Consider the following 57,671-nt stretch of genomic DNA (forward strand, 5'->3'; position numbering starts at 1 on the left):
TATTCTTTCAACAAGTCGTCCACACTATATTCAGCACGCCAGTTACTAGGTACCTCTTCATGACGGCGCACTACAAAGCCGTGTACAAAAGGTCGAACAGATTCAAAGTCATCCCGAGTAATCCCGTAGTTCCCGATCAATGGGTAAGTCATTGTCACGATTTGTCCGCAATATGACGGGTCAGACAGCACCTCTTGATATCCTGTAATTCCTGTATTAAAAACAACCTCGCCTGTCTTCTCGCCCTCAGCGCCAAATGCGGTACCTGTAAATAAAGTTCCGTCTTGCAGCAGCAATCTCGCCTGCATTCCATTCCACTCCTTCTTGTTTCTGTAGTCTAATGCTTATGCCTTACAAGCCTTCCGGAGTGAACGTGTACACAATCGCTGCATCCGTAAAGATCAGCAACTCCGCCCCACCAGTCCGCTAGTTTTTCTCAGTCCATACGGCTTTGCCGTCTACCCATGTCATTACTGGCCAGCCCTTAAGCTTCCAGCCACCGAAAGGAGTATTCCGTCCTTTACTTGCGAAAGATCCTGGGTCTACTTCTTTCTCCTGCTCCAAATCAATCAGTGTCAAATCTGCAGGAGCTCCGATATCCATCACACCGGTGTTCAGTCTGAATACCCGTGCAGGATCAGCAGTCATTCTTTGTACTAGTAAGGATAAATCCCATTTCCCTGTTGCTACAAACGCTGTGTATAGTAGTGGGAAAGCTGTTTCGAATCCAACGATACCAAAAGGTGCAAGTTGCATGCCTTTAGCCTTCTCTTCCTCACTATGCGGCGCATGATCCGTAACAATCATATCTAGTGTGCCGTCAAGCAAACCTTCGATACATGCTTCAACATCGCGGCGGGAGCGAAGCGGCGGGTTCATTTTCCAATTGGCATCAAGGCCTGGAATATCTTCTTCAGAGAGCAGCAAGTGATGCGGACACACTTCAGCAGTTACTTTAATGCCGATTTCTTTCGCTTGGCGAATCAGTCGCACCGATTGTTCAGTACTTACATGGCACACATGGTAATGAACGCCTGTCGCTTCAGCCAGCAAAATATCGCGTCCAACATGGATGGCTTCTGACTCATTTGGAATTCCTTTCAGGCCATGCTTTCTTGCGAACTCACCTTCGGCTACACAGCAGCCTTCAACCAGTGAATTATCCTCGCAGTGAGCAATGACTGGCATATCCAGTGCTGCGGCGATGTTCATAGCATCTTTCATCATTTGAGCACTTTGCACGCCCACGCCGTCATCGGTATAACCAATAGCTCCAGCTTCTTTAAGCGCTGCAAAATCAGTCAGCTCACGTCCGAGCTCATTTTTCGTAATGGCTGCATAAGGAAGGACTTTAACGAGTCCTGCTTCACGCGCTTTGTCTTTGACAAATTGTACGATTTCCGGGGTATCTGTTACTGGACGGGTATTAGGCATACAAGCGATGGTTGTAAATCCGCCTTTGGCAGCCGAACGACTTCCGGTTTCCACTGTTTCCTTGTGTTCAAATCCCGGTTCGCGTAAGTGCACATGCATATCAATGAGTCCTGGAATGAGCAGCTTACCTTCAGCATCAATGATCTCTCCAGCTTCTGGAGCAGCTTCATTTCCATCGATTAAGGCCGAGATAACACCTTCTTCAAGTACAATATGTTTCCGCTCTAACAAGCCTTCCTTAGTCAATACGCTGGCGTTTCTAATAATCACTGTCATGATTCTACCTTTACCCACAGATCCCGACTGCGGGCCCTCTCGTTATTATATAATAAAAATTCATGTTTGTGTATATTTATTAGTCCTTATTCATCATCATTCTTTAAACTTTATAATAAAGCTCTTTCGAGAACTGCCATCCGAACCGGAACCCCATTAGACATTTGCGGGAAAATCCTTGATTGACTGCTCTCTACAACTGCATCATCAATCTCGACATTCCGGTTAACCGGAGCTGGGTGCATAATGATTGTATCTTTTGCGAGCTTAGCTGCGCGTTCTTCCGTTAAACCATAATGTCTGCGGTAATCTTCCGCGGAAAGTACGATGCCAGAAGAATGACGTTCCAGCTGTACACGAAGCATCATTACAACATCTGCTTTAAGAGCTTCCTCTATGGTTACATAAGGTGCGTATTCCATAAGCTCAGGAGCCTTCATATTCTCCGGTGCACAGAATTGCACTTTAGCCCCTAGCTTTGTAAGTCCCCAGAGATTGGAGCGTGCTACCCGGCTATGCATGATGTCCCCGATAATAGAAACCGTGAGACCCTTTAAATCTCCAAACGTTTTGGTCATGGTGTAAAGATCAAGCAGCGCTTGTGTTGGATGTTCATTGTTGCCGTCACCCGCATTAATAAGCGGTATGGACACCTTCTCAGCTAACTGCTGCAGCACACCTGCAGGCTTCAAACGCACAACTCCGGCATCGATCCCCATCGATTCCAGTGTGCGTACTGTATCGTAGATCGACTCCCCTTTTTCTACACTAGAAGCTGCAGCCGTAAAATTCAGTACTTGTGCACCCAGTCGTTTCTCTGCCATTTCAAAGGAGAAACGAGTGCGTGTGCTGTTCTCAAAGAACATGTTAGAAATAAAATGCGAGTTCAAAATGGGAGTTAACTTCTCACTTTGATTGTCCCAGTATGCTGTTCGGTCGAGCAGCCCAGTGATTTCCGACCGGTCAAGCTCTTTTATTCCCAGCAGACTACGTTCCTTTACCTTGGTAAGTGTCATGATGTTATCGTTCCTCCCGGTTTGAAATAATGTAGACCTCGTCTTTGCCGTCGTATTCCTTCAGCGCCACTTCAATCTGCTCATGCTTTGAGGTAGGTACATTCTTACCGATGTAGTCTGGTCGGATCGGCAGCTCGCGGTGTCCACGGTCAGCCAGTACTGCCAGTTGAATCATTCGTGGGCGTCCGCAATCCATCAAAGCGTCCATCGCCGCGCGGATGGTGCGTCCGGTGTAAAGCACATCGTCGAACAAAATAACCTTCTTATCATGGATGCCATCATTGCCGGAAGTAATAATGACGTTACTCTTCACTACTGCTTCACTGCCTCCTACTTCACGGTCATCCCGATAATGTGTGATGTCGAGTTCGCCGTAAGGAATCTCGACGCCTTCAATTTCCTTGATCCGCTCAGCGATGCGCTGTGCTAGGTACACGCCTCGTGTTCGGATACCGACCAGCAGACAATTTTCAATCCCTTTGTTCTTCTCCAAAATCTCATGAGCAATACGCGATAATGCCCGGCGGATCGCCGTTTCGTCCATAATTACATTTTTCTCAGTAACCATAATCTTGTCACCCTCCACTTGTTTCGCCTGTTCAAGTTCCTGGAAATCAAAAAACTCCTTGCCTATTAACAGGCAAGGAGTGAAATCCGCAGATGAAGAAGATGATGGCCGCGCGCATAAAAAGACAGTCCGGTGTATACACTCGGATACCTTTCTAAGAGTCGCGAACCTCGATTCACGTTACCTTGCCAGCCTCACAGGACTGAATTAAAGGCGCTATTCATTTAATGAGAATTATGACAGAACAAACCCTGCATGTCAACTTTATCTGCCTAAACTACAACACTTTCCAAGCCTGCTTCTATTAACAACAAAAGGAAGGCGGTATTATAGGGAAAACCGGAAAACCTCCCTATAATTAGGCCACAACAATCATTATGATCAGGTTATGCAGAATTCCTCCCTATAAATTAAAGGATTTCCTTGAATACAACCAAATATGCTGAAATAGAGGGAGAAATTCCCTATATTCTAGCGAATTGAAGCTAAAACACAAAATTAGAGGGAAGAATTCCCTATCTTACAGTAGCTCTATTCTACAGTAGTCTAATCCACAGTAGACTTGCCACTACATAAAGAAAAGCCACCCAAGGTTTCCCTTAGGCAGCTTCAATGTCTAACTAATGTTTAAAATTCAAACTCCACATCGCTTAAGCGTCTTTGGATTTCAGAGATGACACGTCTTTCTTCCTCTTCCCCTTTAGCAATAAAGGTAACAGAGAAACGTACAAACGGACCTGCATCATCCCAAGGCACGGTGGAGATTAGCTTCTCACGGATCAGGAATTGCGAGAAATCCTCACCGGATTCGAAACGGCGACCACCTTTGACACCCTTAGGTGCTGCAACATAAAGGAAGAAGGAGCCCTTTGGTTTCTCAGCATGGAAGCCCAGGCTGTTCAGTGCATCTACCAACAGGTTGTGACGACGAGAATACTTGGCAGCAATCGCTTCAGTAATCTCTGGATGAGCAAGACCGTAAGCCGCAGCTTTTTGAATCGCGATAAATTGACCGGAATCATTATTATCCTTCACATCACTGAAGGCTTTAACAACTAAAGGATTCCCAGCAACAAAGCCGATTCTCCAGCCTGTCATATTGTAGGACTTGGACAGGGAATGTAGTTCCACGCCAACATCCTTCGCACCCGGAACTGACAAGAAGCTAAGCGGCTTCAAACCGTCATAGGTCAAGGCAGCATATGGTGCATCGTGGATAACGACTACATCATATTTTTTAGCCCATGCAACTACCTCAGCAAAAAACTCAGGAGTCGCACTAGCGCCCGTCGGATTGTTTGGATAGTTCAAGTAAAGTAGCTTAGCTTTATGAGCAACTTCTTCTGGAATTTCGTTCAGATCTGGAAGAAAGTTATTCTCCTTCTTCAGCTCTACTGTAAACACTTGTCCACCCAAGTATTTAGTGTGTGTACCCAGCACTGGATAACCCGGCACCGTCATGATCGTAATATCTCCTGGGTTAATGAAGCAAGAAGGCAACATCGCCAATGCAGGCTTAGAACCGATAGAGTGAACTACCTCCGTAACGGGATCAATACCTTCAACACGGAATACTTCCCGCAAATAATCAGCAGCAGCTGTCTTAAACTCAGCAATTCCATTGTCCGCATAACCACGGTTCTCTTCCTTAGCTGCTTCTTCAGCAAGCTTAGCCACGATACCTGCATCAGCCATCTCATCTGGCTCGCCTACACCCATATCGATCAATTCAATATCAGGAAAATCCTGTTTCGCGGATGCTTTGGCACGTTTGATTTTCTCGAATTTATAAATCGAAGTGTCCTTGCCGTAGTTCGCACCGCCGATACGGTCTGCAAAATTAGTCTGAATGAAGCTGTCTTGGTATTGTTCAATACTCATACTTTCATCTCATCTCCTGGCTATCTATTCTAATTTTAGAAGAAACGGCTTCGCCGTCCCTTGGATGGCTTATGTTTCTAGAGATCCGTTTCTGTGATAAAAAATAAGGATAAAGAATAAGGCATAACCTTCTCTTTATCCTTATGTTATTAAATATGATGGAAAGCAGAGTTCAATACCATAGACTAATTATCACTTCATTTGTACTTATCTGCTGCGCAATGTGAACAGAACATCTTCCATGTCTTCCGGAATAGGTCTGCTGAATTCTTTATATTCACCTGTCGTAGGATGAATAAATCCAAGCACCGCCGCATGTAACGCCTGTCCATTCATAGCTGTTCCTTTACTGCGTCCATAAATCGGATCCCCCACAAGCGGATGACCAATGAATTTCATATGCACTCTGATCTGATGCGTGCGGCCAGTCTCCAGCTGCAGCTCCAGTAGTGTACAGTCACCGAAACGTTCCATCACTGTAAAATGGGTCACAGATTTCTTGCTGTTCTTTTCCGTTACAGTGTATAGCTTGCGATCATGTGGATCTCTACCGATCGGAGCGTCAACCGTTCCTTTGTCATGCGACAAATTACCGTGTACAACTGCTATATAGCGGCGTGTTACACTGTGCTCTTTAAGCTGTGCTGCGAGCGACGCGTGACTGGCATCATTTTTAGCCACCATAATAAGACCAGAGGTATCTTTATCAATACGGTGTACAATACCTGGACGAATCTCACCATTAATACCGGACAGATCCTTGCAGTGATACATCAGTGCATTTACCAAGGTGCCTGACGGGTGCCCGGCAGCCGGATGTACAACCATACCACGCGGCTTATTTATAACAATAACATCGCTGTCTTCGTATACAACTTCAAGTGGAATATTCTCCGGGATCAAGTCTGTAACTTCCGCTTCTGGTACGACAATGGAAACTTTATCGCCTTCTGAGAGCTTATAGTTAGCTTTAACCGGTGCCCCATTGACCGTAACATGGCCACCACTGATCCACAGCTGCACCTGAGAACGAGAAATATCCTCTTCCCAAGATTCCGTTATATATTTATCGATTCGCTCCCGCGCGTTCTCTGCTGAAACGGTCCACTCCGTGACGTCCCTCTCTTCTTCGCTCGTAGATGCCGCTTGGTGATTGACGTCTTTACTCAAATCATTCATTCCCTTCTTTTACTTCCTTTGCTTCTTTTACTTCTTTGATTTCCGTGATTTCTTCACCATTCTTAAGATCGCGGAAGGAGTCCAAAAGAATCAACCCAACCCCAATGACGATACATGAATCCGCAACGTTAAAAATCGGGAAGCTATAGCTTCCAAAATTAAACAGAAGGAAATCGACAACCTCACCACTGATCATCCGGTCTAGGAAGTTACCTATCGCTCCACCCAGAACAAGTCCAAGGGCAACCGATAGCATCTTCCGCGAATGTCTAGTTTTGTTCAAGTACCAAACGATACCTGCAACCACTACAACCGTAACTAAAAAGAAGAACCATTGCTGACCTTGTAGAATCCCAAAAGCAGCCCCGCGATTACGATGTGAGGTAATTAGGAAGAAATTCCCGATCACCGGAATCTGTTCCCCAAGCTCCAGACGTGTGGCAATGAGATACTTCGTTCCCTGATCCACCAAAAATACAATAAGAGCAATCAAATAGTACACCACAGAAGTTGTCACTCCGTTCTTATTTTTCCCGCCAAATGCGGTACGAATACTGTTATAAGACTTGTATATTGTAGCACAGCCCTTAGAAGATCGTCTATTGCGTGACACCTCTCGGGCGCTTAATCTTGGGGACTATTTTCCATCGCTAAAATAACGCCTCTCAGGTCAACCTAACAAAGAACCATCCGGTGCAAATCGGTTTGTCGGAAGGATTCTTAAAAAAGTACAGAAAGGAGCTTACTCATCATGACGCACCTGACAGTACAGCAGCTCTCAGAGCTACGCGCCCGATTAGAAAAAGACCGTGATACTATTCAGCACAGGCTTCAGAATAATGAAAATTACGGCTTACAGGAATCCATGCGGGATGGCACCGGAGAACTTTCCGAGAATGACAACCATCCTGGCGATGCAGCCACCGATTTGTATAACCGCTCCATGGATATTTCACTGCTAGAGCGGGACGAGCATGAGCTGGATGATATTGAAGCTGCTCTCAACGCTATGGATGAAGGTACCTATGGGATATGTAAGGCTAGCGGTAAAGCGATCCCTTTTGAGCGTCTATCCGCTATTCCCTCCACGCTTTATTGTAAAGAGCATGCCCCACGTCAAAATGCACCTTTTACTCGGCCCATTGAAGAAGAATTTTTGTCTCCTCCATTTGGGCGTACGAGTCTCGATGAACGAGAGGATCAAAACGGCTTTGACGGTGAGGATGCCTGGCAGATTGTAGAAAGCTATGGCAACTCCGATTCCCCCGCCATGGCGGAGGGCAGCAACATTGACTCCTATAATGATATGGAGATTGAAGCCGATGAGCTTGAAGGCTGCGTAGAGCCTTGGGAGAACTTTATCGCCACCGATATTACAGGCAACAATGTAGTTGTAGTACCGGGTCGTAGCTACGAGCGTTATAAGGATAGTGGCGAGGGAAGTTACATGCTTGATCCGCTCGAAGGCGAGGAGTAAAAGCATTGTCCCCCGCAAGAAAAATGAACAGCGTGCGGTTCCAGTTTCATTGGGAATGGCCCGCTGTTTTTTTATTTTTTCTGCGCTATGTCATTTTGTTAAGAAAATGTTCAGATTCAGCTGATAAACTGATCTAACGCATGCTGAAATCGACATACAAGGAGTGTAACGTAAGTGAATCACGACTATTTTAAAAATGTACAACAACTCAGTCATGAAGATGACCGACGATATTTATTATTAATGAGAGGCTTACGCATCATACACGAGGAAAAAAAGCAGCGCAGCCCTCTCCAAAGATTAAAAAAGGAAAGGTACGGACTGGGGAGAAACATAGAAGCCCAAGGCTGGATAAATCCACCAAAGAAGATTGACCGAACCCTAATCCCTTCAACAAACCAAATAAAGACGGCTTCGCCTTAACAAGCTATTTGAATTCCAGCTGACGTTGAACAATTCGTACAATATCCGCAATATAATCTCCGATAATCGGTAGATTCAATGCTCCAAGTACCTGAAGAACATAGATGATCGTTGCCGCAAAAAAAGTAAAGCCTAGCGCAATCCCTACTCCACGAGCCGCTCCATATAAAATATTTTTCCAAATTAGAGTCCAAGGTGAATATAACAGCTCCGTATACTGATAAATTCGTGATTTCTCTAAGATATGGGCCCATTCAAAGGTTAATCGATACATTGTATTCATTTTTTCTTCCAGTGGAATGTCTTCTGGATTGCGATGATCTGCTGTTAAACGCTCAGGGTTTTCCTCAGGAATAACCTTTTTCTCCGCTCCCTTATCTGGGCTGTTCTTGTTGCCGGATGTCTTGACGGAGATTCTGTTCTTCTGATCCTCCACAGCCACAGCTCCTCTCATACGTCTATATTCGCCACAAAGTAAACGAGCCCGGTCAAAGAGAATACATCTCCTTGAGCACGAGGCTCGTTATTTTCGCGGGCGAAATATAAAGACTATATTTCCCGCATAAACAGAAGTTCTCTGTTTACACTTGTGCCGCTAGTATATGCTGTTTTGGGACAGGTAATGCAGATTTACACTTCAATATGGATACCGATGGATTTACCACCGACATCTACCGTTTCAAAAGCGTGTTCTCCGCCAAAATCAACCGTAGTCACAAGTACATTGTCTCGCAATACATTCTCAAAGGCTGTAACTGCTGCTTTAAGCTCATCGTCTACACTCAGCGTGAGTGCGATCCGTTTCTCGATCGGCAGATCCAAACGTTTACGGTAATCTTGAACCGCACGAATGATCTCACGAACCCAGCCTTCTTGCTCAAGCTCAGGTGTGATTTCGGTATTGAGCGCAACCGTAATTCCATATCCGGAAGCTGCGGCGAAACCTGCTTTAGCTTCTTTTTCAACGAGTAGCTCTTCAGAAGTGATCACCAGCTCTTCTCCCTCTGGCGTCGCAATCGCGATTGAGCCATCTTGCACCGCTTTGCGGGTAGAGTCACTGTCCAAAGCTTTTAGGAAGCCTTGCAGGAAGCCGACGTTTTTACCGTATTTTTTACCGGCAACTTTAAGATTCAGCTTGAGTGTGAAGTCAACAAATCCACTGTCGCTAGTCTCTAGCACGATGTTCTTGATGTTGATCTCGTCTTTGATGATCTCTTCATACTCAGCCAAATGGAAGTCACGGTTCATCGAAACGATCAGCTCAGACAGCGGTTGACGATTCTTAATGCCTGTTTCGTTACGCACATTACGCGCCAGCTCAACGATTTGTCTCGCACTTTCCATATCCTCTTCCAGCTCTTTATCGATCAAGCTCTCATCAGCAACCGGATAATCTGCTAAATGCACACTTTCTCCGCCGCCAAGGTTCGTGAAGATATCTTCAGACAACATCGGTGTAAATGGAGCCATCAAAGACGCTGTCTTCAAAAGCACATGGGTCAGTGTACGGTAAGCATCCAGCTTATCTTCACCTAGACCACTACCCCAGAAACGGTCACGGGAACGACGGATATACCAGTTGCTCAGCTCATCTATAAAGTTCTCAATGCCTTTGGATGTATTCACGAAGTCATTTACTGCAAGTCCTTTGTCTACCAAAAGAATCAAGCTGTTCAGACGGGACAAAATCCAGCGGTCCAGCTTATGTTCCGATACTTTAAAAGGATGATCAGCAGGATCATAACCATCGATGCCGGCATAAAGCGTCAAGAACGCATGCGTATTCACCAGTGTATCTACAACTTTCGATTTGGTTTCCCCTACAAGACCACGAGAGAAACGTTTGTTATTCCACGGTGCACTATCGGATAGAATCGCCCAACGGAAAGCATCCGTGCCGTAATCGTTCATGATATCCCAAGGATCAATAACATTGCCTTTTGATTTGGACATTTTCTGACCATTCTCATCAAGGATATGACCGTGAGCAATAACAGCTTTATATGGAGCTTTACCTTTAAACAAGGTAGATACAGCTAGTAAGCTGTAGAACCAACCACGTGTCTGGTCGATCCCTTCACAGATCATATCCGCTGGATATTGATCATTCAGCTTATCCTCGTTCTCAAATGGATAATGACTTTGCGCAAATGGCATCGAACCACTATCGAACCAAACATCGATAACTTCTGGTGTGCGAACCATCTCTGCGCCTTCGCTGAAAGGGCTGTGTAGCTTGATCTTATCTACAAAAGGCTTATGCAGCTCGATATCCTCAGGTACATCGCCAATCGCCATCGCTCTCAGTTCTTCAATGCTGTGTGGAGCGAACTCTTTGCCCGTTTCTTGACATACCCAAACATTAAGCGGTGTGCCCCAGTAACGATTACGGCTGATATTCCAGTCCACCAGTTCATCCAGGAACTTCCCGAAACGGCCTTCACGTACATGATCAGGATACCAATCTACACTGTTGTTGTTAGCAATCAGCTGATCTTTGATCGCTGTAGTGTTGATGAACCAGCTGTCTGTTGCGTAGTACAAGAGTGGTGTATCACAACGCCAGCAGAACGGATAGCTGTGCTCGTATTTTTCTTTACCGTAAAGCAGTCCTTTTTCAGACAAAGCTTTAACGATATCCAAATCGCAATCTTTCACGAAGCGTCCAGCAAAATCAGACACTACATCCGTATACTTACCGGAATTATCAACCACGTTCACGAAGCTGATGCCGTTCTCGCGGCAAGTCTTGTAGTCATCTTCACCATGCGCTGGTGCCATGTGTACGATCCCTGTACCACTGGAATCTGTAACGAAGGAAGCACCTACGATGACATTGCTTTTCTCTGCCTTGATGTATCCGAATGGAGGAGCGTAAGTTTTGCCGATAAAATCGGAACCTTTATGTGTAGAAAGGACTGTGTGCTCGCCTTTCATTACTTCCTCCACCAAATTTTTGGCAACAATGTAGATACCGTCTTCTTGTTGTACACGTACATAATCCATGTCAGGGTTCATGGCTAACGCCATATGTGCTGGCAGCGTCCAAGGTGTAGTCGTCCAAGCTAGTACGTAGTCTCCACTGTCATCCAGTTTAAACTTTGCAGTCGCACTGAGATCCTTGACAGTCTTGTAGCCTTGGGCTACTTCATGGGAGCTTAGGGTAGTCTGACAGCTTGGGCAGTAAGGACTAACGCGGTGTCCGCGGTAGAGCAACCCTTTGTCATGCACAGTAGCCAAGATGTTCCACACGCTCTCGATATACGTGTTATTCAAAGTTACGTAAGGATTATCTAGATCCGTCCAGTATCCGATACCCTCTGTAAACTCGCGCCATTGCTTCTCATAACCGAAGACGCTGTCTTTACATTCCTGAATGAATTTTTCTACGCCATATTCCTCGATCTCTTGTTTGCCGGAGATGCCAAGCTTCTTTTGTACGCCTAGTTCTACTGGCAAACCGTGTGTATCCCAGCCCGCTTTACGTACCACGCGGTAACCTTTCATCGTTTGGTAACGACCGATGAAATCCTTGATTACACGGCCCAGCACGTGCCCGATATGCGGTGCACCGTTCGCTGTTGGAGGACCTTCGTAAAATACATAGTTCGGACGTCCTTCACGATTCTCCATGGATTTACGGAACGTATTTTCGTCGCTCCATTTCTTCAGTATGCGGACATCTCTTGCCCGCGCTTTTTCTTTGACATCTACTTTTTGCATGTGATGATCAATCCTTTCAAGGTTTAGTCTGTAAAGCTCTTTTCGATCCTTGGGCAGTCTGATTCAGCTCTTGCCTTCGGTACCCGAGCCGCGATCTCGCAGGGCAGCACTGGCTCGGGGCACCACTGGGACCGGCGAGTGAAACGCCGGTCTGCTCTAGCAGTGAAGGCCCCGCAGGCTAACCCGCCAGGGGAGCCTAAGAAGGGCCGCTCCTTCAGCCACCTGAGTCCGTTCGCTTCCACCATCGTACCCGTTTGCACGAGGCTTTACATTGCGGGTGTCCAGAGGGCGGCAGCCCTTGGGGTCCCCCTTAGAAAGGGTGATTTAGGGGGATGGCCCGCCCCGGAACAACAAAATAAGCGTCATCCCACCCCCAAAGGGGCGAGACAACGCTCGCGATACCACCCTAATTCTGCGCATGAGCACATCCTTAAGGGGAGTGTATTCAGCACAATCTCAGTCCTGCGCGTAAATCTCATGCACAGGTCCGGTGTAACGTCCGGCGGACGGCTAAGCTTACGCACGATCAACGCTTCAGCTTAACTTCTAGGGGAAGATCTTCCGGCAGGGTTCGAACAATCGGCTCTCAGCAATCGCCGACTCTCTGGAGAACGTTACCTTGTCGTACTTGTCCCGTCATCGAATACATATAAACATTATACAGATATGTTCTATTTATAGACTTTTTAAGTCTAAATGTCAACAACCGCTAGCGAAATCCACATTAGGAGTATACCTGTGCAGGCGGAATACTTTATTATGATCGATTTTAGCAGAAAATAAAAATAGAGGGAATAACTCCCTCTATTTAGCCGAATTTAGCATGAAATTATAAATTAGAGGGAATTCCCCCTATAAATTCAATCAGCATTCATTCATCATAATGCATTAGATACGATGTAGAACATCATCCTTAAAAGTTACGCTCTCGCTTGCCTCACGACTCTCCAAGGCATTCCAGTCATCCTGTGACAACAGCTCGAGCTGTGCTTCCACCAATGTGCGGAAACGAGTGCGATAGATCGAAGCTTGCTTACGCAATTCTTCAGTCTCAATAGCAACCTTACGGGATTTGGATAACGCTTCGTTAATAATCCGATCCGCGTTCTTTTCCGCTTCCTTGATAATGAGCTGCGATTCCTTCTTGGAGTTGTTCTTCACATCATCCGCCGCTTCCTGAGCGACTAAGATCGTTTTCGATAAACTCTCTTCAATATTCACAAAATGATCTAAACGCTCTTGAATGGACAAAAGCTGATTCTGCAGCTCTTTGTTCTCACGGATGACACTTTCGTAATCCTTAATTACTTGATCCAGAAATTCGTTGACCTCGTCCTCATCATAACCGCGAAGTCTCCGAGAGAACTCCTTGTTATGTATATCGAGCGGTGTTAATGGCATGCTGTGCACCTCCTAGAAATTTCGGACCTTCTAAGTCTCTGAACCATACCTGCGCAGCAGACAAAGAAGAAAGACTGTACTTCAAGTAAAGGCAGAGGATGTATCGACGTTCCAACTGCCATTCATGGTTCGCCTCTTTTATAAAATATCGGCGTCCTGCTTTAAAAATGTTTGATTCCCTCGAAATAATCAATTTCGACAAGTAAAGCCGGATTCCTGCAAGGGATTCACACAAATTTACCAACCTGAACACGGTATCGGCCCTTTTTCGTCAAACTACCAACCTCTAGAACCTTGAATCGACCAAATCCTTGAATAGATACCATGTCACCATCTTTAAGTCCGCAGGAAGGGTCTTCTTCCACTTTCCAATTTACCCGAACGCGCCCAGCCTTGATGGGAGCAAGAATTTTGCTTCGACTAAGCCGTGTTACATCTGCGGCTATGCCATCCAATCGTAGGGACGCTACAGTCAAATCCATCATTTCCAGCTTCACCTCACTATTACGCAAGGCAGAAAGTGGCAATACCTCCGTGCTCACCTGTATTCGGTGTACTCCAGTTAAATTCATGTCTAAATAATCTGCAATATCTGCAGCTACTACCACATGACAACCATCGTCCAGAACATGAATATCACCGATTTTTCCACGTTTTACTCCAAGACCCAGAATAGAGCCCATGTAGTCCCCATGCTCTAACGCCAGAAACTTTTGCTCACCAGAGGTTATCGCAAGAACGCTCAGCTCCATGTCCTCATGATCCAGATCACGGTAATCAGGTGCAATGAGTGCTCGTTTCCGCTCTGCCTCAGGGTGGCCGCCTTCCCATCTAACGATAACATCTGGATGTCGATTGACGAGACTTTGCAGAATAAATCCTTGGCGCGGATCTAGAAATTCGGTCAGTTTCGTCTCATGATATTCTCCCGCATGGGTAACCCACTCCCAAGCCTTGTCCACAAATTGTCTTTCATCGGGATGAAAATGCCCGTAAACTTCTGTCTTCATCACTTCTGCCTAAAAAATTAAGTGCAAAATGGATTTGAGTCCACCTGCCGCAAATTCCAAGACGAATAGTGCAATGATCGGGGAAATATCAAGCGTACCAAAGAGTGGCGGAATAAACCGACGAAATGGTGTCAAATACGGCTCAACAAGCTTGCTCAGCAGTTCTCCGATAAAGTTCTCACGAACGTTTGGTAACCAAGACATCAGTACGTAGAAAATAATCATGTAAAAATAAATATTAAACAGCATATCAATAATGTAATCAATTTGGGGCAAAGCTCATTCACCTCATTCTGTTATAGTCTGGATCGTCACCTAGGATTTCCGTAATGGCACCTTGAATTTCAACGGTATCTGGCGTGCACATAAATATATTGCCCCCAATTTTAGAGATTCCTCCCCCAAGGGCATAAACAGTTCCACTTAAAAAATCAATAATTCTCATTGCCTGATCATTACGGACACGCTGAAGATTGATCACTACCGTCCGGTGAGAACGGAGATGGTCCGCAATTTCCTGAGCCTCATCGTACGAACGTGGCTCATAAAGTACAACTTTTACATTCTTCTGCGAATGGATACTGACAACGTTGCCCCTTTGATTTTTGCGGGTTTCGACAGGGGCTGGCTCATACTCATCCTCTTCGTGGATTTGCTCCCGCTCCACAACTTCTTCTTCCTCCTGCAAGCCCAAAAAACTCATAAATCGGTTCATAACGCTCATCACGATCCCTCCTAATGGCCTACTAACACCGTACCTAGGCGTACCCAGGTGGCTCCTTCCTGTATCGCCACTTCAAAATCATTCGACATTCCCATTGATAGCTCCGTAATCGGTTCAGGTGTCAAAGCAAGTTGATTGAGCTCATCGCGCAGCTCACGAAGTCCGCGAAATACAGGGCGGGTAAGCTCCGGATCACCTTCTAAAGGTGCCATCGTCATTAGTCCAATTACTTTTACACGGTCTAGACTAGCAATTTCACGCAAAAATCCAGGTACCGCCTCAGGCGACAGACCAAATTTCGTATCTTCTCCAGAGATGTTTACTTGAAGAAAGACATTCACTTCTTGATCTGCGGCAATCGCCTTTTTGTGTAATTCTTGCGCCAAAGATATCCGGTCCAAAGAGTGTATATATTGAAACTTGCCAATAACGTCTTTAACCTTATTGGTCTGCAAATGCCCGATAAAATGCCATGTCCCTTGGTCCCCTAAAACCTTCCATTTGTGCTCAGCATCCTGCCAGCGACTCTCGGCAATATGCTCCAGGCCTGCCTCCAATACGGAGGACACCATTTCCAGAGAAACATATTTCGTCACTGCAATTACCTTGACGTCATTTCGATCCCGGCCGCTTGCCGCGCAGGCACGTGCTACACGTCCCTCTACCTCAGCAATTCTCTCCTGCAGTGTTAAAGCCAACTTTCAACTCTCCTTTATTCCGATCCAGCTCGTCATCCTGCCTGTAACCCCATCTTCTTTACGATAAGAAAAGAACAAATCTTGATTACAGCTTGTACACCAAGATGTACATTCGATATGAGTCGGCAATATTCCTGCTTTAATCATAATGCGTCGATTCATTTCTTTCAAGTTTAGCATGTATTTGTTCTCATCTGTGTCAGATGTTCTGTACAGCTCCACAGTATTGGCTGTTTCTGTTGGCTTACTCAGATCACCTTCCAGTCGATGAACATGCTCCATCACATAATCGTCCACCTCATAACAGCAGTCACCAATGGATGGTCCGATCGCTGCAATAATGTCCTGCGCATGGCTTCCGTAAATGATCTCCATTTTACTCACCATAGCGGCTGCAATCTGGGCCACAGTTCCCTTCCAGCCAGCATGGGCAAGACCGACGACTTGGTGCACAGGATCATAAAAATAAAGGGGTACACAATCCGCATAAAAAGAAGTCAGCAAAACTCCCGGTACATCTGTAAGCAAACCATCGGTTGCCTGAAATGCCGAGGTTCTATCCTTTTGACCCCGCCCACGATCGGCTTCCCTTACCACTGCTATTTCTGCTCCATGGGTTTGTTCTCCACAGGTCCAAGCTTCCGGCTTGAAATCAAGAGCTTCCGCAAGCGCCCTACGATTCGTTAAGACATCTTCCGGAGCATCCCCAACATGAAATGCACAATTCAGGCTGTCATAAGGCTTTTTGCTAGCCCCTCCCTGTCTACCCGTAAAACCTGCTGTAATTTCTTTATGCTTCACACGCCAAGGCTCCAGATGGAGCAGCATAAGTGTTTCCTTCCCCTGCACAAACGGTTCCATATCCTCACCTCCGCCTTAGTGTACCACATGTAAATACCCCTACAAAATGCCGCTTAAGCTAGAACATCAAATTTACTAACTTTTAAGTCATGCCATTTCGAATCATTTTATAAAAAACAAAAAACGCACCTAATTAATAAGTGCGCCGTTCGCCTCGGTCCCCTCGTTCCAAATACATCGTTTCCCGCTCGTCCTGCCCTTGAGGTATTCTTGATTCTTCAATCTTCACAAGCACTACATCAGACCCGATTTTGACAATATTTCGCCATGGAATAATCAGATCGGTTCCGCCTCCGAACAATCCCATAAACCGAGTGTATCCGGGAATTACGATTGCATCAATGACACCTCGGCGTAAATCAAGCTCTAAGTCACTGATTTGGCCCAGCCGCTTGCCGTCCACAATGTTAATAACGTCCTTAGTCTGAAAATCAGAGATTTTCATTTTTTTGGCTGATCCTAAATAATCCTCGTTCATCTCACCACCCCTGTACAATCAGACCTATAGTCCAATATATGTTATGAAAGCTTGGCCACATGCATGAAATATCCCCACAAAGTGAGGCTATGCTTAGATGCTTACCAAGGTACTTTGCGGGGGCTCAATATATACTTCCTGAAACAGTAAAAAGAGGAGATCACCCAAAATCCTTATCACGGATTCTGGATATCTCCTCATTTCAGACGATTTAAGACTTCACATGCTTTTGCATTTGCTGAATCGCAGATTTCTCTAGACGTGAGACCTGTGCCTGTGAGATACCAATCTCATCTGCGACCTCCATCTGTGTTTTCCCTTCGAAAAACCGCATGGATAAAATTCGTTTCTCCCTTTGACCTAACTTACGCATCGCTTCACGTAAGGCGATTTCTTCGATCCACGACACATCCTTATTCTTATCATCGCTAATCTGGTCCATTACATAAATAGGATCGCCACCGTCATGATAGATCGGTTCGAATAAGGACACTGGATCCTGAATAGCATCAAGGGCAAAGACTACATCTTCCTTCGGTACGCCAAGTGCTTCAGAGATTTCGAATATCGTCGGTTCCCGCGAATTCTGATTGGTCAGACTATCGCGTACCTGCAGCGCCTTATAAGCAATGTCTCTGAGTGAACGCGATACTCGAATCGGATTGTTATCACGCAAGTAACGACGGATCTCACCAATAATCATCGGAACCGCATATGTGGAGAACTTAACGTTTTGTGATAAATCGAAATTATCGATGGCTTTCATCAGACCGATGCAGCCCACCTGGAACAAATCGTCAACAAATTCTCCCCTATTATTGAACCTCTGGATAACACTTAGAACGAGCCTAAGATTACCATTTACCAATTTCTCTCTGGCGGATCGCTCGCCCTGCTGCTGCAGCGAAGTGAACAGTTGCCGCATTTCCACATTCGTTAGAACAGGCAGCTTAGCAGTATCCACACCGCAAATCTCGACTTTATTTCGGGTCATGATGATTTACCTCCCAAGGAGAAACATTACTGTACATTATCTCCCGGGTTGGCCATTTTATTCCTTGCTAATTTCACCTTACACCATCTTGTTAAACTCCTTACGCAGCCGCTTAATAATTCGTTTCTCCAGACGAGAGATGTAAGATTGGGAAATGCCGAGCAGATCCGCCACATCTTTTTGCGTCTTTTCTTCGCCCCCACGTAGTCCGAAACGCAGCTCCATAATGAGTCTTTCCCGTTCGCTCAGCTTTTCCAGCGCCTTTTGCAGCAGCTTGCGGTCGACCTGTTCTTCAATGTTCCGATAGATGGTATCATTTTCCGTCCCTAAAACATCTGAGAGCAGCAACTCATTACCATCCCAATCGATATTAAGAGGCTCATCAAAAGAAACCTCACTCCGTGTCTTGCTATTACGCCGCAGATACATCAAAATTTCATTCTCTATGCAACGTGATGCATATGTTGCTAGTTTTATTTTTTTCTCGGGATCAAAAGTGTTAACCGCCTTAATTAATCCGATAGCCCCTATCGAAACCAGGTCTTCAATATTGATTCCGGTATTCTCAAATTTACGAGCGATATACACTACGAGGCGCAGGTTACGCTCAATCAGCATCGCACGAACAGCAGCATCGCCGCTAGATAGCCGCTGAAGCAGATACTCTTCTTCTTCCCGTGTCAGCGGTGGAGGTAGAGCCTCGCTCCCGCCGATATAATAGATTTCCTGACTCTTCAGCCCCAGTAGAAACAGCATGCGGTAATATTGCAGCTGCAGAGCAATTTTCCATTTGACCATTATTGTTCCTCCTCCAAGAAGTACACGGTTAGCGTATGAAGCTTTTAATTCCCGCTTTCAGCCATCAGAAGTTTGGTTCAGCTAGCTTTAAAGATTAGGAAGGTAGTGCTGCATCAGTGGCGCTCTCTTTTTGAGTTAAATCCGGATGTATGACCGCCCGATAGGCCCCATCTCCTGAGAGTGTCCCGCCATCCAGCCCAATTAAGACTCTTTTACTATAAAAGATATCTTCACCGAGCTTTATCGTCACAAGGTCTGGCTTCAGTGCGAGCATAAATGATGCCCCTCGGTTAATCCCCCTGTAAGGTACTAGTCGCATCCTATCCTGCCAAGCAAACGACTGCCCGTCCGTTTCTAGCAAAAGTCTGTCCGCACCATCCTGAGTGAGTCTCCCTTTCCATGCAGCAGGCAGATGCCCCTCCCAGAGCGTCGATTCCATCACCATCACCGGTATGCGGGTCAAAGGATCACAGAGACGATTACCTGTGTCTAACAGGCCAGGACAGGAAACACTTACACCATCAATTTCAACAACCACCTCACCGATATAGGTTTCAAGCTGCTCCCTTCTGATTCGTGAAGAATGCACTGCCTTGAAGCAGATTAACACCAGGGGGAATACTGCAATGACAAACCAAAAGCCGATCTTTAAGCCGTAGGCATGCCCTCCTGAAGCAGTGAACATAATACCATTCCAAATGTCGCTGGAGCTCTGCAGCAAATAGTGAATACCAACAATTCCACCTGCGGCTGCAAAATTGATAATATAGAAAGCTCCCATAGTGCGAAGGTAGCTTTGCAGACTCCCAAAACCAAAGGCAATCCATAACATAACCACCGACAATCCAAACTTGATAAGGAAGGTATACATGAAAGACAGCTCCGGTACAAACATCATCACTACATACAGTGCGCCAACGAGAGCTGAGAGGATTAGACGCCACCATGAGATTCTCAGCTTAACCATCCAGCCTGTCAGCCACAAAAGAATTCCGTCGATCACTAGATTGGCGGCGAATATCAAGTCAATATAAACAACCAGTGCATTCACCTGCTTAATGGCGGAATCTATCCTCTAGCCAAATTGGATCAGGCTCTGTTTTTGGACGATATGATTAGTATAGAAAGTCTCGCATTCAAAGTCTGTCTAAACTTGGGGGGCATTCTTACGGTTTTTTTGTCGAGTTATAGCGCGTGGGGATTTATTCCTTCTTTATGGAATTTCTTATATCTTTTATTCACTGCGTCATTCGCTCCATCATTCGCTGGATCATTTAATGGAATAGAGGAATCCTGCAAATATACAACTTTTTGTGCAAAACTCCGCTTCATGAAGTCCAAAAACTGCAAATATGCAGGATTATCCGATGGTTAATGGTTGCCGCTTTCCGACTACCAGTTACCACCTACTGTAACTACTTAGTCAACCATCACCCCCTTGGAGCTACACAGTGCCGTTCATAGTCTTGCTTGATCCTTATTACATTTACGCAAAAAAACACCGTACCGCTATAGCTAATCAGCTAAGCGATACGGTGTTCTCGTATAATCTTGATTCTATTTAATTAGTCATTGTTGCCCCGAGTACGATTACGCAGGAACGTCGGAATATCGAGCTGGTCAGAAGAACTCTGATTGCCGAAAGGACGTAAATTAGCTGAACTCTTATCCGGTGCTGCCGCAGGCTCGTTATTCGTCGAGACCGGACGACGTCCCGGAGTTTCAGGCGATGGTTTATGTTCAAAGCCAGTAGCAATTACTGTTACTTTGATATCATCCTTCAGGCCTTCATCAATAATCGCACCAAAGATCATATTCACTTCAGGATCAGAGGCGGATGTAACGATCTCAGCCGCTTCATTAACTTCATATAGAGAGAGGTTGGATCCTCCCGTAATGTTCATGATTACGCCGCGGGCGCCTTCAATAGACGTTTCCAAGAGTGGGCTCATGATGGCTTTACGTGCTGCTTCAGACGCACGGTTCTCACCATTTGCAATACCAATACCCATAAGCGCTGAACCGCGCTCTGTCATGATCGTCTTTACATCCGCAAAGTCAAGGTTAATCAGACCAGGAACCTTAATTAGGTCAGAGATACCTTGAACAGCCTGCCGGAGAACATTATCTGCTTCACGGAAAGCTTCCAACATCGGTGTTTTCTTATCTACGATCTCAAGCAAACGGTCATTTGGAATGACGATTAGCGTGTCGACTTTTTCTTTCAAAGCTTCGATTCCAAGCATTGCCTGGTTATAACGTTTTCTTCCTTCAAAAGTGAACGGGCGAGTAACTACACCCACAGTCAAGGCTCCACACTCTCTAGCAATCTCAGCTATAACTGGTGCTGCACCTGTTCCTGTACCGCCACCCATCCCTGCAGTAACAAACACCATATCTGCGCCCTTAAGGGTATTAGAGATCAAATCACGGGATTCTTCCGCTGCCTTCTTACCGACTTCAGGATTAGCTCCTGCACCCAACCCGCGGGTCAGCTTGTCCCCGATTTGCAGCTTGTGCTCCGATTTGGCCATATGCAACGCTTGGGCGTCTGTATTAACCGTAATAAATTCTACACCCTGAACGCCATTTTCAATCATCCGGTTGACAGCATTACTACCTCCGCCGCCCACGCCGATGACTTTTATTTGCGCCAAGCTCTCCATTTCAAAATCAAATTCTAACATATTGTTCCATCTCCCCCTCAATGTGCTTGGATGGCCGGTCCAAGTATATCTGGACTTACACTTATATAAACTCGCTGAACATGTTCTTTAGACGCTCGACAAACCCGGTTTTCTGAACCGTTTCCTGATTTGGAGTGGCGTTCTGCTTACTCCGATTGACCGTCTTTTTGTTGCTGCTTCCACCACTGCTTCTTCCACGGAAGCTACGGACAACATTATGCAGGATACCAACACCTCCGGTAAACCCAGGGTCCCGTACACCGATATAATCCGGTACAGCGATGCGTACAGATGCAGCCAGTTCAGTCTGAGCCGCCTTTAATACGCCAGGCATCGAAACAGTTCCACCCGTTAATATATAACCTCCAGGTAGTTCACTGTAACCAAGCCGTTTCACTTCCTGTTTAATCAGATGGAAGATTTCTTGCACCCGTGGTTCGATAATTGCCGCTAAATCCTCTTGGTTAAATTCCTTCTCTACATTACTGCCAATGCGCAGCACCTTGAAGACAACGTCAGAGGCTGCATCGTCAATCCATGCGCAACCATACTTTAGCTTTACTTTCTCCGCTTGATCAGTAAGTGTACGTAATCCGTATGCAATGTCATTAGTTACAAATTCTCCGCCGATCGGAATCGTAGAGGTTGCACAAAGGGAACTTTCTTCGTATATGGCTATCGTTGTCGACCCGGCCCCGATATCAACCAGAACAGATCCCATCGATTTCTCGTCTTTGGACAGCGCCAATCCACCAGCACCAAGAGACATCAGCACAAGATCCTTCACTTTCAGCCCTGATTTCTCAACACATCGTAGTAGATTATGTATTGGCGTCTTAGCACCCGTAATGATGGTTGCGTCCACTTCTAGACGAACACCAATCATCCCGCGCGGGTCCTGAATACCTTCGAGACCATCGACGATAAATTGTTTAGGAACAACATCAATCACTTCTCGCTCCGGAGGCATAGCGATGACTTCCGCAGCTTTAATAACGCGATCGATATCATCCTCACCGATTTCACGATCCTCATTCTGAACGGCCACGACACCGTGGCTGGATTGCAGGCCAATATGATTACCGGAAATGCCTACATAAACTTCTGATATTTGAATACCCACCATTTGCTCTGCATGATCTATAGCACTTTTGATCGATTGCACAGTTTGGTCGATATCTACAATCGCGCCTTTACGTATTCCTTCCGAATCAGCAGATCCAACGCCAATAATATTAAAGGTTCCATTGGTAACTTCCCCAATTATTGCCCGAACTTTGGATGTACCGATGTCCAAACTAACAATGATGTCATTGTTGCTCAAGTCCTATGGCACCTCCTGTTATAATCGAAATAATTTGCATAATCTTATCCCGGTCCCGGGAAACTTCTCTGTACATATTCAACATACCTAACCCTTTCCCTCTTTTTTCTACAAATTTTTTGAACGGAATAATATTCCAACATCCCTAAATGTGATTAGTTACTCATAATTTTTTATAAGAATGATAATTATCACAAGAAATATATACCTATTTGGTTATTACTAACCATATAAAAGATTATATTTCAAAAAAATCGAAGAAAAAAGAGGGATATAGCTTCTTGCCCGTAACTCCGATTGTAGCATTTTTTGAACTCTATTAGTAGGGACTATTTACCTCTACTCTACTCTTGCACATCTTTTTGCTCATCGCCCTTTTGCTCCTCACTTTCGACCTGAAAAGGAACATACGAGTCGGCTTCAAGCATCGTGATAAGTCCAGGCTCCTTTGTCTCTATTACCTGATTCAAGTATGACACTTTGCTCTTCAATAAAGAGATGGAAGTGATCACCTCGAAACGGGATCTAGTATAGAGCTTGATACGATCCGGAAATGACAAGGTTGGCGAAGGAACAATCTCAGAGATATCACTTGTCAATTCATTAGAAATGCTTCCAAGCGTTTGACATAGGATAGCCTTATTAGGATCAGCTGGATCCCAGTTGGTTAATATAGGTTTCTCTACAGCAATACCAGTCTCATTAACAGTCACCGCTGCTCCACTCGACAGAATCGCCTTCAAGATGCCGCCCTGTTCCAGTTCATAGGCCACCGCAGGGAACTCTTCAATCTTCACTGTGATTACCCCGGGGAAATCCTTCTTTACGGCCACAGCCTTAACCGTCTTAAGCTCCAGCAGAGATTGTTCCACAGACTTCGTAGAAACGGCAAAGAATTGTCCACCTATATGAATTCCACTTTGCGAGAGTAATTCCTCACTAGTAGAATACTTGCTTCCCTGAAAATCTATCACTGTAATGTGACTAATAGACGATCTGAAAAAAATCACAGCAAGAAGCGCAGTGAACAGTAGCAGCAGGATCGCCGTAATCTTACGGCTCATTTTTTTCTTAGGCTTGTCCTCTTTAAGAAGAGGTAATCGGGTTGTTGTCATTCTCATATCTCCGTAATAAGGCCCTGTCTCCTTCCTTGGTAGAACTGAAGGAGACAGGGAGCTTTAATTGGCCAAATCAAGTGGATCCGGTACGGGTACCTTGCGGCTTATACGCGCGCCAAGCTTCTGAAACAGCTTCTCTATTCCATCATACCCGCGGTCAATATGGTGTGCTTGCTCAACGACTGTAGTCCCTTGTGCAGCAAGCCCAGCAATGACCAGAGCCGCACCTGCACGCAAGTCAGTAGCTTCCACAGTAGCACCATACAATCTCTGAACGCCGCGAATAAACGCACGATTCAAATCAATAGAAATATCAGCGCCCATCCGCGCCATTTCTTCAACATGCTTGAATCGTCCCTCAAACACCGTCTCCTTGATTACACTGAAGCCATCAGCGAGAGACAACAGCACCATGACCTGAGATTGCAGATCGGTTGGGAAAGAAGGATAAGGAGAAGTCACAATTCTCTCAACAGCACGTGGGCGCCCCATACAACTGATATTAATTATATCATTGCACACTGTGATTTGAACACCAGCCCGCTTGAGCACATGAATAAGCGAAGTCAGATGCCCCGCATTGGCATGTGTCAAAGTCACATTTCCTCGTGTAGCTGCCGCAGCAATCATTACGGTTCCAGCCACAATCCGGTCAGGTATCACCTCGTACGTACAGGGATATAGGTTTTTCACCCCTTGAATTGTGATGGTGTCCGTACCTGCACCGATAATCTGAGCACCCATGCTATTTAGAAATTGCTGTAGGTCCTGTATCTCCGGCTCTCTCGCTGCCCCCGATATTGTTGTTGTTCCCTCTGCCTTTGCGGCAGCCATCATAATATTCTCCGTTGCTCCTACACTTGGATAGTCGAGATGAATATCACTCCCTATAAGCTTAGAACCCCGACAGAATATTCTTCCGTTGCTCTCCTCGATCTCCGCCCCTAACGCCTTAAGTCCCTGTAGATGAAGATCGATTTTACGCTCTCCGATCGCACAGCCCCCAGGCTGATAGATCGTTACCTCTCCAAATCTGGATAACAGCGGTCCCATTAGAAAAATGGAAGATCTCATCTGCCGCATTAAATCCTCAGGGATATGAGATGTCCCGACGGCAGACGTATCTATCGTCACCGTATCCTCTTGATGCACGCACCTGCAGCCCAGCCGATCTAGGATGTCTAGCATAGTCTCGATGTCCAGCAGCTTCGGCACATTATGCAGTGAGTGAACTCCTTCGGCCAGCAGGCTTGCCGCTAGAATCGGCAGCGCCGCATTTTTTGCTCCATGGATACGAATGGTGCCTGACAGGGGACTTCCACCCTCAATCACCAATTTGTCCAATGTATCACCTCCGAGATTACCGCTCACCCACCACAAACACTTCCGTTACAAGCTCATATGAAATGTACAAGTATAAACGTCTTCGGCGTCCTTTATAAGGACGATAGGCGTTTAAGCGAGAAATATAAGGATAATGTATAACGTGAAACTTATACTTTCTTATATTTCAAGAATATCCTGCACTACATCTCAGGTTTGGAAGTGTCCTGGGTGATTGTCACGATTATAGGATTATCCTATGTTCGTTCCTCCAAGTGTGTGACAGAGAGCTGCCAATAAGGAAAACCCGTATGGAAAACGATGATATCTTAAGACTTCTTACCCGCAAGTCTTCGGAGCTCGCTTGTGATTACTGCCGCAGAATCTCTTTTGCCGAGTCGTTTGGAGGCCACGGACATCTGCTCACGCACGGCTTCAGTTCCGATGATTTTTTGAACCGCCTCATATAGTGCCGTGCCGTTTAAATCTTTCTCAAGCAGCACCACAGCAGCACCTTCACGTTCCAACTGTCTTGCATTCGCCTCCTGATGGTTATTCGTCACATTAGGAGATGGAATGAGTACAGAGGGAATACCCAGCGCTGTAATCTCAGCGAGAAAAGAGGCTCCCGCCCGATTAACGATCAAGGAGGTACAAGCCAACACCTCTGGCATATTATGAACGTAAGGAAGGACATGCAACCAGTTTGGTATGCTACCCAGCTTTTGACGCAATTCCGCCCGAGTCTCTTCGAAATAAGGTTCACCTGTAACATACACATAATGAACACCATTACCCTTACCCACTTTTGGGGCCATTTCAATCATGGCTCTATTAATAGCCTTAGCTCCCTGACTGCCACCAACCACCAAAACAACAGTACTGCCATCCGAAATCCCCAGCGATGCGAATCCTCGTTGCGGACTTGCTGTAGTAACTGTTGTGGCACGTGGATTACCAGTATAGATCACATTTTTGCTGCCCGGAAAAGAGGACTCTGTTCCTTCAAAGCTTACGGCAACTGTACTCGCATACCGACTCAGAAAGCGATTGGTTAGACCTGGTATGGCATTTTGTTCATGGATCAATGTAGGGATGCCCAACCGGGATGCAGCATAAACGACTGGACCACACACATAACCGCCTGTTCCAATCACAACATCTGGTTTAAATTCTCTTAACATCTCTTTGGAAGCCTTGACACCCTTCAAGAAACGCATCACGGTCTTGACATTGTCTATGGATAGCTTGCGCCGAAAACCAGTGATGTCAATAGATTTGAAAGGGATATTCTCTTGAGGGACAAGCTTGCTCTCTAAGCCACGCGTTCCACCAATATACAGGAAGGTAGATTTGCTATCTTCCAACTCCATTTGCCTAGCAACAGCGACCGCAGGGTAGATATGTCCACCCGTGCCTCCGCCGCTTAATACGATACGCATCTCTTTCACCTCGCAAAACGGGATAAGTTCAATAGAATGCCAAGGGATGTTAGCATCAGTGTAAGTGAAGATCCGCCATAGCTAATCAGAGGAAGCGTGATGCCCGTTACAGGCATTAGACCAATAACAACACCAATATTAATAATGACTTGCACAGCCACCATACAGACGATGCCAACGGCCAGATAGCTTCCAAAACGGTCAGGTAGACTCATCGCCACCTTCATCCCGCGCCAGATTAGAATAAGAAATAGGATCAACACAGCCAAACCACCGATAAAACCCAGCTCCTCGGCCAATATAGAAAAAATAAAATCTGTTTGTGGCTCAGGTACATAGCTGTACTTCTGCCGACTCATTCCTAATCCAAGGCCACCGAGCCCACCAGGACCAATCGCATATAACGACTGAATGATCTGGTAGCCTGCACCAAGGGGGTCGGACCAAGGATCAAGAAAAGCGGTAATCCGCTGCAACCGGTAAGGCGCTGCTGCAATCAAAGCAACAAACCCTGCCGCACCAGCTACTCCAAGTGAAAGTAAATGCTTCATTCTAGCCCCTGCTGTGAAGACCATCATCAAGGCTGCACCAAACATGACGGTACCTGTACCCAAATCCGGCTGGAGCATGATCAGCGCGAAGGCTGACCCAATGAGCGCAAGTGGTGGGAGCAAGCCGCGTGTGAAGGAAGTGATGTCGTATTCCTCTTTTCCTAGCCAATTGGCTAAGAATAGAATCATCCCCATCTTCATGAATTCGGAAGGCTGGATCCCGAAGGAGCTAATTCCTAGCCAGCTGCGCGCTCCCCCGCGTACTACACCAATACCAGGGATAAGCACAATAACAAGTAAGAAAAAGCAGATCAGAAGTGCCGGCTTAGCCAGCTTTTTCAGCACCCTGTAATCGGTATTCGCCGTAACGAACATTGCGACTAGTCCTAGTCCTGCAAACAAAAGCTGTCTTTTTACAAAGTAAAACGAATCTCCATAATTGCGGAAGCCCAGAACGGACCCGGCGCTGTATACCATCACCATGCCGATCACCAGCAAAGATAGAATAGGAATCAGCAACCAAATATCGGGAGCATGACGAGTTTTGTTCATCAGGAGCACACCTCTTGCATCCGTAGTAGGGATGGGGCTTATCCACCCCCCTACTTAAAGGTTATGCACCGCCTCTTTAAAAATACGCCCGCGCTCTTCATAGGATGTAAACATATCCCAACTTGCACAGGCAGGAGACAAAAGAACGATATCTCCTTCTTCCGCCAGAGCGGAAGCTTCCTGCACAGCTTGCTCAAGCACGGCAGCGGCACTCTCCCCATTATCGACGGAGATAATCTGCTTTAATCCTGCCAGCTGCGCTACATTCGTTAGCTTGTCCTTAGTTTCCCCTAACGCCACTAGCGCTTTAACACGACCGCTCAGGACAGGCAGCAGCTCCAAATAATCGGAACCACGGTCTAATCCACCAGCGATCAGCACTACAGGGCGCTCAAAGGACGTTAATGCCATAATCGTCGCTTTGGAGTTTGTTGCTTTGGAGTTATTATAATAAGTGGCTCCAGCCTTATCAGCCACATACTCCAGCCGGTGCTCCACACCGCGAAATGAAGCAAGCACTTCACCCAATAAAGAGGGGTCAGCTCCAGCAGCAATGGCAATTCCACATGCAGCCAGTGCATTTCCCACGTTGAAACGTCCCGGAATACTAATGGAATCTACATCAGCAATGATTGTTTCTTGGTCTGCAGATTCGCGATAGATGATGCGGCGCTTCAGATCGTCATCTTGACCCGTAATATAGGATGGGCTAACAAACACACCATGGGTGAGCTCCTCGGACATAGAGAACGGAAGAATAGTAGCTTTCATATACGGCACAAGTTCCCGGCAAAAAGGATCGTCCCAGTTCAGCACAGCCGTATCCGTATCTACTTGATTAGCGAACAGCTTTGCTTTGGAATCGACATAATCCTTCATGCTCCCATGATAATCCAGGTGGGTCTCCGCAATATTCAACAAACAACCTATTTTGGGGCGGAAAGTCTCCGTACCTTTGAGCTGGAAGCTGCTGAGTTCGACCACCATCCAGTTATCCTCTGTAGCTTCTTGCGCAGCCTCACAGAGAGGCGTGCCAATGTTACCTGCAACAATCGGATTCATACCTGCAGCTTCCAGCATTTGACCTACCCAGGTCGTCGTTGTCGTCTTGCCATTGGATCCCGTGATGCCAATCATCGGCGCTGCACAAAGACGGTAAGCAACCTCTACCTCTGTAACTACTTCAATGCCAAGCTCAAGAGCCTTTTGCACAGGAGGCGCAGAATAAGGAATGCCTGGATTCTTAATGACCAGACTTACACCTTCATGAATCAGTCCATCCGGATGCCCACCGCTTATAACACAAATTCCCAAAGATTCCAATTCGGAAGCTTCGGGACTTTGATCTCTTTCCTTTTTATCGTTCACCGTAACTACAGCGCCTCGATCATGCAGCACTTTAGCAACCTGGACACCGCTTTTTGCGAGACCAAGAACCACAACTTCTTCACCACGATACATATCTGGATGTTTCATTCGCTACAACCCCTTGCTAATAAATAGTCCAACAGCGGCTAATATCAAGCTTACCGCCCAGAACGAAATTACCACACGCCATTCCGACCAGCCACCAAGTTCAAAATGATGGTGAATCGGGCTCATTCTGAATACACGTTTGCCACGGGTTTTGAAAGAAACCACCTGTATCACGACAGATAACATTTCCACCACAAACACACCGCCAATAATTAAAAACAGCAGTTCGCTCTTTGTGACAATAGCAATCGCACCTATCGCGCCGCCAATACCAAATGAACCGGTATCTCCCATGAACACCTTAGCCGGATGGGCATTAAAGACCAGAAATCCAAGAACGGCCCCGATCATTGCCGCTGCACACACGCCAGCTGCAATTGACGTAGCCTGCATCGCTACAACAGCATAAGCTGCCAAAGCAATAGCACTTACTCCAGACAGCAAACCATCTACTCCATCGGTAAAGTTAACAGCATTCGTTACTGCCATCATCATAATAATAATGAATGGATAGTAGAAAAAGCCGCCCCAGTCAAAGCTGAAATCAGTACCCGGAACGCTGATACTTGTGCTATGTCCTGCAGAAATCAGCAGACCGCACATCACAGCACCTACCAACAGCTGCCCGAACAATTTTTGACGCGCCGTAAGGCCCAAAGAACGCTTGAATACGATTTTGATATAATCATCCAAAAATCCGATCAGTCCAAAACCAAGCGTAGCCACTAGTAGTACGTAGAAATCGTTATTCACCACGGAAAATTTCAGATAAGCCAATGTAAAAGCCACGATGATTACGATACCGCCCATCGTCGGCGTTCCCGCTTTCTTTAAATGGGATTGCGGTCCGTCATCTCGCACCTGCTGTCCGAATTTCATCCTGCGCAGTAGCGGAATGAAGAGCGGAGCGGCAATGACCGCAAGGATAAAGGAAACAGCAATAGTCAATAACAATAGTTGATAATCCATGGGTGCACCCCCTCCATTTTTTTAGGTCTCTTTAATCTCTTTATTAAGGCTCTGAAGCACTTCCTCAAGCCTCATCCCTCTAGATCCTTTGAATAGTACAATATCCTTGGAGCTGCTTTTCTCGATAAGGACGGCTGTTAATTCTGACTTATCCGTAAAAGCCAGCACACGCTCGTTTCCGAATCTTTCCTTTGCAGCTTCTGCAATATGGACTGACAATGGACCATAGGTATATACAAAATCAGTCACTGCGGGGTCTAGGTAGTAGCCAATTTCTTTATGAAACTGTATTTCATCCGGCCCAAGTTCCAGCATGTCCCCCAGTACTGCGATTTTTTTGCCACTGCATTTCATAGTTTGAAGCACATCAATGGCCGCCTTCATAGAAGTCGGACTGGCATTATAAGCATCATTCAAAAGTGTAAGCCCGGAAGAAGTCCGAATCACTTCAATCCGCATGCCCGTCAACTTAAGATTGCTTAACCCATTCTCAACATTTTGTTCTGTAATTCCAAAATGGCGAGCAACCGCTAGTGCAGCCAACGCGTTAACAACGTTATGCTGGCCTGGCAGCGGTAATGTAAAAGCATGTTCCTTATGAAGGCTTGACGTAAACGTCATACCACCACTATGGGACATCATCCCAGTCGGATAATCATCATTATCTCCGTTCAGGCCGAAACGGAAGGACACCATCTCCTCCGGAGCCTCAAAAGTGGACTCTTGCATTACCTCAGTCAGCAGCGGTTCATCACCGTTATAAATTAGCAGTCCACCTGGCTTTAGCCCTTCGACTATTTCCAGCTTGGCACGGGCGATTTCTTTGCGAGATCCCAGTTGCAGCAGATGTGACTCACCTACATTAGTAATGACTGCAACATCTGGTGCAGCCAAAGAAGCCAGCAGAGCAATTTCTCCCCGCGAGCTCATACCCATTTCAAGCACTGCAATCTCTGTATCCTCAGCCATGGATAGAATCGTGAGCGGAAGACCAATATGATTATTGAAGTTTCCTTCTGTCTTGTGCACCTTGTACTGCGTTTCGAGCAAGGCCATAATGATATCTTTTGTCGTTGTTTTACCATTGCTGCCCGTAACTGCGACAACCTTCGGAGCGACCTCATTTAAATACGCAGCGGACAGCTTCTGAAGCGCCTCTAGCGTATCTTCAACAATTATGACTCCGCCACCCTCAGGCGCAGGACCTTTATCACGCTGCCATAAGGTCCCTGCAGCACCAGCAGCCATAGCTGTAGCTGCATAATGATGACCGTCAAATTTGTCTCCCGTTAGAGGAACAAACAGGCAACCTGTAGTTATCTTACGGGAGTCAGTAACGACGCCCGTAAGTGGTATATTCATAGCTTCGGCAGCAGGAAGTTCCCCTGCGCACATCACAGCAATTTGTCCCAGTGTTCTTGTAATCAATAGCTTCGACCCCTTATAACTTCTTTAGCGACGATGCGGTCATCGAAATCGTGAACCACTCCGCCAATCAGTTGATAGGTCTCATGACCTTTCCCCGCAATCAATACTACATCGCCAGAGCTTGCCATTTCAATAGCCTTCCCAATTGCTTCTCGGCGATCAACAATCATATGATACCGGTCAGAGGTGACTCCATCCTCTACTAGTCCTGCTTCTATATCCTTCAGAATTAGCCCAGGGTCCTCCGTCCGAGGGTTGTCAGAGGTTACGAATATCATGTCGCTATATTTTGCAGCTATCTTACCCATTAAAGGACGTTTCGTGCGGTCTCTGTCTCCTCCGCAGCCAAACACAGTAAGCACTTTACCTGTAGCAAACTCGCAGACCGTTCTTAATACATTTTCCAGCCCGTCTGGTGTATGTGCATAGTCAACGATAACGGCATATTCTTGCCCCTCATCTACTGACTCTACCCGTCCAGCTACCCCATCAATCGCCTCAAGACTAGTCTTGATATCGGACAGTGACACATCTTCCAACAACGCTGCCGTAATCGCCGCAAGTGCATTATAGACATTGAACTTACCAACCATACGAAGCGAAATGTCCGTCTCACCCTTAAACGTATCTACATGGAAAAAAGTTCCTTTTGCAGTGATCGAGATTTGCGAAGCTCGGACATTAGCGTTGTTATCAATGCCATATGTAATCACTTCCGCTGCAGTTTGGGTTGCAAAATAGTGGCTCGCCTCATCATCAGCATTCAGCACCGCATATTTGCGTTCTTCTTTCCAAGGAGAGATCACATTTCCTAGTCTAGAGAAGAATAGACCTTTAACCGCCCGATACTCCTCCATTGTATGATGATAATCCAGATGATCCTGGGTTAAGTTCGTAAATATTGCTGTACGGAAGTCCGCACCCTTCACACGTCCTTGCTGAAGCGCATGGGAGGAGACTTCCATTACGCAACATTCCACACCTTTGGAGGCCATATCATGAAGCGAGCGCTGCAGATCTAGCGATTCTGGAGTGGTCCCTGACATAGGGTAGCTTTTGCCGTCATAGCGCATTTGAATGGTCCCAATCAGACCCGTCTTCATATTCTGGTCTTGCATAATTCGCTCAATAAGATAAGTCGTAGTTGTCTTCCCGTTTGTACCCGTAACCCCGATCATTCTCATTCGGCTGCTAGGTGAGCCAAAGAATGCATTCGACATGACAGACATCGCAAAACGGCAGTCATCCACAACGATCTGTGGGATATCAAGCTCTAGCTTATGCTCACATACGATAGCAGATGCTCCAGAGGCTACGGCTTGCGGCGCAAATTTATGTCCGTCTACGGTGTGACCCGGTAAACAGATAAACAGATCACCCGGACTTACACGGCGGGAATCCGTCTGAAGATCAGTAATCTCCACCTCCCCGTCCCCATATAGACGCGAAGTAGCAAGACAAGCAGATAATTCATTAACTTTCATAGTAATCCCTCACTCTACATTTTCGGATACAAACTGAACCCTTATACCTTTATCATTATTCACTAGAAGCTCCCATATAAATCCTGATGGTTGAGCCCTGTTCTACTCTTGCCCCAGCTTTCGGAGCCTGATTGATGACCGTATTGCCAGAGCCTGAACGCGCCAGATTAAAATTCATATTTAAATCCTCATAGATATCTTGTACGGTTGCACCTGTAAGGTCAGGCACGGTCACAATCGGAGTTTCACCATACTTATAAGTTTTTGGAAGCTGATCACTGCGCTCAGGAACCTTCATATAGTGCAGCGAGTCTTCCAAAATATTTTGCACGATTGGAGCAGCAACTACACCCCCAAATTGAATCCCTTTCGGATTATCCACTGCAGTGTAGACAACGATCTGCGGATCATCCGCCGGCGCAAAGCCAATAAAAGAAACAATGTGCTCTGTCGGAGAATAACGTCCATTTATAACCTTCTGTGCAGTACCCGTCTTGCCACCTACACGATAGCCGTCGATAAAAGCCGGCCGTCCCGTGCCTTTGGCAACCACGCTCTCAAGTGCTGCCCGCACCTTCTTGGATGTCTCCTCCGAAATGACCTGCCGCACAAGCTCAGGCTTCACCTCTGATACAGTCTCTCCCGTTTCCGGATTAACCCATGATTTTGTTACATGTGGTTTATAGAGATTGCCACCATTGATAGCCGCGGATACCGCAGCAATCTGCTGAATAGGTGTAACCGAGACCCCTTGGCCGAAGGCCGTAGTCGAAAGCTCCACCGGACCTACTTGACTAAGCTTGAACAGAATCCCATTAGATTCTCCGTTTAGATCAATTCCTGTTTTGCTGCCGAAACCAAAATCACGAATATATTTGAAGAGGGTTTCTTTGCCCAGCCGTTGCCCAAGAGCAACAAAACCAGGGTTACAGGAGTTCTCAACCACCTGAAGGAAGGTTTGGCTGCCATGGCCGCCTTTTTTCCAACAGCGCAGCTTCGCACCCGCCACTTCGATAAACCCAGGATCATAGAAATGATCATTTTGCAGGTCTACCTTACCTTCTTGCAGTGCTGCAGCAAGTGTGATGATTTTGAACGTCGAACCAGGCTCGTAAGTCATCCAAATGGGCAAATTCCGATTATAGATCTGCGGATCATATTCCTTATATAAACCCGGTTCATAACCCGGTCTACTAGCCATGGCCAGAATTTCACCATTCTTCGGATTCATCGCTATAGCCCAAGCACCCTGCGCCTGATATTTTACCATAGCTTGATCCAGCTCACGTTCCATAATGGATTGAATCTGTTTATCAATCGTCAATTGCAGATTAAGTCCATCCTGAGGGGCAGAATACTTCTCCGATGATCCAGGCATGAGTCTTCCACCTGCGTCAGACAAATACGAAATATTACCTGCTATTCCTTTAAGTAAATTATCGTATATATTCTCGACCCCGGTAATCCCTTGGTTATCAATACCTGTAAAGCCTAGTATATGCGCGGCAAGATCGCCGTACGGATAATATCTTTTGCTATCCTCAGCGACAACGATGCCCGGCAACTGCAAATCACGGATGCTCGCGGCAAGTTCCATCGTAATTTTGCGGCCGCCGGGCTGTAGTTTCACCGACATTGATTTTTTAGTCAGCAAGCTCATCAGCTTCTCCTCGGTCATCCCAAGCAGAGGCGCCAATTGCTGCGCTGTCTTTTGCTTCTCCTTCACCTGCACAGGCACCGCATAAACCGTAGGCGTACTGATATTATAGGCCAGCGGTATACCTTCACGATCCAAAATTTCACCACGCTTGGCTGTAAAAGGAATATTGCGGCGCAAGGAATCTTCTACCTTGTCACTTAATTTCTCGCCTTGGGATAATTGCACATAAGCAAGACGCACGACCAGCGAACCGAATAACACTGCCAGTCCCAGCAGCGTCCACAACATTCTCCGCCGTGTTACGACCTTCGAAACCTTCATTCCGTTCTCCCCCGCTTTCACCTATAGACATGAGCTCTTATCTTCATGACTATTCGGGACAAACAGGGGTTAGAACAAGCCTATGGCCCACTCTCCAATTCCGTACCCTCATCAGCAGTCGAAGTTGCAGGATCCTCTTCACTCTTATCATTTAATGGTTTCAGCTTCAAAGTAACCAATGTTTTGCCGTTCTTTGTTCCTTCAATCTGTTCCGAGACATATCCTTCGCCTTCTACCGCAATCTCCACTTTTAGAAGTGTTAGAATCTCAAGCGCATCACGCAGCGACTCTCCTTTTAAATTTGGAATGGTAGGCTTGTCCCCTTGCTTGCTTAATAGGTATATACGCTGTCCTTGAGTAAGCTTCGTTCCAGCCTCTGGATATTGGGTTTCCACAGATGCTTCTGCACCGACCACTTCAAAATCAAATCCTTGATCCAGAAGCGTCTCTCTTGCTTCCTTCATCGTTTTGCCCATCAGATCAGGTGTGGTCCGAAGCACAGGCGCTTCAGATTCAACTGTTTTTTTACTATCCTTATCGCTAGTTTCAGTCGCTAACTTTGGAACTCCCATGTATTGCAGAGACTGAGATACGATTTCTTTAAATACAGGAGCTGCAGCTTTACCGCCGCCAACCTCAACGTTCGGTTCATCAATAATAACAATAACAGCGATCTTTGGATCATTCACAGGCGCATAACCAATAAAGGAGACCAGTACTTTGGACTTCACGTAGTCCTTACCTTCAACCTTGATAGCCGTTCCTGTCTTACCTGCGACACGGTAACCTTCTATGTGAGCGTTGCGTCCTGTACCTTTGACTTGGTCGGCAACTACCTGCTCCAAGTATTCACCGGTTTTCTTGGCGCTTGCCTCATCAATCACCTGACGCACTACACTAGGCTGAGTAACCTTAGTGTCTCCGGTGTTTGGGTCCGTAACCTCTTTTACCACATATGGAGTCATCAGTTTCCCACCATTGGCGATAGCAGATACAGCAACCAATTGTTGAAGCGGGGTAACTAGCACTTTACCATGCCCATATGCAAGTGTAGCAATTTCGATAGGACGTCCAAGGTTAGGGTTAACGACCCCACTGGCTTCCCCTGGCAAATCGATTCCTGTCTTCCCATTAAAGCCAAAATCATCAATATACTGTAAAAGTCTATCTTGTCCGAGCATTTCATAAAGTTTTACAAAAAGAACGTTACTAGACCGCTTCACACCTTCCAGGAAACTGATTTGCCCCCAGCCGGAACGATTAATATCATGTAATGCCTTACTGTATCCCTTAATTCTGATAGATCCTGACAGAAATGTAGCTACGGGATCAAAAAGCTTCTCTTCTACAGCTGCAGCAAGTGTTACAATTTTGAAGGTCGAACCGGGCTCATAAGTTGATTTGATAGCATGATTGTAGAAACCCGCTGCATCAGCACCCGTATCCATATATTTATTAGGATCAAAGGTAGGCATATTCGCCATCCCCAAAATCTCCATCGTATTCGGATCAGCAGCAATGACACTCATACTTTTCGGCTTATATTGCGCATATGCCTTTTCCATGGCCGCTTGTATATATTGCTGGATTGTACTGTCGATTGTAAGCTTGAAATCACTTCCATTTACTACAGGTTTATAGGTATCTTTTGAATCCGGCAGCTTAACCCCTTGACCGTCACTTTGATAAAGCAGCTTGCCATCGGCACCCTTAAGCTGTTCATCCAGGGATTTTTCCAGACCCATAATCGCCTTGCCATCTCGATCTGTATAGCCTAATATATGCGCAGCAAGCGAACCTTTAGGGTAATATCGTTTCTGCTCTCTAACAAGACCAATTCCAGTCTCTTGAATTTTATGCTCTTTACCTAGGGCTACATAAAATTCTTTCACCTTATCAGCAAGTTCCTGATCGATCTTCCAGCCTTCGTTACGAACCTCACGATTCTTGAGGAATTTGCCGTTCTCGTCTTTCGCTTCAACCAGCTTCCGCAGCTCATCTTCTGGCTTGCCTAGTAGCTCATGCAATCCCTTGACGACCTCATCACCAATTCCCTTTTCAGCAATGACTGCCGGGTTTACAACCACAGTATAAGCAGGAACATCACTTGCGAGCACACTCCCATTACGGTCAGAAATCGTTCCTCGCTCTGCTTTGATAGTCGAAGTGTGCGCCCAAAGTGTAGCAGCCTTTTCTTGCCATTCTGAGCCCTCCATAACTTGAATCCAGAACACTCTAGCTATCAAAACAAGAAAAAAGAGGGTAATACACCCTCCTATAAACAGCGTGCGAAGTTTTATTCTCTTTACCATAAGCGAACCTCACAATTTTTTTATTGCGATCTTGCCAATCGCTCACTAATTATCGCCTTCTGTCGATATCGGATTCGCCGGAATAAAGATTGTAGCATTTTCATCCGGTGCTACGTATCCAAGATCCTTTGCCTTTTGGGCAACCTTCTGCTCCAAGTTCTGCTTCTCCATCTCAAACGTGGAAATTTGCTTCTTAGCAGTCGCTATATCCTTATCTAATTTCTGGGCCTGCAAGTTCAAATCATAAATATGAACGTAACGTGAAATCAGGGTGATAGCCACCAAAACGCATACTCCTAGCGTCAGCATATACAAAAGTTTCTCTTGCAGCGGAAGTACTCTTCGTTTGGTAACTACTTTTGTCTTCTCGCGGTAAAGGGGGTTTACTTCTTCTTTTCTTTTGGGCTGAACTGCTAAATTGCCGCGGGTATAGGCCATCTCTGACTCTCCTTTATCGTCAATTACAATTTTTCTGCAATGCGCAGCTTAGCTGAACGGGCTCGAGTATTAAGCTCAAGCTCTTCTTCAGAAGGCACAAGCGGTTTGCGGTTGATTAACTTAAGCGTGCCTTTCGCGCCACATACACAAAACGGAAAGTCAGGCGGGCATGTACATCTGCTTAAATAGCTGCTTAGTATTTGCTTGCAAATTCGGTCCTCGAGTGAATGAAAAGTGATAACGGATACTCTACCTTCTGGTGCAAGGCAACGTACTGCGCTATGTAATCCTTCTTCAAAAGCACCCAACTCGTCGTTTACAGCAATCCGTAAACCTTGGAAGCTACGTTTAGCGGGGTGTCCTCCCGTTCTTCGTGCAGCCGCCGGAATACCTTCCTTGATAAGCTCAGCTAATTCTCCTGTGGTCTCCACAGGACTTTCTTCTCTTCTGTCTACAATTTTCTTAGCGATTCTCCGCGAGAACTTCTCTTCTCCATATTGGAAAAGCACACGGGCAATCTCCTGCTCAGACCACGTATTCACAATATCAGCAGCCGTTAATAGCGCTGTCTGATCCATCCGCATGTCCAGCGGAGCATCATGATTATAACTAAATCCGCGTTCTCCCTCATCAAACTGGGGAGAGGATACGCCAAGGTCAAAGAGGACTCCATCCACTTGGGGAATGCCATCTTTTTGTGGTACAAAGGGCACATCCTTAAGTACACTCTCCAGATCACGGAAATTGGTCTTAATGAGTACAACCTTGTCTCCGTATTCAGCTAGTCTTTCTTTTGCGTTCTCCAGAGCCCAATCATCTTGATCCAAACAGATTAATCGGCCTTCGCCGCTAAGTTTGGAAGCAATTAGTGCGCTGTGGCCTGCTCCACCGAGAGTGCAATCTACATAGATTCCGTCTTTTTTGATGTGCAGCCCTTCTGTCGCTTCTTCTTTAAGCACCGTGATGTGGTGAAACAAGCTGCATCCCTCCAGGACAGTATTCGATATTGTGTTTTATAGATCAAAATTGAAATCCACCAATTTTTCGGCAATTTCGTTGAACGATTCCTCGGACTGTTCGAAGTACTGCTCCCATAGCTCTTTGTTCCAGATTTCCACCCGGTTCGAAACGCCCAGAATAACACAGTCTTTGTCCAGTTTGGCATACTGCCTTAAATTGGCCGGCAGATTTACCCTTCCCTGCTTATCCCATACACATTCTGTTGCGCCTGAGAAAAAAAAGCGACTGAATGCACGGGCATCTGATTTCATCAGTGAAAGGCTTTTTAGCTTTTGTTCCATGATTGCCCATTCTTCCATGGGATAAACAAATAGACACGAGTCTAGACCACGGGTCGTCACAAAGGAGGTTCCAAGCAATTCACGGAGTTTAGCCGGAATAATAATTCGGCCTTTGTCGTCAATGCTGTGTTGATACTCTCCCATGAACATCCTTTTTCCCACCCCTAATCCCCGAATCCCCACTTTACCCCACTTTTCACCACTTAAGCATAATAGATTCGCCATTAAAAATCAAAAACCTTTTTCTGGTGAAAGGAATTTTTTGCTAAATCAGATGGATCGTTGCCCAAAAAACATTTCGCCACAGAAAAAAGCCATACAATCGGAATCTTGTCCGCTGCATGGCTTTTCAAGCCTAAACGCCTTCGGCGTCCTTTTAAGGACACCGAAGCGTTTAAGCGAGAAATATAAGGATAATGTATAGCGTAAAACTTATACTCTCTTATATTTTACAAAAGTTGCTTCAGTTCAAGGTACACTTGGTTAATATACTTTATTGTTGTGCGTTCCGTAATTAATCGTTCAGATTCCAGCTGTCCAAATAATCCACTTGTGCTGGAGTCAGACTATCAATGTTAATGCCCAGACTTTGCAGCTTGTAGCGTGCTACCTGCTCATCCAGCTCATAAGGAACATTCTCAACTTTTACGCCAATGCTCTTATAATTATCATTTACATATTTTAACGACAGCGCTTGTAGCGCAAAGGTCGTATCCATAATTTCGGCAGGGTGTCCATCCGCAGCACCCAGATTTACAAGTCTGCCTTCTGCAAGCAGATATAGTTTACGTCCGTCGCGAAGCTGGTACTCTTCGATATTTTTGCGAACAGTACGCTGAGATACGGATCTTTCAGACAATTCCGGCTTATTCACTTCAACGTCGAAATGGCCTGCATTGCACATGATTGCTCCATCCTTCATCACATCATAATGTTCACCGCGAATGACATAACGATTACCAGTTACTGTAACGAAGAAATCACCAACCTTAGCAGCTTCCAGCATAGGCATAACTTCGAAACCGTCCATATGTGCTTCAACAGCTTTAATAGCATCCACTTCTGTGACAACCACTTTTGCGCCCAAACCTTTGGCACGCATAGCAACACCTTTACCGCACCAGCCGTATCCGACAACAACTACGGTTTTGCCCGCAACAATCAGGTTGGTTGTTCGAATAATTCCATCCCATGCGGATTGGCCTGTGCCATAGCGGTTATCAAACAAATATTTGCAATAAGCATCATTTACTGCGACCATTGGGAACTTCAACACACCTTGCTTTTGAAGAGCTTTTAGACGAATGATGCCGGTTGTTGTTTCTTCAGCACCCCCACGAATATTCTCCATTAGATCAGGACGCTCCGAATGCAGCAATGTAGCAAAATCCCCACCATCATCAATAATCAAATCCGGTTTGCTTTCCAGCGCCTTGATATTAAGGGCTTTGAACTCTTCAGGAGAAGGGTTGTATTTAGCAAATACGGTAATTCCGTCCTCTACAAGCGCCGCACATACATCATCCTGTGTAGACAGTGGATTCGATCCAGTAATAGTTACTTCTGCACCGCCTGCTTTGACTACCTTCGCCAGATAAGCGGTTTTAGCTTCCAAATGAAGCGTAATAGATACTTTTAGTCCTTTGAATGGCTGCTCAGCTTCGAACTGCTCACGGATACGGTTCAATACCGGCATATGTTGACGAACCCAGTCGATTTTCAAATGACCTTCGGGTGCGAGTGACATATCAGCCACGATACTATTTTGTTTTGATGAACTCATAATGAAACCTCCTAAAAGTTTTATGGAGCGATACTTCTATGTTTTACTTCGCAGTAAAACTCGCTTCGTAAGCATAATCCAAGTTTTGTGAGCGTTACTTCTTTGTTTTATGGAGCAATACTTCTCTACATATAAATGATTCGATGCGTCCCACTATAATCCGGTTCAATAGCCATCAGCTCATCTAACCATGGAAGTCCGTAGCGGTTCAAGTAATACATGATATTGTACACTCTTTCTTGCAGTTTACCCAGTGGCATTAACGACAGCTCTATTCGCTCCCATTGACGGATTGCAGCTTCATTCTGTTTTGCCATTGCATCTTGGGCTTTCGCTTGTAAAAAAGTGATCTGATCTAAAATCTTATCTTTATTGTTATTCCCTAGTTTTAGCAGACCTGCCTGAATGGTTCCAAGCTGCTCAATCAGTGGTTCGTACATGGCGGAGAAAGTAGCTTTAGTTTCTTCGAAACGTTGTTCAATCCCCAGCTCATCCTGTGCAGCCAACCACTCATGTCTTTTACGATCTAGTCCCTGTCTTACATCCTCAAAGCTTAGTTGATATTTATCCATATGCTTATGAAGCGTACCTTCCACCACTGTGAAAGACATTCGCGGGATGATCAGGGGCATTTGTCCCCCAATGGTCTCAAACGCACGATGCGGAATAGCCCAATAAGCAATCTCACCTTGACCTAGCACTGTTGCTAGAACCGGCAACACATAATCCTGCATAAGCGGACGTGTTAGCACGTTGTTACTGAATAGTTCCGGATGAACCTTCACTTCCTCCAGTAGTTCATCACGGGTGAACGATACCTGGCCTTTGCGATCGGCAAAAACGCCATCTTTCTTATGAAGCAATAATCGTACACCTTCATGTATATAAAAGAGGTTGGCATTGCCTGCCGTAACGTCAGCTTGAAGCTCATACCCAGCGTTCACGATATCAGAAGCAGAATTCATGTACGCTGTTTCCAGTGCATCATTCTGCATAATTAGCGAAGTAAAGAAAGGCTCTTCTAACTTACGAAGGTTAGGATCAGCAGAATCGAGCAGGATCAGACCAAATTTACCAAATAAAGAACCCATCAGCTTGGCAAAAGCATCCGTCATACTATCTGCTCTAAACGAAGAAGATCGAATAAATTCCATAATTTGCGGTTTAAAGTCACTATCTTGAAGTAGCGCATCCAGCTGATCCACTACTTGCTGCCAGCTTTCATCTTCTACACGAATATTACTCACCGAGGAGCGTTTCTCCTCTGATTTCTCTATCTTAATCTTTGTAATCTCTTGCGTACGATTTAATACATACGTATGATTCACTTCATCCCAGTCATGATCCTCTCCTGCAATCCAGAATAATGGGATTACAGGTCGACCGAGCTGTTCTGCTGCTTCTTTTGCCGCCATAATGGTTGTCATTGCTTTATATACTACAAGTAGTGGTCCTGTAAATAATCCGCTTTGCTGTCCGCCAGTAACCACTAACGTTCCCGGCTGTTCTAAAAGTGCCAGGGAAGACATCACCGCATCATGTGAATTATGCTTTTCATTATATTGCCGTAGACATGCAGCAACTTGTGTCCGGTCTGCACGGAGACCCTCACTACGATCCAGCCATTCTGCCCGAATGCTTCTACTCTCTTTGCTTCGGAAATCCCCACCATACAAATGACTAACTTTTTCAAAATTTTCTATATAGTCGCGCGCGAGTGCAGATCCACCCGGGAGCGGTTCCTTAACAATATTCATTTGCTAGTGCCTCCAGTTCTACTGAGCAGTTATATGTAAATCCAAGTTCGTAAACTCTATATGATTGTATCCAAAGTCAGGGGCCGCGTCAAAAGAATTACATACCTGAAAAAAAGCAATGCAAGAGCAGCCGTTTTATTTTCTTATCCATTAAAATGATTATTAAATATCCCCACTACATACAAGAGGCGAGAGCATAACGCTCCCGCCTGTCTAATACTCGCTATAGATTTAAGCAAATTTTTTGCTTACCCAGTGTCCTTTGGATACTTCTACTAATTCAAAGTCACTATCATTGCTCTTTTCGTTAGCAGAATAAATAGGACTACCAAGCTCATCATGCAAGTGAATACGTTTCTTGTTCACTTCAATTTCCGGATCCGGAATTGGAATAGCTGACAAGAGAGATTTGGTATAAGGGTGGATAGGATTTGCATAAAGCTCTTCACTTTCCGCCAATTCTACCATTTTACCCAAATACATAACTGCTACGCGATCACTGATATGCTTAACCATGGACAGATCATGCGCGATGAAAAGATAAGTCAATCCCAGACGATCTTGCAATTCTTTAAGCAAGTTTACGACCTGAGCCTGAATGGATACGTCAAGCGCGGAAATCGGCTCATCACAAACGATGAACTTAGGATTTACCGCTAACGAACGGGCAATCCCAATACGTTGGCGTTGTCCACCAGAGAATTCATGCGGATAACGAGTAGCGTGATCATGGTTAAGACCAACCATATCGAGCAGCTCTTCGATCCGTTTTTTACGTTCTGCACGACTGCCAGCCATTCCGTGAATGTCCAGTGCCTCGCCGATGATATCAGAAACCGTAAACCGCGGGTTAAGTGATGCGTACGGATCTTGGAAAATCATCTGCATGTCACGGCGCATTGCTTTCATTTTGTTAGAAGGCAATTTATAAATGTCTGTACCATTATATTTCACACTTCCGGCAGTTGGCTCATACAAGCGAAGAATTGTACGTCCAGCAGTAGTCTTACCACAACCGGATTCTCCTACCATTCCAAGCGTCTCACCCTCACGGATGGAGAAGTTAATATTATCAACAGCCTTAAGAACCTTGCCTTGACCTACATTAAAATATTTCTTAAGACCTTCTACTTCTATTAGGTTCTTACTCAAGAGTACTGCACCTCCTTGGCCATCGAATGCAGATTCCAGCAACGCGCCATATGCGTTTCGCTGAATTCTGTGGCGCCGGGATCGATTTGTTCGCAAACATGCATTGCTTCATTGCAACGCGCGGTGAACGGACAGCCGATCGGCGGCTTGATCAGATCTGGCGGTGTGCCGATGATCGGAATGAGCGGCTCGCCCTTCTTTTGGTCCAGACGCGGCATCGAGCGCAGCAGACCTTTGGTATATGGATGCTGTGGATTCTTAAAGATTTCCCATCTTGTTCCAGTCTCCACAACTTCACCTGCATACATTACAATTACCCGATCACACATACCGGCAACGACGCCAAGATCATGGGTAATCAAAATGATGGAGGTACCTAGTTTTTGCTGCATCTCTCTCATAACTTCCATGATCTGCGCCTGAATGGTTACGTCAAGAGCCGTTGTAGGCTCGTCCGCTATGAGTAAAGCCGGACGGCAGGCTAGCGCGATTGCAATCATTACACGCTGGCGCATACCGCCTGAAAACTCGTGGGGATATTGGTTAAAGCGAGCCTCAGCATTTGTGATGCCAACTAATTTGAGCATCTCAATACCTTGCTTTTTCGCTTCGGCCGCTGACATTTTCTGATGTTTAATCAAAACTTCAGTGATCTGTTTGCCCACTTTGATGGTTGGGTTCAAAGAAGTCATCGGGTCTTGAAAAATCATGCCAATATCTTTACCGCGAATGGATTCCATTTCTTTCATGCTTTTGTCTAGCAAATTTTGTCCTTGGAAAATAATTTCTCCCTTTTTCACTTTAGAGGGTGGGGAAGGGATCAACCGCATAATCGATTGTGCAGTTACACTCTTACCGCTGCCGGACTCGCCGACGATGGCAACCGTTTCACCTTTGCCAATTTCAAAATTCATACCACGGACAGCTTGCACTTCTCCGCCTTTAACAAAAAACGAAACATGCAAATCTTTGACTTGTAAAATAGGTTCCATCCATACCCCTCCTATTTTTTCAGCTTAGGATCAAGCGCGTCACGAAGACCATCACCGAAAATGTTGAAAGAAAGCATGGTTAAACTGATCAGAATGGCAGGGAACAGGAAGCGCCATGGATAGTACAACCAACCGGTGAGTGAATCGTTAATCATAGATCCAAGTGAAGCGATAGGAGCTTGTACACCAAGACCCAAGAAGCTTAGGAAAGCCTCTGCAAAAATTGCATTTGGTACAGAAAGTGTAATCGTTACAATAATCGGACCCACTGCGTTCGGCAGAAGGTGTTTGAACAACAGTCTCGCAGAACCTGCACCCATGGAACGGGAAGCCAATACGAACTCGCGATTCTTGAGCTGCATAATTTCACCGCGTACAATCCACGACATCGTAATCCAACCCGTAATGGTTAAGGCCAGGATGATGGTACCAAGACTTGGTTCAAGCACAACCAAAAGCAAAATTACAACAAGCAGATAAGGAATGGAGTACAAAATTTCAGAGAATTTGTTCATGATATTATCTACACGGCCGCCGAAGAAGCCCATAATACCTCCATAGATAACACCGATAAACAAGTCGATGGCTGCCGCAGCTAGACCAACGATCAAGGAGATCCGTGCTCCGTACCAAGTACGAACGAAAATATCACGTCCAAGATCATCCGTTCCAAACCAGTGATCGGAGGAAGGGGGCTTATTGGTATTCATCAAGTCATTGGAGTAATAGTTATATTTCGAGAATAAGGGAGCGATAATCGCTGCAAGCACGATCAAGCCTAGAATCCCAAGCGCTGTCATCGCCATTTTGTTTTGACGCAACCGTTGCCAAGAATCTTTCCAGGCAGAGAGACTCTCCCGCTGAATAACCTCGGCTTCTTTTTCATCTACACCGACTTTTTGAAAATCTTCCGGTTTTAGATTCATGTTCTTTAACAAGTTATTATCAGATGCCACTCTTTAGCCCTCCTTTCCTCCACTTAATTTCATACGTGGGTCAATCAATACATAAGCAATATCAGTAATGAAACGGGCCACCATGAGTAGTACACCATAGAAAATGGTTATCCCCATAATAACGGTATAGTCACGGACACCAATCGCTTCCACGAACTGTTTACCAATACCCCCAACACCAAAGATCTGCTCGATAACAACCGAACCAGTTACGATGTTAGCTGTCATAGGTCCCATGTAAGTAACAACCGGCAGGATACCATTACGAAGTACGTGACGGCTTAGAATAGCCATCCAGCTTAATCCCTTAGCCTTAGCCGTTTTGATATAATCCGCATTCAAAACTTCAAGCATACTTGAACGTGTCAAGCGCGCTATAAATGCTATTGGCTGTGCCGAGAGCGCTGCTACAGGAAGGAAATAATAGATTGGTCCTTTAAAGCCTGAAACCGGTACCCAACCCAATTTGAAAGCGAACACATACTGTAATAATGACGCGACTACAAAGCTCGGAACCGCAATCCCCAGAACTGCCAACACCATCGCGGCGCTGTCAAGAAACTTTCTGTGATAGAGTGCCGCTAACATGCCGAGAAGAACCCCAACAATAACCGCCACAACAATTGCGACGAGTCCCAGCTTCAGCGACGCTGAAAAGGTTTGACCGATCAAATGTGATACATCTTGATTCAGGCGTTTCATGGATACACCCAGATCACCTTGGATAATATCACCTAAATACTTAAAATACTGATGAGAGAGCGGCTTGTCCAGACCATATTGCTCCATCAAACGCGCTTTAATTTCTGGCGGTACTTTTTTCTCAGAAGTAAACGGATCCCCTGGAATAGCTTTCATCAAGAAAAAAGTTGCTGAAATCAGTACAAATAATGAAACCAACATATAGAAGAATTTATTTGCGACATAACGAACCATCCCCATCACACCTCCTCCGACAAATTTTTTGAGAGCATTATATTGATTTTATGAAAAAAACGGATTTTTGTCCATTTTCTAAATATGTTATAAATAACAATAAATAACAAATAGACGGAAATACAAAAAAAAGGGATATATATGGAGTTCCACATATATATCCCGAAGTATTGTGTTACTTCAGTCAACTAACTATTCTGTTTAAATTACATGAGCTAAATCTTAGTGCTCAAGCAAGTATCCACGAGTCAAGTCAATTGCACCACTGAAGTCAAGAGTAACACCTTTGAGGTACTCTTTAGTCAGGGAGTTGTTAGTGTAGTAGTACAAAGGAATCAAAACTTGATCTTGCTCGATGAGCAATTTCTCAGCTGCTGCAAACTTGTCTTGACGTACTTTCAAGTCAGTACTTGCTTTAGCTTCGCTGATCAATTTATCATACTCAGGGTTAGCGTAACCAGTATCATTGTTACCGCCACCTGTTACCCACATATCAAGGAAAGTCATTGGATCATTGTAATCCGCAGTCCAACCAGCACGTGCAACTTGGTAGTTCAGATTTTGACGGTTTTCAATAAATACAGCCCACTCTTGGTTAACGGTTTGCACGTCGATACCAAGATTGTTTTTCCACATATCAGCAATCGCCAAAGCGATTTTCTTGTGACCTTCACTTGTGTTGTAAGTCAAAGAGAATGTAGGCAGTTTATCCATACCTTCTTCTTTCAGACCTTCAGCAAGCAAAGTTTTAGCTTGTTCTAGATCTTCAGTGAAATAGCTATCTTTAACTGCTGTACGGTATTCACCATCAGCACCAGCGATACCCGGAGGTACATAACCGAATGCTGGGAATTGTCCACCTTGTACTACATTGTCAATCAAAGCTTGACGGTTAATCGACATTGCAAGAGCTTTACGGATTTTAGCGTTTGTGAAAGGTTTTTCAGTGATATTGAATTCGTAGTAGTATACGGAAGCAATACCTTTACGGCTGAATTCTTTAGGAAGTTCTTTTTGCACGATTGGAATTTGTTCTGATGGAATTTCACCAGTTGGTCCACCGGCACGATCGTATTCACCGTTCTTGTAGCTGAGCAGTTCAGTTGCACCGCTGTTTACAAGGGAGAAGTCGATTTTGTTAAGTTTAATGGAATCTTTATCCCAGTATTTATCGTTTTTAGTTACAACAAGTGTTTGACCTGTAGTCCACTCAGTAAGAGTGAAAGCACCGTTAACGATCATAGTATCTTTGCTTGTTGCCCATTTTGGATTACTCTCAATGGATTTGTGTACAGGGTAATAAGTGTAGAAGGAAAGCAATCCAAGGAAGTAAGGAGTTGGGGCTTCAAGAGTAACTTCGAGAGTTTTCTCATCAACCGCTTTGACACCTACTTGACTGAAATCGGTAATTTCCTTGTTGTAGAACTTTTGAGCATTTTTGATGTAGTACAATTGATAAGCGTAAGGTGCAGCGGATGCAGCAGCAGGATCGAGCACGCGTTTCCAAGCGCGAACGAAGTCTTCTGTTGTTACAGGATCGCCATTACTCCATTGTGAATCACGGAGTTTGAAAGTATATACCAGACCGTCAGCGGAAACATCCCAGCTTTCAGCAACACCTGGTTCAGCTTGACCAGATTCAGCATTCATGCGAGTCAGACCTTCGTACATTGTTGTCAGGACAGTGTGAGCTTGGCTATCTTGAGCCAATCCTGGGTCAAATGTTGGAGGCTCAGAGCTTAGGTTGATTCTCAGTGTTTGGTCCGCAGCCAATTTCTCTTCTGTAGCCGCATTACCAGTTCCCGTGTTACCAGTGTTACCAGCATTACCTTTATTGCCGCTGTTTGCGTTGTTTCCGCCGCAGCCAGCAAGCACTGTGCCGATAACAAGTACTAATGCAAGCATTAGCAATAGACTTTTACTCTTCTTCATCTAGCAGTTCCCCCTAAATAGAATGTGGTATATGGTTTATGATTATACAACCAGTGGTCAAAAAAATCTAGTGGTATGTTTTCAGAAAATTCTTTTTTTATTAAAACTTTAAACTTTTGTGACGTTGCCGCTTCACCGGAGCAGTGGAACATTACATCGCTTGTGATATGTACTTAATTAGCCCTACAAACATAAATAATAAATATCCGACGCTCATAAAAAAGAAGGAAAGTCTCCAAACTGCCCGAAATAACCGCTTCCCATCTACTTTTCCTTTCAGTCGATTCTGAGCGCCTCCAATCAATCCAGTGGATATTAATACAATAAGTAGTATAAGATAAAACCCAAAACCGTTATTAAACAAGTTGTTAAATAATGCGGAGACCGATAATAATAAAAAAAATGTAGTCACGTCCATAGCGAGCATAAAAGTTTTCTTTTTATCTTTTTTTAACCCTCTTCCAATGAAATAAACAATTAAAAACGGTATTATTGGAATCAAACTTAAAGTACCGACCGAATTCATCAGCAATCCCATAGCTTCACCTCTCCTCCGAGATCATACCTATATTCCCTCAACTAATTGGCAGATCAAGCGATGTAAAGGAACCAATGTTCCAGTGCGTTCTGCCATTTCTACAAGACTTCCATTGATCCAATGAATTTCTGTGCTTCTTGAAGCTAGAACATCTGCCAGCATGGACGAAGTATTGCCAGCCGTTGTCCTGCACACTTTAAGAATGTTATCCCACGCATCATGATCATAAGTAATTCCGAAGGCATCATATACCATAGTAGCTTCTCTAAAAAGTTCTTTCATTAACTGCAGGCGCTCTTCTGAAGCAAGCAGTTCACCATTTGGAATACGCCAAATCGCTGTGAGCGGATTAATAACGGCATTGATTAGGAGCTTCCGGTAAATCATGGTATCCACTTCATTCGACAAAAAGGCTGAGAATCCTGCCATAATGAGAACTTCTATTAAATAATTCACTTGTAAATCAGTATGTATACTATGGGCTTGTCCATCCTTTAAGCTCCATTTCCCTATCCATACCTCCCCCGCACCTGCATGAATGACCTCAGTTAAAGACTTTCGCTTCGCAGCTTCTGTTGTTACGGCAGCATATAAATTAGCTTTCGGCAGCAAGTTACTGAGCATCTCCATATGTCCAATGCCATTTTGAAAACAAATGATGTGTACCTGTTGTTCCCTAAGAGGGGCTAGAAATTCAGGTAAAACATTATGTAGTATGTCCTGTTTAACCGTTACTATGATCCAATCACTAGCCTCACGGAGATAGGCATCTGCAAATCCCTCTATTGGTGCGGACACAAATCGATCCCCCGAAATCGAAATTGGATCGCGCCCATCCTCATAGCTCACAGTTAAGCCCTCATCTTTTAATTTCCGGCACTGCTCTACCCCTCGACACCACAATCTCACTTCATTCCCGGACTGGGTCAGCCTCCCTGCCAAAAGCAGCCCAAGTGAACCCGCACCGATTATATCGATTTTCATCTGATCCTCCTGTTGATCTCAAGCGCAATTTTTCTAAGTATAGCCTTAATATACCAAGAAGAACCGCCGTTGTCGTCCTCCATAAATGACAATACAAAACCAAAACGCCCGCAAATGGCGCTAATAAAGCGAACCACTTACGGGTGTTTTAATTTGCCTATCTTTTATTCAATACGTTCTAAATTCCCATTCCCATCCATTTTAAAACGAGTCTTCATTTCTTCTTCTTCTTCGTTTAAGAAAGCTAGCCTACGCGCACGATCCATAATCTGAATTAAAGCTTTGTAATCATCATTGACTACCCGGTAGTCACTTTGAGCAAGATTAACCTCTTTTGACAACCGCTCATTCTCAGATCTTAATTCTGTTAATTCATCTTCCTTCTCGCGCAAATCTCTCTCCAGCATTTTCAGCTGGCGTCCTGCCTCCTGGATTGTACCTTTCCATTGTCTCAGGAAACGTATAACCGCATCAATGGATAATGTGTTTTCACTTAATCCTTCGCCTCGTCCGAATTCCTCATCGGTATCCCCGAGAATCAGACCCGCTACCTGCGCTCCTCTTACCGACGGTTGCTTTTTCAGGTAACTTCTCTTTTGACGTTGGCCTTTAGCGATTCCAATTGCACCTTCATAGCTTTTTCGAACACAGCTGTTCCAGCGGAATCCGCAAGCAGCCGACGTTCTGCCGATTTTCTCACCCACTTCTTCAAAAGCAGCAAGTTGTGTACTGCCCTCCCGAATGTGGCGCAAGGTTACTTCTGCCAGTATTAGATCATCTTCTGCACTCCAAGCATCCTGTCTAACGGCTGTCATCCAACCAAACCTCCTAACAACATCTTGAAATAACCATCTCCATAACCGACAGCTCTGCCGGGTAGTGAATAGGGATAAAAGCTGCTTACTCCATTTCTATGCTTCTCATAGAGTTCATAGAATCTATTTGATACTAAATTGTATTTCCATTATCTGCCCACATCATACGCTTTAAGTAATAAATTCTCTTTTTTCAAGCACTAATCACTTCAGTCAATTATAAAAATCACATTTTTTCAAGATTAGTGTATTTTTTTCAATGAATTCGTTTACACATTTTTACTGAACGGGTATAATAAGTCGAAGGAATATTCGTGAGATACATACTGGAAGGGGGACTCTCTCTTGGACCGCATGTTTCGGGTATTAGGTTTTTTTACATTGGCTATTGGATTGATGGCTTTCGCCGGAGGTCTGACAGAAATGGCCTTGCTTTTCTTTTTGCAAACCGCTTTTTTCGTAATTCTCGGTTATTTGAAGTTTACTGAAAAAACTTATGTCCTACTTTTCTGGGCATACATGATTTTGACTTTCACCGGTTTCAGCTATTGGACGATCTTTCAAATGGGTCTTCCACTATAAATTGCAGTACTCTCTTGAAGCGGATGAGGTCCTTATCTAATAAGGATCACTTCCGTTTTTTTGTTTATCAGTTAATATATTATATATGAGGTCCCCCAAATACCTGTGTACGCATTGAAGGATAGCCTCACTTTGTGGGGATTTTTTGTATGTATGCTATTTTAGAAGTGTTAAACATATTATTAGTACATACATATATCCATTCAGGAAGAACCGGTTTTGCCGTCTTTTACAGACAGTTTCCGTTTCTACGAGAAATAGAAGGATGATTTATGGAGTGAAACAGATAATTTCTTATCTTAAATTCAAAAAAAAGGTGGTGGTGTGGTGCGCTCCCGCAATGCCCAAAGCCGCATGATGGCAACCATACTAATTCTCTTCTGCTGTACATTATTTCCGTTACAATCTACGATGTACCTGTCTGCCGATCCTAGCGGTTCTTTTTTCAATTCCTCTATACCAGATAATGAAGAAACCCGTAAACTTCTGGAGCAGACCTTATCTTCCGCAGAAATCGAACGGGAGATCATCAAGATTACAGCTGAACAAAAAGCGCTTGAAGAAAAGGTAGATTACCTAGAAGAGCAAGCTATCCAGAAAAAATCTGCCATCGCAAACCAACGAGAGCGTGCAGGCGCGGTCCTTCGTTCTTATTATATGGGGGATAGAGACGGTCTCTTGGCCGCATTTCTATCCGCGAAGAGCATTAGCAGATTCCTGGCACTATTCGATTATTATGAAATTATTATCGGAAATGACCGCAACATTCTCACACAATACGAGGACCAATATAAGGATCTAAAGAAGACCCTCCAGACTGCACAGCGCAGCTCGAAGGATCTTGCACAGCTGCGAACCGCTCTGGAGGAACAGAAAATTCGGGTAGCCGCGCTCAATAAAGAAATTGAAGGCGGGATTAAAGACAGTAGTGATCCTGATAATATGAGTGCTCTACTTCAAGAATTCACATTATATTGGGAGAATATTGGTTTGCGCGAGGTAAAGACCTACTTCAAAGCATTGTCTTCCGCAATGAATAAATTACCGCAGTTTGTCCAGAATCGAGAGGGAGTTCTTACTCGTAAGGGGATGACTTATGTTCTGAATCTGAAGGAAGAGGATTTAAACGAATTCCTTCAGTCCCAGAATAAGCTATTTAACGATTTCGCATTTCATTTTAATGACGGAACGATTACTGCCACAGGAAAAAGTGGTGCTTTAGCCCTTTCATTAACCGGTCACTACATCATACAGGAAGAACCCATCAACGGACTTATATTCCAAGTAGATCATGTTGTATTTAATGGTCTCGAATTACCTGACACCACTAGAAGAACACTTGAGGAGGAATTTGATTTAGGCTTTTACCCTGGAAAAATCGTTTCTTTCCTCCGCGCCACAGAAGTAGATAGTAAAGAAGGCGTCCTCCAAGTTAAACTTTCTATCTCATTCTAAGCCTTCCTTGATGAAATCTTTGTACCCGGCCGCATCCATTTTTCCTGTAAGCAGTAAGGATACTGCTTCAACAATCTTACTCCAGCCGCCTTGGAATTCGACCTCCGGGGCGGTTTCTTCTGTCAGTAATAATTCGACTCCAAAAGGAAGCCTATATTTGAAATCATGCTCTGAACGATAAAGGACATCCAGCGCAGGCAAGCTTCCCGTGTTCTCCAGCCAATCCATTTGAGAATCCTCAGAAGTGATAAACGTCAGCCAATTCACGGCTTCCTTTGGATTTGGGGATTGAGCTGGAAGTGCAAAGGAACGGCTGTAATAAGATTCAAGTCCTCTCCCGTTACTTGCGGTCAGTGGTGCTTCAGCAACTAAAGATGAATTCCCGTGTTTTTTCCACTCAGATAGCGGTAGAGCAGCAACAGCGACGCTTCCGCTCTGAATCATATCCCAAACATCTTTGTTATATCGACTGGTAAGGTAAAAATAACTGCGAGCATTCTGAGTCCAATTTATCACTTCTTGATTATCCGATAGCAAGCTGCTGTTCATACTCTCCATAACAGCGGATAATCCATATGGATTACGTGTATCCATTGCGAGCAAATATTTTCCTTGCTCTTTAAGCACATTCTGAAGCAACGTGTTCCACTGTTCCAGACTTCTTGGTAAGGTAGTGAATCCCAGTTCCGCAAGACGCTGTGGTGAATAAACAAGTACATAAGGGTCAATATCCAGCGGCACTCCCCAATTATATCCGTTCCATTGCATCCATGGGATTAACTGAGTTAACGGTGCAGTTCCCGGAATGCTCTGATACACATCCACCGGCAATAAATATCCACGTGTTGCCCAGTCGAGAATACTTCGTCCATCCGCCATAACGATATCCGGGCTATCCCCGATGGTTAGATCATGCTTCAAAACTTCGTCTGCATCCTCGCTATCAATATTTCTTAATATTACCTTTACTCCACTTTCTAAAGTATAACGATTGCTTAAAAGCTCCAGTTCATTGAATTCCTCACTATTTAACGATACTGTTATGCGCAGGCTATCTATAGTTCCCTCTTCCCCTGAAGAGGGGTTTGTCGACTGACTTTGTGGTTTTTTCATAGGATGTGGGTCGTTATTGGTACTCAATTCCATACTGGGTGACAAGCTTGTCAGCGATAGTAGTAAAATTGCAAAAAGCAGCCAATAATTTTTGCGTTTCAGCACAATTCCCCACCTTCCCATGATTCGTCACCCCTATTTTACCAAACCAGCCGCTGCTTGTCTTTAGAATGTGAAAACGTTCTCTTTCTATTATATAGGGGAAACGACGAAGACAATTAAAAGACTGGGTGATCTTAGCGCTAAGGGCGCTCCGTGTGCGGATTATTCTTCCGATCGCTGTTGTCTCCAGATTTATGGATTATATTCCTAAACGGTATAAATCCGGAGACAAAGGCGAGCGCTAACGCTTCTACAGAACAATTCCTCCCCCTCCGCTGACCGCGCTCAATCTAAAGCACCACAACCGTTAATTCCCTCCGCCGTTTTTCGGCGGGCAGGAAAAAGCCGGGAGTTTATGCTTCTCCCGGCTGAAAAGAGGATTGAAGGTTAGAGAAGATCCGCTGCCAATTGGGCTAGGCGGGAACGCTCGCCTTTTTCCAAAGTAATATGTCCGCTAATCCCTTGCTGCTTAAACTTCTCAACAATATAACTAAGTCCGTTACTCGCAGCATCCAGATACGGATGATCGATTTGCTCCGGATCCCCCATAAGAATCACTTTGCTTCCTTCACCCGCTCTGGAGACGATTGTCTTCACCTCATGACGGGAAAGGTTCTGAGCTTCATCAATAATAATGAACTGCGCAGGGATTGAACGGCCACGAATATAAGTTAAGGCTTCTACCTGTATGCTGCCTAAGCCCATTAAGATTTTATCGATATCGCCAGCTTTTTTGGTGTCGAACAGAAACTCCAGATTATCATAAATAGGCTGCATCCAGGGTCTGAGCTTCTCATCCTTCTCTCCGGGTAAATAACCAATGTCTTTACCCATAGGAACTACTGGACGAGCAATAAGCAGTTTTTTGTATTTATGCTCATCCTCAACTTTGAATAGTCCGGCAGCAAGCGCTAATAATGTCTTCCCTGTACCAGCCTTACCCGTAATGGTTACAAGCGGGATTTCATCATTGAGAAGCAGCTCCAATGCCATTCGTTGCTGAGCATTTCGGGCGCTGATCCCCCAAACTGAATCATTGCCCAGATAAAGCGGCTCCAGACGGGTCGCATCACTATTCACTTTGAGAAGAGCTGATTTGCCCGTGCCTATCTCATCCTTGAGGATCACAAATTCATGAGGGTACAAGGGATACGACAACCCGAGCTGTTTAACCGTTAAAGAGCGGTGACTGTAATATTCATCAATCAATGCCGGATGTACCTGCAGAGATTGGTAACCAGTGTAAAGTTCATTTAAATCTCCAGTACGATCTGACAAGTAATCCTCTGGCGTAATTCCTAGCACATCCGCTTTAATGCGAACCAGCACATCCTTACTCACAAGCACTACGGGACGCGGATCAGGCTTCTCTTTCTCTTCGATTAAATAGTTGAGAGCTACAGCCAAAATCCGATTGTCGTTAGATACCTCACCAAACATTTCCTGTACCTTCACAAAACTGCGATGGTTAAGTTCTACCTTCAGCTTGCCTCCATGCTCCAGCTCCACACCACTATGCAAATGACCTAGCTCACGAAGTCCATCGAGCAATCGGGAAACCGTGCGGGCATTTCGACCGATTTCGTCAGCGTTGCGCTTTTTGGAGTCGATTTCTTCCAGCACAACCGCCGGAATAACCACCTCATGCTCCTTGAAAGAGAAAATCGAATTGGGGTCGTGCAAAAGCACGTTGGTATCTAGCACAAATATCTTGTTCATATTATCCCCTCCACAGCGCCTGGTTTGATTGATCATACATAACTCTTTCCGCCAAGGGAAAAGATAAGGTACAGAAACGATCTTGGCTGAAAGGAGTAATCACATATGAGAAAATCAATGTGTCTGTTGCTGGTACTGCTGCTATTGACAAGCTGCGGTATCGCTAATAAAAAGACATCACCCTCTCCTCAGAATAAACAATCTGCGAATGCTGTAAAGGGTACGGGAAACCATGAGGTTCGGCAATTGGCCAACGATGGTGCAACTAATCCTAAGGCCACCTCAAAAGCTGGTCACACCGTCAGTGTTAAGGGCGAAAGTGAAATTGCACTTAAGGACCATTTTGAACAGTTGGCCAAAAGAGTTCCTGGTGTGAATGGTGCACACTGTGTAGTCATGAACAAGGTAGCCATTGTAGGTCTTGACGTAGAAGGTTCTCTAGACCGATCACGTGTTGGAAGCATTAAATATTCTGTAGCGGAAGCTATCCGCAAAGACCCTAGAAGCGTACGTGCACTTGTCACTGCCGATATGGATCTCTCCAGCCGCTTAGCGGACATGAGCCGTCACATCTCTCAAGGACATCCAATTTCCGGATTCTCATCCGAACTGGCTGATATCATCGGTCGAATCATGCCGCAGCTGCCAGAGGATACTAAGCCGATTAAAAATGCACAGTAGAGGACAAAAAAAGCCCAGTGATATTCTCACTAGGCTTTTTTCATGGCAGCAAATACTTGTCCGTCCAGCTTCTCAGCGGCACGTCCATCATAAACCTTTGCATATCTTGGGGCGGATTCAAGCTGCGCTCCATAAAAAAGCGCGTTACGCACCGCCATAATTTCAACATCAAAGCAGCACATCTTGAAAGGTACATCCTGAAGTGGATCCTGCTTTACAACGGCATTGCCGTTAATAGCATAGACAGTGCCCTCACCGAACACAGTGACGGTTACTAACGGGTTGACCTTCATGTTGTTCACGAGTCTGGAACGATGATCTACAGCCAGACGCACAGTACTAGGACTAACTGCATAAATCCACGAAATGGCCGTGGACGTTGGACCTCCTGATTCCGCATCAACTGTGTTGAGAAGAACAAAAGTTTCCGATTGCAGCATCGATAACAAGGTTTCGTTCAGCTGAGCAACGGCTTCGGACATAAGTACTGGCCCCCTATGCGGCGTAAATTCATTCAATTTATTATATTATAGCACAGGCTGAAACTTGCATTCAATTTTAGGGCGAAGTGTTATTAAGGATTTTAAGGCGCCTCAGTGGATTCTGAAGTGGAATTAGCAGAAACTCCTGCTAATCGATCCTGCAAGCTTTTCTTGGCAGCCTCAAGCTCCTCATCATTAATATATACATACGGACTTCGCCACGTTCCAGTCACGGGCTTGAATTCGATATCATCTTTGGAAATCTTCCAATAAGTCGCAATCATATCTTTAATCTGCGAATTTTCGATATCAGTCTTCATATTACTATCCACTGCGTCAAGTACCTTGCCTATTTTTAATACTCC

At 45.1% G+C, this 57,671-nt stretch carries 53 protein-coding genes and 1 other annotated feature (2 of these 54 cut by a window edge); of the genes, 4 read left to right on the forward strand and 49 right to left on the reverse strand.

Annotated elements, in window-relative coordinates; translation table 11 throughout:
• The 7 genes from carA to lspA all read right to left on the reverse strand — a co-directional run.
• Positions 1 to 308, reverse strand: partial view of a glutamine-hydrolyzing carbamoyl-phosphate synthase small subunit gene (gene carA / locus ACFWMP_RS19620; protein ID WP_042190808.1) — the 5' end (the start) only. It extends 871 nt beyond the left edge of the window; the window shows 308 of its 1,179 coding nt (coding positions 1-308); the start codon lies at positions 306 to 308; the stop codon falls past the left edge of the window.
• A 118-nt stretch (positions 309 to 426) separates the two neighbouring features.
• On the reverse strand, positions 427 to 1,710 hold the full coding sequence (locus ACFWMP_RS19625; RefSeq protein ID WP_042190810.1) for a dihydroorotase: 1,284 nt from the start codon (positions 1,708 to 1,710) through the stop codon (positions 427 to 429).
• Between the two features lie 110 nt (positions 1,711 to 1,820).
• On the reverse strand, positions 1,821 to 2,726 hold the full coding sequence (locus ACFWMP_RS19630; protein ID WP_042190812.1) for an aspartate carbamoyltransferase catalytic subunit: 906 nt from the start codon (positions 2,724 to 2,726) through the stop codon (positions 1,821 to 1,823).
• 4 nt (positions 2,727 to 2,730) lie between these two features.
• On the reverse strand, positions 2,731 to 3,294 hold the full coding sequence (gene pyrR / locus ACFWMP_RS19635) for a bifunctional pyr operon transcriptional regulator/uracil phosphoribosyltransferase PyrR (RefSeq protein WP_149647673.1): 564 nt from the start codon (positions 3,292 to 3,294) through the stop codon (positions 2,731 to 2,733).
• 627 nt (positions 3,295 to 3,921) lie between these two features.
• Complete coding sequence (locus ACFWMP_RS19640; protein ID WP_339243106.1) at positions 3,922 to 5,175, reverse strand: LL-diaminopimelate aminotransferase; 1,254 nt, start codon at positions 5,173 to 5,175, stop codon at positions 3,922 to 3,924.
• Positions 5,176 to 5,382: 207 nt separating this feature from the next.
• Positions 5,383 to 6,354: an RluA family pseudouridine synthase gene (locus tag ACFWMP_RS19645; RefSeq protein WP_042190820.1), complete on the reverse strand. Its 972-nt coding sequence runs from the start codon at positions 6,352 to 6,354 to the stop codon at positions 5,383 to 5,385.
• Positions 6,347 to 6,859, reverse strand: coding sequence for a signal peptidase II (lspA, locus tag ACFWMP_RS19650; protein WP_042190823.1), 513 nt, complete (start codon positions 6,857 to 6,859; stop codon positions 6,347 to 6,349). Before lspA ends, ACFWMP_RS19645 begins: the two co-directional genes overlap by 8 nt.
• A gap of 246 nt (positions 6,860 to 7,105) precedes the next feature.
• On the opposite strand from lspA, the gene ACFWMP_RS19655 reads away from it, so the two are divergent.
• Positions 7,106 to 7,831, forward strand: coding sequence for a TraR/DksA C4-type zinc finger protein (locus tag ACFWMP_RS19655; protein WP_379424541.1), 726 nt, complete (start codon positions 7,106 to 7,108; stop codon positions 7,829 to 7,831).
• Between the two features lie 427 nt (positions 7,832 to 8,258).
• Here the strand turns inward: ACFWMP_RS19655 and ACFWMP_RS19660 are convergent, their stop codons facing one another.
• The 38 genes from ACFWMP_RS19660 to ACFWMP_RS19845 all read right to left on the reverse strand — a co-directional run bounded on the left by ACFWMP_RS19660 (position 8,259) and on the right by ACFWMP_RS19845 (position 51,172).
• Entirely contained in the window at positions 8,259 to 8,549 is a 291-nt protein-coding gene (locus ACFWMP_RS19660; protein ID WP_371915735.1) for a DUF5665 domain-containing protein, read from the reverse strand.
• A gap of 335 nt (positions 8,550 to 8,884) precedes the next feature.
• Positions 8,885 to 11,977 carry an isoleucine--tRNA ligase gene (ileS, locus tag ACFWMP_RS19665; RefSeq protein WP_379424542.1) on the reverse strand — a complete coding sequence of 1,031 codons (3,093 nt, stop codon included), beginning with the start codon at positions 11,975 to 11,977 and terminating at the stop codon, positions 8,885 to 8,887.
• Positions 11,978 to 12,351: 374 nt separating this feature from the next.
• Positions 12,352 to 12,626: a binding site (T-box leader), on the reverse strand.
• A 239-nt stretch (positions 12,627 to 12,865) separates the two neighbouring features.
• Complete coding sequence (locus tag ACFWMP_RS19670) at positions 12,866 to 13,378, reverse strand: DivIVA domain-containing protein (RefSeq protein WP_076299650.1); 513 nt, start codon at positions 13,376 to 13,378, stop codon at positions 12,866 to 12,868.
• A 227-nt stretch (positions 13,379 to 13,605) separates the two neighbouring features.
• Positions 13,606 to 14,388 (reverse strand): YlmH family RNA-binding protein, encoded by a 783-nt coding sequence (locus ACFWMP_RS19675; RefSeq protein ID WP_042190831.1) that lies wholly within the window; start codon positions 14,386 to 14,388, stop codon positions 13,606 to 13,608.
• A 9-nt stretch (positions 14,389 to 14,397) separates the two neighbouring features.
• Entirely contained in the window at positions 14,398 to 14,637 is a 240-nt protein-coding gene (locus tag ACFWMP_RS19680; protein ID WP_042194359.1) for a YggT family protein, read from the reverse strand.
• Between the two features lie 34 nt (positions 14,638 to 14,671).
• Entirely contained in the window at positions 14,672 to 15,112 is a 441-nt protein-coding gene (locus tag ACFWMP_RS19685; protein ID WP_042190833.1) for a cell division protein SepF, read from the reverse strand.
• Positions 15,113 to 15,123: 11 nt separating this feature from the next.
• Positions 15,124 to 15,810 (reverse strand): YggS family pyridoxal phosphate-dependent enzyme, encoded by a 687-nt coding sequence (locus ACFWMP_RS19690; RefSeq protein ID WP_339243114.1) that lies wholly within the window; start codon positions 15,808 to 15,810, stop codon positions 15,124 to 15,126.
• A gap of 3 nt (positions 15,811 to 15,813) precedes the next feature.
• Positions 15,814 to 16,671, reverse strand: coding sequence for a peptidoglycan editing factor PgeF (pgeF, locus tag ACFWMP_RS19695; protein ID WP_379424543.1), 858 nt, complete (start codon positions 16,669 to 16,671; stop codon positions 15,814 to 15,816).
• A gap of 133 nt (positions 16,672 to 16,804) precedes the next feature.
• Positions 16,805 to 17,149 carry a YlmC/YmxH family sporulation protein gene (locus tag ACFWMP_RS19700; protein ID WP_339243119.1) on the reverse strand — a complete coding sequence of 115 codons (345 nt, stop codon included), beginning with the start codon at positions 17,147 to 17,149 and terminating at the stop codon, positions 16,805 to 16,807.
• 211 nt (positions 17,150 to 17,360) lie between these two features.
• Entirely contained in the window at positions 17,361 to 18,143 is a 783-nt protein-coding gene (sigG, locus tag ACFWMP_RS19705) for an RNA polymerase sporulation sigma factor SigG (RefSeq protein ID WP_036683631.1), read from the reverse strand.
• Positions 18,144 to 18,221: 78 nt separating this feature from the next.
• Entirely contained in the window at positions 18,222 to 18,944 is a 723-nt protein-coding gene (sigE, locus tag ACFWMP_RS19710) for an RNA polymerase sporulation sigma factor SigE (protein WP_028530613.1), read from the reverse strand.
• A 91-nt stretch (positions 18,945 to 19,035) separates the two neighbouring features.
• Positions 19,036 to 19,983, reverse strand: a complete 948-nt coding sequence (gene spoIIGA / locus ACFWMP_RS19715; RefSeq protein WP_042194361.1) for a sigma-E processing peptidase SpoIIGA — start codon at positions 19,981 to 19,983, stop codon at positions 19,036 to 19,038.
• 143 nt (positions 19,984 to 20,126) lie between these two features.
• A complete protein-coding gene (locus tag ACFWMP_RS19720; RefSeq protein ID WP_223179028.1) occupies positions 20,127 to 20,273 on the reverse strand; it encodes a hypothetical protein in 147 nt (48 codons plus the stop codon).
• A gap of 233 nt (positions 20,274 to 20,506) precedes the next feature.
• Positions 20,507 to 21,628: a cell division protein FtsZ gene (gene ftsZ / locus ACFWMP_RS19725; RefSeq protein ID WP_042130228.1), complete on the reverse strand. Its 1,122-nt coding sequence runs from the start codon at positions 21,626 to 21,628 to the stop codon at positions 20,507 to 20,509.
• Between the two features lie 61 nt (positions 21,629 to 21,689).
• Entirely contained in the window at positions 21,690 to 22,952 is a 1,263-nt protein-coding gene (gene ftsA, locus ACFWMP_RS19730; RefSeq protein ID WP_042190844.1) for a cell division protein FtsA, read from the reverse strand.
• A gap of 344 nt (positions 22,953 to 23,296) precedes the next feature.
• Positions 23,297 to 24,067 (reverse strand): cell division protein FtsQ/DivIB, encoded by a 771-nt coding sequence (locus tag ACFWMP_RS19735; RefSeq protein WP_042190846.1) that lies wholly within the window; start codon positions 24,065 to 24,067, stop codon positions 23,297 to 23,299.
• Between the two features lie 63 nt (positions 24,068 to 24,130).
• Complete coding sequence (murA, locus tag ACFWMP_RS19740) at positions 24,131 to 25,414, reverse strand: UDP-N-acetylglucosamine 1-carboxyvinyltransferase (RefSeq protein WP_042190848.1); 1,284 nt, start codon at positions 25,412 to 25,414, stop codon at positions 24,131 to 24,133.
• A 308-nt stretch (positions 25,415 to 25,722) separates the two neighbouring features.
• Entirely contained in the window at positions 25,723 to 26,835 is a 1,113-nt protein-coding gene (gene murG, locus ACFWMP_RS19745; protein WP_042190850.1) for an undecaprenyldiphospho-muramoylpentapeptide beta-N-acetylglucosaminyltransferase, read from the reverse strand.
• Positions 26,836 to 26,840: 5 nt separating this feature from the next.
• Positions 26,841 to 27,938, reverse strand: a complete 1,098-nt coding sequence (gene spoVE, locus ACFWMP_RS19750) for a stage V sporulation protein E (RefSeq protein ID WP_042130238.1) — start codon at positions 27,936 to 27,938, stop codon at positions 26,841 to 26,843.
• Positions 27,939 to 27,992: 54 nt separating this feature from the next.
• Positions 27,993 to 29,414: a UDP-N-acetylmuramoyl-L-alanine--D-glutamate ligase gene (murD, locus tag ACFWMP_RS19755; protein WP_339243126.1), complete on the reverse strand. Its 1,422-nt coding sequence runs from the start codon at positions 29,412 to 29,414 to the stop codon at positions 27,993 to 27,995.
• Positions 29,415 to 29,417: 3 nt separating this feature from the next.
• On the reverse strand, positions 29,418 to 30,383 hold the full coding sequence (gene mraY / locus ACFWMP_RS19760) for a phospho-N-acetylmuramoyl-pentapeptide-transferase (protein WP_042190854.1): 966 nt from the start codon (positions 30,381 to 30,383) through the stop codon (positions 29,418 to 29,420).
• 21 nt (positions 30,384 to 30,404) lie between these two features.
• Positions 30,405 to 31,808 carry a UDP-N-acetylmuramoyl-tripeptide--D-alanyl-D-alanine ligase gene (locus ACFWMP_RS19765; protein WP_339248651.1) on the reverse strand — a complete coding sequence of 468 codons (1,404 nt, stop codon included), beginning with the start codon at positions 31,806 to 31,808 and terminating at the stop codon, positions 30,405 to 30,407.
• Complete coding sequence (locus ACFWMP_RS19770) at positions 31,808 to 33,295, reverse strand: UDP-N-acetylmuramoyl-L-alanyl-D-glutamate--2,6-diaminopimelate ligase (RefSeq protein WP_339243128.1); 1,488 nt, start codon at positions 33,293 to 33,295, stop codon at positions 31,808 to 31,810. Before ACFWMP_RS19770 ends, ACFWMP_RS19765 begins: the two co-directional genes overlap by 1 nt.
• A gap of 55 nt (positions 33,296 to 33,350) precedes the next feature.
• Positions 33,351 to 35,276: a stage V sporulation protein D gene (locus ACFWMP_RS19775; protein WP_042190860.1), complete on the reverse strand. Its 1,926-nt coding sequence runs from the start codon at positions 35,274 to 35,276 to the stop codon at positions 33,351 to 33,353.
• An 80-nt stretch (positions 35,277 to 35,356) separates the two neighbouring features.
• Positions 35,357 to 37,522: a penicillin-binding transpeptidase domain-containing protein gene (locus ACFWMP_RS19780; RefSeq protein WP_379424544.1), complete on the reverse strand. Its 2,166-nt coding sequence runs from the start codon at positions 37,520 to 37,522 to the stop codon at positions 35,357 to 35,359.
• Between the two features lie 111 nt (positions 37,523 to 37,633).
• Positions 37,634 to 38,026: a septum formation initiator family protein gene (locus ACFWMP_RS19785; protein WP_076284765.1), complete on the reverse strand. Its 393-nt coding sequence runs from the start codon at positions 38,024 to 38,026 to the stop codon at positions 37,634 to 37,636.
• A 23-nt stretch (positions 38,027 to 38,049) separates the two neighbouring features.
• Entirely contained in the window at positions 38,050 to 39,003 is a 954-nt protein-coding gene (gene rsmH, locus ACFWMP_RS19790; RefSeq protein ID WP_042190866.1) for a 16S rRNA (cytosine(1402)-N(4))-methyltransferase RsmH, read from the reverse strand.
• Between the two features lie 36 nt (positions 39,004 to 39,039).
• A complete protein-coding gene (gene mraZ, locus ACFWMP_RS19795; protein WP_036683674.1) occupies positions 39,040 to 39,477 on the reverse strand; it encodes a division/cell wall cluster transcriptional repressor MraZ in 438 nt (145 codons plus the stop codon).
• 364 nt (positions 39,478 to 39,841) lie between these two features.
• Positions 39,842 to 41,113 (reverse strand): adenosylhomocysteinase, encoded by a 1,272-nt coding sequence (locus ACFWMP_RS19800; RefSeq protein WP_188114736.1) that lies wholly within the window; start codon positions 41,111 to 41,113, stop codon positions 39,842 to 39,844.
• 122 nt (positions 41,114 to 41,235) lie between these two features.
• Positions 41,236 to 42,867: a bacillithiol biosynthesis cysteine-adding enzyme BshC gene (bshC, locus tag ACFWMP_RS19805; protein ID WP_379424545.1), complete on the reverse strand. Its 1,632-nt coding sequence runs from the start codon at positions 42,865 to 42,867 to the stop codon at positions 41,236 to 41,238.
• A gap of 231 nt (positions 42,868 to 43,098) precedes the next feature.
• On the reverse strand, positions 43,099 to 44,019 hold the full coding sequence (locus ACFWMP_RS19810) for an ABC transporter ATP-binding protein (RefSeq protein ID WP_042190873.1): 921 nt from the start codon (positions 44,017 to 44,019) through the stop codon (positions 43,099 to 43,101).
• Entirely contained in the window at positions 44,016 to 45,011 is a 996-nt protein-coding gene (locus tag ACFWMP_RS19815) for an ABC transporter ATP-binding protein (protein ID WP_042190876.1), read from the reverse strand. Before ACFWMP_RS19815 ends, ACFWMP_RS19810 begins: the two co-directional genes overlap by 4 nt.
• Positions 45,012 to 45,022: 11 nt before the next feature.
• Positions 45,023 to 45,937: an ABC transporter permease gene (locus ACFWMP_RS19820; RefSeq protein WP_042194363.1), complete on the reverse strand. Its 915-nt coding sequence runs from the start codon at positions 45,935 to 45,937 to the stop codon at positions 45,023 to 45,025.
• A 33-nt stretch (positions 45,938 to 45,970) separates the two neighbouring features.
• Positions 45,971 to 46,903: an ABC transporter permease gene (locus ACFWMP_RS19825; protein WP_042190878.1), complete on the reverse strand. Its 933-nt coding sequence runs from the start codon at positions 46,901 to 46,903 to the stop codon at positions 45,971 to 45,973.
• A gap of 222 nt (positions 46,904 to 47,125) precedes the next feature.
• Positions 47,126 to 48,835: a peptide ABC transporter substrate-binding protein gene (locus ACFWMP_RS19830; protein ID WP_042190881.1), complete on the reverse strand. Its 1,710-nt coding sequence runs from the start codon at positions 48,833 to 48,835 to the stop codon at positions 47,126 to 47,128.
• Between the two features lie 151 nt (positions 48,836 to 48,986).
• On the reverse strand, positions 48,987 to 49,373 hold the full coding sequence (locus ACFWMP_RS19835; RefSeq protein ID WP_042190883.1) for a DUF3397 domain-containing protein: 387 nt from the start codon (positions 49,371 to 49,373) through the stop codon (positions 48,987 to 48,989).
• Between the two features lie 27 nt (positions 49,374 to 49,400).
• On the reverse strand, positions 49,401 to 50,357 hold the full coding sequence (locus tag ACFWMP_RS19840) for a ketopantoate reductase family protein (RefSeq protein ID WP_339243139.1): 957 nt from the start codon (positions 50,355 to 50,357) through the stop codon (positions 49,401 to 49,403).
• 164 nt (positions 50,358 to 50,521) lie between these two features.
• A complete protein-coding gene (locus ACFWMP_RS19845; protein WP_042130271.1) occupies positions 50,522 to 51,172 on the reverse strand; it encodes an RsfA family transcriptional regulator in 651 nt (216 codons plus the stop codon).
• A 345-nt stretch (positions 51,173 to 51,517) separates the two neighbouring features.
• Here ACFWMP_RS19845 and ACFWMP_RS19850 point away from each other — a divergent pair, with 345 nt between their 5' ends.
• Entirely contained in the window at positions 51,518 to 51,754 is a 237-nt protein-coding gene (locus tag ACFWMP_RS19850) for a DUF2626 family protein (protein WP_042130273.1), read from the forward strand.
• A gap of 327 nt (positions 51,755 to 52,081) precedes the next feature.
• The gene (locus ACFWMP_RS19855; protein ID WP_379424546.1) at positions 52,082 to 53,209 is read left to right on the forward strand and encodes a coiled-coil domain-containing protein; all 1,128 of its coding nucleotides are present in this window, start codon (positions 52,082 to 52,084) and stop codon (positions 53,207 to 53,209) included.
• Here ACFWMP_RS19855 and ACFWMP_RS19860 read toward each other — a convergent pair.
• Both ACFWMP_RS19860 and ACFWMP_RS19865 read right to left on the reverse strand, forming a co-directional pair.
• A complete protein-coding gene (locus tag ACFWMP_RS19860) occupies positions 53,201 to 54,445 on the reverse strand; it encodes an extracellular solute-binding protein (protein WP_379424547.1) in 1,245 nt (414 codons plus the stop codon). The genes ACFWMP_RS19855 and ACFWMP_RS19860 overlap by 9 nt on opposite strands.
• A 366-nt stretch (positions 54,446 to 54,811) precedes the next feature.
• Positions 54,812 to 56,143: a PhoH family protein gene (locus ACFWMP_RS19865; RefSeq protein WP_042190890.1), complete on the reverse strand. Its 1,332-nt coding sequence runs from the start codon at positions 56,141 to 56,143 to the stop codon at positions 54,812 to 54,814.
• Between the two features lie 105 nt (positions 56,144 to 56,248).
• Between ACFWMP_RS19865 and ACFWMP_RS19870 the strand changes: the two genes are divergently transcribed.
• The gene (locus ACFWMP_RS19870) at positions 56,249 to 56,824 is read left to right on the forward strand and encodes a YhcN/YlaJ family sporulation lipoprotein (protein ID WP_042190892.1); all 576 of its coding nucleotides are present in this window, start codon (positions 56,249 to 56,251) and stop codon (positions 56,822 to 56,824) included.
• 29 nt (positions 56,825 to 56,853) lie between these two features.
• Here the strand turns inward: ACFWMP_RS19870 and ACFWMP_RS19875 are convergent, their stop codons facing one another.
• Both ACFWMP_RS19875 and ACFWMP_RS19880 read right to left on the reverse strand, forming a co-directional pair.
• Positions 56,854 to 57,306: a pyridoxamine 5'-phosphate oxidase family protein gene (locus ACFWMP_RS19875; RefSeq protein WP_042190894.1), complete on the reverse strand. Its 453-nt coding sequence runs from the start codon at positions 57,304 to 57,306 to the stop codon at positions 56,854 to 56,856.
• A 101-nt stretch (positions 57,307 to 57,407) separates the two neighbouring features.
• Positions 57,408 to 57,671, reverse strand: partial view of an LCP family protein gene (locus ACFWMP_RS19880; protein ID WP_042190896.1) — the end only. Its footprint extends 834 nt past the window's final position; the window shows 264 of its 1,098 coding nt (coding positions 835-1,098); its start codon lies beyond the right edge, outside the window; it ends in the stop codon at positions 57,408 to 57,410.

Source organism: Paenibacillus sp. NPDC058367 (assembly GCF_042723305.1).
Taxonomy (GTDB): domain Bacteria; phylum Bacillota; class Bacilli; order Paenibacillales; family Paenibacillaceae; genus Paenibacillus_AQ.

What these genes read in the sequence shown, in the direction of transcription:
- ACFWMP_RS19625 (WP_042190810.1), bottom strand. Translation starts at nt 1,710, where the DNA reads ATGACAGTGATTATTAGAAACGCCAGCGTATTGACTAAGGAAGGCTTG.
- ACFWMP_RS19630 (WP_042190812.1), bottom strand. Translation starts at nt 2,726, where the DNA reads ATGACACTTACCAAGGTAAAGGAACGTAGTCTGCTGGGAATAAAAGAG.
- pyrR (WP_149647673.1), bottom strand. Translation starts at nt 3,294, where the DNA reads ATGGTTACTGAGAAAAATGTAATTATGGACGAAACGGCGATCCGCCGG.
- ACFWMP_RS19640 (WP_339243106.1), bottom strand. Translation starts at nt 5,175, where the DNA reads ATGAGTATTGAACAATACCAAGACAGCTTCATTCAGACTAATTTTGCA.
- ACFWMP_RS19645 (WP_042190820.1), bottom strand. Translation starts at nt 6,354, where the DNA reads ATGAATGATTTGAGTAAAGACGTCAATCACCAAGCGGCATCTACGAGC.
- ACFWMP_RS19655 (WP_379424541.1), top strand. Translation starts at nt 7,106, where the DNA reads ATGACGCACCTGACAGTACAGCAGCTCTCAGAGCTACGCGCCCGATTA.
- ileS (WP_379424542.1), bottom strand. Translation starts at nt 11,977, where the DNA reads ATGCAAAAAGTAGATGTCAAAGAAAAAGCGCGGGCAAGAGATGTCCGC.
- ACFWMP_RS19670 (WP_076299650.1), bottom strand. Translation starts at nt 13,378, where the DNA reads ATGCCATTAACACCGCTCGATATACATAACAAGGAGTTCTCTCGGAGA.
- ACFWMP_RS19675 (WP_042190831.1), bottom strand. Translation starts at nt 14,388, where the DNA reads ATGAAGACAGAAGTTTACGGGCATTTTCATCCCGATGAAAGACAATTT.
- ACFWMP_RS19680 (WP_042194359.1), bottom strand. Translation starts at nt 14,637, where the DNA reads ATGCTGTTTAATATTTATTTTTACATGATTATTTTCTACGTACTGATG.
- ACFWMP_RS19685 (WP_042190833.1), bottom strand. Translation starts at nt 15,112, where the DNA reads ATGAGCGTTATGAACCGATTTATGAGTTTTTTGGGCTTGCAGGAGGAA.
- pgeF (WP_379424543.1), bottom strand. Translation starts at nt 16,671, where the DNA reads ATGGAACCGTTTGTGCAGGGGAAGGAAACACTTATGCTGCTCCATCTG.
- ACFWMP_RS19700 (WP_339243119.1), bottom strand. Translation starts at nt 17,149, where the DNA reads ATGAACGAGGATTATTTAGGATCAGCCAAAAAAATGAAAATCTCTGAT.
- sigG (WP_036683631.1), bottom strand. Translation starts at nt 18,143, where the DNA reads ATGACCCGAAATAAAGTCGAGATTTGCGGTGTGGATACTGCTAAGCTG.
- ACFWMP_RS19720 (WP_223179028.1), bottom strand. Translation starts at nt 20,273, where the DNA reads ATGAAGCGGAGTTTTGCACAAAAAGTTGTATATTTGCAGGATTCCTCT.
- ftsZ (WP_042130228.1), bottom strand. Translation starts at nt 21,628, where the DNA reads ATGTTAGAATTTGATTTTGAAATGGAGAGCTTGGCGCAAATAAAAGTC.
- ACFWMP_RS19735 (WP_042190846.1), bottom strand. Translation starts at nt 24,067, where the DNA reads ATGACAACAACCCGATTACCTCTTCTTAAAGAGGACAAGCCTAAGAAA.
- murG (WP_042190850.1), bottom strand. Translation starts at nt 26,835, where the DNA reads ATGCGTATCGTATTAAGCGGCGGAGGCACGGGTGGACATATCTACCCT.
- spoVE (WP_042130238.1), bottom strand. Translation starts at nt 27,938, where the DNA reads ATGAACAAAACTCGTCATGCTCCCGATATTTGGTTGCTGATTCCTATT.
- murD (WP_339243126.1), bottom strand. Translation starts at nt 29,414, where the DNA reads ATGAAACATCCAGATATGTATCGTGGTGAAGAAGTTGTGGTTCTTGGT.
- mraY (WP_042190854.1), bottom strand. Translation starts at nt 30,383, where the DNA reads ATGGATTATCAACTATTGTTATTGACTATTGCTGTTTCCTTTATCCTT.
- ACFWMP_RS19770 (WP_339243128.1), bottom strand. Translation starts at nt 33,295, where the DNA reads ATGAAAGTTAATGAATTATCTGCTTGTCTTGCTACTTCGCGTCTATAT.
- ACFWMP_RS19775 (WP_042190860.1), bottom strand. Translation starts at nt 35,276, where the DNA reads ATGAAGGTTTCGAAGGTCGTAACACGGCGGAGAATGTTGTGGACGCTG.
- ACFWMP_RS19785 (WP_076284765.1), bottom strand. Translation starts at nt 38,026, where the DNA reads ATGGCCTATACCCGCGGCAATTTAGCAGTTCAGCCCAAAAGAAAAGAA.
- mraZ (WP_036683674.1), bottom strand. Translation starts at nt 39,477, where the DNA reads ATGTTCATGGGAGAGTATCAACACAGCATTGACGACAAAGGCCGAATT.
- bshC (WP_379424545.1), bottom strand. Translation starts at nt 42,867, where the DNA reads ATGAATATTGTTAAGGAACCGCTCCCGGGTGGATCTGCACTCGCGCGC.
- ACFWMP_RS19815 (WP_042190876.1), bottom strand. Translation starts at nt 45,011, where the DNA reads ATGGAACCTATTTTACAAGTCAAAGATTTGCATGTTTCGTTTTTTGTT.
- ACFWMP_RS19820 (WP_042194363.1), bottom strand. Translation starts at nt 45,937, where the DNA reads ATGAATCTAAAACCGGAAGATTTTCAAAAAGTCGGTGTAGATGAAAAA.
- ACFWMP_RS19825 (WP_042190878.1), bottom strand. Translation starts at nt 46,903, where the DNA reads ATGGTTCGTTATGTCGCAAATAAATTCTTCTATATGTTGGTTTCATTA.
- ACFWMP_RS19830 (WP_042190881.1), bottom strand. Translation starts at nt 48,835, where the DNA reads ATGAAGAAGAGTAAAAGTCTATTGCTAATGCTTGCATTAGTACTTGTT.
- ACFWMP_RS19835 (WP_042190883.1), bottom strand. Translation starts at nt 49,373, where the DNA reads ATGGGATTGCTGATGAATTCGGTCGGTACTTTAAGTTTGATTCCAATA.
- ACFWMP_RS19840 (WP_339243139.1), bottom strand. Translation starts at nt 50,357, where the DNA reads ATGAAAATCGATATAATCGGTGCGGGTTCACTTGGGCTGCTTTTGGCA.
- ACFWMP_RS19845 (WP_042130271.1), bottom strand. Translation starts at nt 51,172, where the DNA reads ATGACAGCCGTTAGACAGGATGCTTGGAGTGCAGAAGATGATCTAATA.
- ACFWMP_RS19860 (WP_379424547.1), bottom strand. Translation starts at nt 54,445, where the DNA reads ATGGGAAGGTGGGGAATTGTGCTGAAACGCAAAAATTATTGGCTGCTT.
- ACFWMP_RS19865 (WP_042190890.1), bottom strand. Translation starts at nt 56,143, where the DNA reads ATGAACAAGATATTTGTGCTAGATACCAACGTGCTTTTGCACGACCCC.
- ACFWMP_RS19870 (WP_042190892.1), top strand. Translation starts at nt 56,249, where the DNA reads ATGAGAAAATCAATGTGTCTGTTGCTGGTACTGCTGCTATTGACAAGC.
- ACFWMP_RS19875 (WP_042190894.1), bottom strand. Translation starts at nt 57,306, where the DNA reads ATGTCCGAAGCCGTTGCTCAGCTGAACGAAACCTTGTTATCGATGCTG.